Annotated in this window: 45 protein-coding genes, 2 tRNA genes and 2 pseudogenes (1 of these 49 cut by a window edge); 25 read left to right on the top strand and 24 right to left on the bottom strand. The window is 53.2% G+C overall.

Features of this window, described 5'->3' with window-relative positions; translation table 11 throughout:
* On the bottom strand, positions 1 to 847 hold an 847-nt coding region (locus VB712_RS16475), incomplete at its 3' end, for a transposase (protein WP_323256681.1).
* Between the two features lie 293 nt (positions 848 to 1140).
* Between VB712_RS16475 and rpsD the strand changes: the two genes are divergently transcribed.
* The gene (gene rpsD / locus VB712_RS16470) at positions 1141 to 1749 is read left to right on the top strand and encodes a 30S ribosomal protein S4 (RefSeq protein ID WP_323256679.1); all 609 of its coding nucleotides are present in this window, start codon (positions 1141 to 1143) and stop codon (positions 1747 to 1749) included.
* 686 nt (positions 1750 to 2435) lie between these two features.
* Here the strand turns inward: rpsD and VB712_RS20560 are convergent.
* Positions 2436 to 3295: pseudogene (locus VB712_RS20560) on the bottom strand (RNA-guided endonuclease InsQ/TnpB family protein).
* A 131-nt stretch (positions 3296 to 3426) separates the two neighbouring features.
* Here VB712_RS20560 and VB712_RS16450 point away from each other — a divergent pair.
* Positions 3427 to 3591, top strand: a pseudogene (locus VB712_RS16450) (ISKra4 family transposase); the annotation flags it as partial.
* Positions 3592 to 3763: 172 nt separating this feature from the next.
* On the opposite strand, the gene mnmG reads toward VB712_RS16450, so the two are convergent.
* Complete coding sequence (mnmG, locus tag VB712_RS16445) at positions 3764 to 5671, bottom strand: tRNA uridine-5-carboxymethylaminomethyl(34) synthesis enzyme MnmG (protein WP_323256675.1); 1908 nt, start codon at positions 5669 to 5671, stop codon at positions 3764 to 3766.
* 135 nt (positions 5672 to 5806) lie between these two features.
* Positions 5807 to 5887 (bottom strand) — tRNA-Leu (locus VB712_RS16440).
* A gap of 115 nt (positions 5888 to 6002) precedes the next feature.
* Between VB712_RS16440 and gltX the strand changes: the two genes are divergently transcribed.
* Both gltX and VB712_RS16430 read left to right on the top strand, forming a co-directional pair.
* The gene (gene gltX, locus VB712_RS16435; RefSeq protein WP_323256673.1) at positions 6003 to 7460 is read left to right on the top strand and encodes a glutamate--tRNA ligase; all 1458 of its coding nucleotides are present in this window, start codon (positions 6003 to 6005) and stop codon (positions 7458 to 7460) included.
* A gap of 157 nt (positions 7461 to 7617) precedes the next feature.
* A complete protein-coding gene (locus tag VB712_RS16430; protein WP_323256671.1) occupies positions 7618 to 8445 on the top strand; it encodes a Uma2 family endonuclease in 828 nt (275 codons plus the stop codon).
* Between the two features lie 168 nt (positions 8446 to 8613).
* Here the strand turns inward: VB712_RS16430 and VB712_RS16425 are convergent, their stop codons facing one another.
* Positions 8614 to 9069 (bottom strand): DUF2214 family protein, encoded by a 456-nt coding sequence (locus VB712_RS16425; protein WP_323256669.1) that lies wholly within the window; start codon positions 9067 to 9069, stop codon positions 8614 to 8616.
* Positions 9070 to 9136: 67 nt separating this feature from the next.
* On the opposite strand from VB712_RS16425, the gene VB712_RS16420 reads away from it, so the two are divergent.
* The 5 genes from VB712_RS16420 (at position 9137) to VB712_RS16400 (ending at position 14237) form a co-directional block, all read left to right on the top strand.
* A complete protein-coding gene (locus tag VB712_RS16420; protein WP_323256667.1) occupies positions 9137 to 10375 on the top strand; it encodes an LL-diaminopimelate aminotransferase in 1239 nt (412 codons plus the stop codon).
* A gap of 144 nt (positions 10376 to 10519) precedes the next feature.
* Entirely contained in the window at positions 10520 to 10972 is a 453-nt protein-coding gene (locus tag VB712_RS16415) for a tellurite resistance TerB family protein (protein WP_323256665.1), read from the top strand.
* Positions 10973 to 11725: 753 nt separating this feature from the next.
* A complete protein-coding gene (locus VB712_RS16410) occupies positions 11726 to 13660 on the top strand; it encodes a PatA/PatG family cyanobactin maturation protease (RefSeq protein WP_323256663.1) in 1935 nt (644 codons plus the stop codon).
* Positions 13661 to 13751: 91 nt separating this feature from the next.
* Complete coding sequence (locus tag VB712_RS16405) at positions 13752 to 13967, top strand: cyanobactin biosynthesis system PatB/AcyB/McaB family protein (RefSeq protein WP_006616603.1); 216 nt, start codon at positions 13752 to 13754, stop codon at positions 13965 to 13967.
* Between the two features lie 51 nt (positions 13968 to 14018).
* Positions 14019 to 14237 carry a cyanobactin biosynthesis PatC/TenC/TruC family protein gene (locus tag VB712_RS16400; RefSeq protein WP_323256659.1) on the top strand — a complete coding sequence of 73 codons (219 nt, stop codon included), beginning with the start codon at positions 14019 to 14021 and terminating at the stop codon, positions 14235 to 14237.
* Between the two features lie 129 nt (positions 14238 to 14366).
* Here the strand turns inward: VB712_RS16400 and VB712_RS16395 are convergent, their stop codons facing one another.
* Complete coding sequence (locus VB712_RS16395; protein WP_323256657.1) at positions 14367 to 14999, bottom strand: Uma2 family endonuclease; 633 nt, start codon at positions 14997 to 14999, stop codon at positions 14367 to 14369.
* A 61-nt stretch (positions 15000 to 15060) separates the two neighbouring features.
* Between VB712_RS16395 and VB712_RS16390 the strand changes: the two genes are divergently transcribed.
* The 7 genes from VB712_RS16390 to VB712_RS16370 all read left to right on the top strand — a co-directional run bounded on the left by VB712_RS16390 (position 15061) and on the right by VB712_RS16370 (position 24152).
* A complete protein-coding gene (locus VB712_RS16390; protein WP_323256655.1) occupies positions 15061 to 17355 on the top strand; it encodes a TOMM precursor leader peptide-binding protein in 2295 nt (764 codons plus the stop codon).
* Between the two features lie 548 nt (positions 17356 to 17903).
* Entirely contained in the window at positions 17904 to 18092 is a 189-nt protein-coding gene (locus VB712_RS16385) for a DUF5837 family cyanobactin class RiPP (RefSeq protein WP_323256653.1), read from the top strand.
* A 288-nt stretch (positions 18093 to 18380) separates the two neighbouring features.
* On the top strand, positions 18381 to 18566 hold the full coding sequence (locus tag VB712_RS20555; RefSeq protein ID WP_416236370.1) for a DUF5837 family cyanobactin class RiPP: 186 nt from the start codon (positions 18381 to 18383) through the stop codon (positions 18564 to 18566).
* 337 nt (positions 18567 to 18903) lie between these two features.
* On the top strand, positions 18904 to 19074 hold the full coding sequence (locus tag VB712_RS20550; protein WP_416236369.1) for a DUF5837 family cyanobactin class RiPP: 171 nt from the start codon (positions 18904 to 18906) through the stop codon (positions 19072 to 19074).
* A 296-nt stretch (positions 19075 to 19370) separates the two neighbouring features.
* Positions 19371 to 19559: a DUF5837 family cyanobactin class RiPP gene (locus VB712_RS16380; RefSeq protein ID WP_323256651.1), complete on the top strand. Its 189-nt coding sequence runs from the start codon at positions 19371 to 19373 to the stop codon at positions 19557 to 19559.
* Between the two features lie 338 nt (positions 19560 to 19897).
* Positions 19898 to 20107, top strand: a complete 210-nt coding sequence (locus VB712_RS16375) for a DUF5837 family cyanobactin class RiPP (RefSeq protein ID WP_323256649.1) — start codon at positions 19898 to 19900, stop codon at positions 20105 to 20107.
* 262 nt (positions 20108 to 20369) lie between these two features.
* On the top strand, positions 20370 to 24152 hold the full coding sequence (locus VB712_RS16370) for a PatA/PatG family cyanobactin maturation protease (RefSeq protein WP_323256647.1): 3783 nt from the start codon (positions 20370 to 20372) through the stop codon (positions 24150 to 24152).
* 44 nt (positions 24153 to 24196) lie between these two features.
* Here VB712_RS16370 and VB712_RS16365 read toward each other — a convergent pair whose 3' ends face one another.
* The 6 genes from VB712_RS16365 to rpsB all read right to left on the bottom strand — a co-directional run bounded on the left by VB712_RS16365 (position 24197) and on the right by rpsB (position 29411).
* A complete protein-coding gene (locus VB712_RS16365; RefSeq protein ID WP_323256645.1) occupies positions 24197 to 24745 on the bottom strand; it encodes an NUDIX hydrolase in 549 nt (182 codons plus the stop codon).
* A gap of 113 nt (positions 24746 to 24858) precedes the next feature.
* Positions 24859 to 26166, bottom strand: a complete 1308-nt coding sequence (locus VB712_RS16360; protein WP_416236376.1) for a DUF58 domain-containing protein — start codon at positions 26164 to 26166, stop codon at positions 24859 to 24861.
* 127 nt (positions 26167 to 26293) lie between these two features.
* Positions 26294 to 26375, bottom strand: a tRNA-Leu gene (locus tag VB712_RS16355).
* An 82-nt stretch (positions 26376 to 26457) separates the two neighbouring features.
* Positions 26458 to 27516 (bottom strand): hypothetical protein, encoded by a 1059-nt coding sequence (locus VB712_RS16350; protein ID WP_323256641.1) that lies wholly within the window; start codon positions 27514 to 27516, stop codon positions 26458 to 26460.
* Between the two features lie 179 nt (positions 27517 to 27695).
* A complete protein-coding gene (tsf, locus tag VB712_RS16345) occupies positions 27696 to 28523 on the bottom strand; it encodes a translation elongation factor Ts (protein ID WP_323256639.1) in 828 nt (275 codons plus the stop codon).
* A 99-nt stretch (positions 28524 to 28622) separates the two neighbouring features.
* Positions 28623 to 29411, bottom strand: coding sequence for a 30S ribosomal protein S2 (gene rpsB, locus VB712_RS16340; RefSeq protein ID WP_323256637.1), 789 nt, complete (start codon positions 29409 to 29411; stop codon positions 28623 to 28625).
* Between the two features lie 270 nt (positions 29412 to 29681).
* Here rpsB and VB712_RS16335 point away from each other — a divergent pair, with 270 nt between their 5' ends.
* On the top strand, positions 29682 to 30161 hold the full coding sequence (locus tag VB712_RS16335) for a hypothetical protein (RefSeq protein ID WP_323256635.1): 480 nt from the start codon (positions 29682 to 29684) through the stop codon (positions 30159 to 30161).
* Between the two features lie 13 nt (positions 30162 to 30174).
* Here VB712_RS16335 and VB712_RS16330 read toward each other — a convergent pair whose 3' ends face one another.
* The 3 genes from VB712_RS16330 to VB712_RS16320 form a co-directional block, all read right to left on the bottom strand.
* Complete coding sequence (locus VB712_RS16330) at positions 30175 to 31158, bottom strand: cysteine synthase A (protein WP_323256633.1); 984 nt, start codon at positions 31156 to 31158, stop codon at positions 30175 to 30177.
* A 221-nt stretch (positions 31159 to 31379) separates the two neighbouring features.
* The gene (htpG, locus tag VB712_RS16325) at positions 31380 to 33329 is read right to left on the bottom strand and encodes a molecular chaperone HtpG (protein WP_323256631.1); all 1950 of its coding nucleotides are present in this window, start codon (positions 33327 to 33329) and stop codon (positions 31380 to 31382) included.
* 105 nt (positions 33330 to 33434) lie between these two features.
* A complete protein-coding gene (locus VB712_RS16320) occupies positions 33435 to 34613 on the bottom strand; it encodes a BMP family ABC transporter substrate-binding protein (RefSeq protein ID WP_323256629.1) in 1179 nt (392 codons plus the stop codon).
* A 240-nt stretch (positions 34614 to 34853) separates the two neighbouring features.
* Here VB712_RS16320 and purE point away from each other — a divergent pair, with 240 nt between their 5' ends.
* Both purE and VB712_RS16310 read left to right on the top strand, forming a co-directional pair.
* Positions 34854 to 35381: a 5-(carboxyamino)imidazole ribonucleotide mutase gene (gene purE, locus VB712_RS16315; protein ID WP_323256627.1), complete on the top strand. Its 528-nt coding sequence runs from the start codon at positions 34854 to 34856 to the stop codon at positions 35379 to 35381.
* An 8-nt stretch (positions 35382 to 35389) separates the two neighbouring features.
* Positions 35390 to 37039, top strand: a complete 1650-nt coding sequence (locus VB712_RS16310) for an adenylate/guanylate cyclase domain-containing protein (RefSeq protein WP_323256625.1) — start codon at positions 35390 to 35392, stop codon at positions 37037 to 37039.
* A 98-nt stretch (positions 37040 to 37137) separates the two neighbouring features.
* On the opposite strand, the gene VB712_RS16305 is transcribed toward VB712_RS16310, so the two are convergent.
* From VB712_RS16305 to VB712_RS16285, 5 genes are all read right to left on the bottom strand, one after another.
* Positions 37138 to 37545, bottom strand: coding sequence for a type II toxin-antitoxin system VapC family toxin (locus VB712_RS16305; protein ID WP_323256623.1), 408 nt, complete (start codon positions 37543 to 37545; stop codon positions 37138 to 37140).
* Complete coding sequence (locus tag VB712_RS16300) at positions 37542 to 37796, bottom strand: hypothetical protein (protein WP_323256621.1); 255 nt, start codon at positions 37794 to 37796, stop codon at positions 37542 to 37544. Before VB712_RS16300 ends, VB712_RS16305 begins: the two co-directional genes overlap by 4 nt.
* Positions 37797 to 38002: 206 nt before the next feature.
* A complete protein-coding gene (locus tag VB712_RS16295) occupies positions 38003 to 39610 on the bottom strand; it encodes a Ppx/GppA phosphatase family protein (RefSeq protein ID WP_323256619.1) in 1608 nt (535 codons plus the stop codon).
* Between the two features lie 189 nt (positions 39611 to 39799).
* Positions 39800 to 41134 (bottom strand): hypothetical protein, encoded by a 1335-nt coding sequence (locus VB712_RS16290; protein ID WP_323256618.1) that lies wholly within the window; start codon positions 41132 to 41134, stop codon positions 39800 to 39802.
* 128 nt (positions 41135 to 41262) lie between these two features.
* Positions 41263 to 42228, bottom strand: coding sequence for a M48 family metallopeptidase (locus VB712_RS16285; RefSeq protein ID WP_323256616.1), 966 nt, complete (start codon positions 42226 to 42228; stop codon positions 41263 to 41265).
* 148 nt (positions 42229 to 42376) lie between these two features.
* Here VB712_RS16285 and VB712_RS16280 point away from each other — a divergent pair, with 148 nt between their 5' ends.
* On the top strand, positions 42377 to 43096 hold the full coding sequence (locus VB712_RS16280) for a Uma2 family endonuclease (RefSeq protein WP_323256614.1): 720 nt from the start codon (positions 42377 to 42379) through the stop codon (positions 43094 to 43096).
* 98 nt (positions 43097 to 43194) lie between these two features.
* Here VB712_RS16280 and VB712_RS16275 read toward each other — a convergent pair whose 3' ends face one another.
* From VB712_RS16275 to VB712_RS16265, 3 genes are all read right to left on the bottom strand, one after another.
* Positions 43195 to 45207, bottom strand: coding sequence for an amylo-alpha-1,6-glucosidase (locus VB712_RS16275; protein WP_323256612.1), 2013 nt, complete (start codon positions 45205 to 45207; stop codon positions 43195 to 43197).
* 62 nt (positions 45208 to 45269) lie between these two features.
* The gene (locus VB712_RS16270; protein WP_323256611.1) at positions 45270 to 45641 is read right to left on the bottom strand and encodes a nucleotidyltransferase domain-containing protein; all 372 of its coding nucleotides are present in this window, start codon (positions 45639 to 45641) and stop codon (positions 45270 to 45272) included.
* A gap of 5 nt (positions 45642 to 45646) precedes the next feature.
* Complete coding sequence (locus tag VB712_RS16265; protein ID WP_323256609.1) at positions 45647 to 46705, bottom strand: DUF1611 domain-containing protein; 1059 nt, start codon at positions 46703 to 46705, stop codon at positions 45647 to 45649.
* Positions 46706 to 47243: 538 nt separating this feature from the next.
* Here VB712_RS16265 and VB712_RS16260 point away from each other — a divergent pair.
* The 3 genes from VB712_RS16260 to cysK all read left to right on the top strand — a co-directional run bounded on the left by VB712_RS16260 (position 47244) and on the right by cysK (position 50623).
* Positions 47244 to 48926, top strand: a complete 1683-nt coding sequence (locus VB712_RS16260) for an iron uptake porin (RefSeq protein ID WP_323256607.1) — start codon at positions 47244 to 47246, stop codon at positions 48924 to 48926.
* A 265-nt stretch (positions 48927 to 49191) separates the two neighbouring features.
* Positions 49192 to 49644: an RrF2 family transcriptional regulator gene (locus tag VB712_RS16255; protein WP_416236375.1), complete on the top strand. Its 453-nt coding sequence runs from the start codon at positions 49192 to 49194 to the stop codon at positions 49642 to 49644.
* Between the two features lie 13 nt (positions 49645 to 49657).
* A complete protein-coding gene (gene cysK, locus VB712_RS16250; RefSeq protein WP_323256603.1) occupies positions 49658 to 50623 on the top strand; it encodes a cysteine synthase A in 966 nt (321 codons plus the stop codon).
* 85 nt (positions 50624 to 50708) lie between these two features.
* Here cysK and VB712_RS16245 read toward each other — a convergent pair whose 3' ends face one another.
* The gene (locus VB712_RS16245; RefSeq protein ID WP_323256601.1) at positions 50709 to 51209 is read right to left on the bottom strand and encodes a hypothetical protein; all 501 of its coding nucleotides are present in this window, start codon (positions 51207 to 51209) and stop codon (positions 50709 to 50711) included.
* A 117-nt stretch (positions 51210 to 51326) separates the two neighbouring features.
* Between VB712_RS16245 and VB712_RS16240 the strand changes: the two genes are divergently transcribed.
* Both VB712_RS16240 and VB712_RS16235 read left to right on the top strand, forming a co-directional pair.
* Positions 51327 to 53144, top strand: a complete 1818-nt coding sequence (locus VB712_RS16240; RefSeq protein ID WP_323256599.1) for a caspase family protein — start codon at positions 51327 to 51329, stop codon at positions 53142 to 53144.
* Positions 53145 to 53938: 794 nt separating this feature from the next.
* On the top strand, positions 53939 to 54287 hold the 5' end (the start) of the coding sequence (locus VB712_RS16235) for a CHAT domain-containing protein (protein WP_323256597.1). The gene runs 2207 nt beyond the window's last position; only the first 349 of its 2556 coding nucleotides appear in the window; the start codon lies at positions 53939 to 53941; its stop codon lies beyond the right edge, outside the window.

Raw genomic sequence — 54287 nt, 5'->3', positions numbered from 1 at the left:
GGCTGTGATTACGCACCATATTCCTGATTCTCAAATCTTCGTAAGCCACCAAGTCGTTAGACTGGATTACGCATCTTGCCAACTTCACGGCAAAATCTTGACGCTGCCTACTTATTTTGAGATGGCGTTTACCTAGAACCACCCTTGCCTTTGCTCGATTCTGACCCCCTTTCTTCCTCCTGGAAACATTGCGCTGCGACTGCTTGAGTCGTGACTCACTTTTCCTGAGATGTCGGGGGTTTCCCACTGTTTCACCGTTGCTATCGGTGTAGAACTCTTTAAGTCCAACGTCCAAGCCGATGGCTCGACCAGAGGGTTCAACGAATTCAGTCCGTTCTGCACGAATACAGAACTGGACATAGTAGCCATCGGCTCTTTTGACGAGGCGAATTCGCTTAATCTGCTCTATGGGATAGAAATGCAGATCACGAGTGCCTTTGAGCTTTAGTCTACCAATGCCCTTCTTGTCGGTGAAGGTGATGACCTTGCGATTCTCGTCTAACTTCCACCCAGAGGTTTTGTACTCTACTGAGCGGTTATTTTTCTTGAAGGAGGGGAATCCCTTTTTTCCGGGGATACCCTTCTTGCAGTTTTCGTAGAATCGCGAGATTGTACTCCAGGCTCGTTCTGCGGATGCCTGCCGAGCCATGCTGTTGAGTTCAGCGGCAAAAGGGAATTCCTGAGCCAGTTGAGCGCATAGCTTTTGCAGATCGTTCTGTCCAGTTCCCCGGTTGTCCATCCAATAACGGATGGCTTTGTTTCGGATGAACTGAACCGTTCTCACCGCCTCGTCTATGGCGCTGAATTGCTGGGGCTTTCCGTAGGCTTTAAACTCTAGTACAATCATGGCTATATCCTAGCACACAATATAAGCCGCCCTGCAAGGACGGCGACTAAAGTCGCCCTGTCGTCTTTCATCCCCGCGAAGACAGCGACGTTGCTCTAAGACTCCCGCACTATTTTCGTAATCTGCCCGGCTTTGCGCCATAGTCCCTAAATTGCCAGCGGTTATCTTGCCCGATAACCGCTGGCTTGTTTATAATGAAAAGTCTGTGGGTTAGGGTCAGCTTTGGATGATCAAGCCCCCTCACCCCGATAATGGGAACGCCATTGAATCACGTTAAGGAGAGTTAAAATTTCATGTCTCGATACAGAGGGCCTCGTTTGCGCGTTACGCGCCGCCTGGGTGAATTGCCCGGTTTAACCCGCAAGAGTTCGCGCCGGGATTATCCGCCGGGGCAGCACGGTCAAGCCCGCCGCAAGCGTTCTGAATATGCCATCCGGTTGGAAGAGAAGCAAAAGCTGCGCTTCAACTATGGTGTCACTGAGAAGCAAATGGTGAACTATATGAAGAAGGCTCGTCGTGCGACGGGTTCTACTGGGGAGCGGCTGCTGCAATTGTTGGAAATGCGGTTGGATAATACGGTGTTTCGGCTGGGTATGGCGGGGACGATTCCCGGTGCGCGGCAGTTGGTGAACCATGGCCATGTGATGGTGAATGGTCGTGTGGTGGATATTGCCAGTTATCAATGCCGGGCGGGGGATGTGATCAAGGTGCGCGATCGCGCTCAATCGAAAGCCCTCGTGCAGGCGAATATGGAATACCCCGGTTTGGCGAATGTGCCGAGCCATTTGGAGTTCAATAAGGAAACGATGGAAGGCAAGGTGACTGGCCTGATTGAGCGGGAATGGGTGGCCCTGCAAATCAATGAACTGCTGGTGGTTGAGTACTATTCTCGTAAGGTTTAGGGAATTTTCGATGGGAGGCGATCGCGGCTGACGTATCCCATATTTTAGTGATTGAATGGATCACGTTCCCATGGCATAAGTCAGGTTCAGAAAACCGCCGATCATCCTCACGGCGGTTTTCGTTTAGGGATTTTTGTAAGTTATGATTTTCGTAAAAATGGGGTTGATGGAGGAAAGCCTTTAAGGGGGATCTAGGGGTGGGTTGATTTTTTTCAGGTGTTGATGAGATTTTGCTGACCCAGTTCTAGGGAGATACCGCTGAGACGATGATCTCCTTAATCGGGGAGCATCCCACTGCAAAGAACAGAAGCCCGAAAGCTAGGACTCAAGCCCAAGAAACAACTGAGTTCAGTGATGGAGAAGTGCAGCTTGGCTGCTTGTGCGAAATCCTCCTACGAGGAAGCAGCAGAGGATATTAAGCTGATGACGGGAATGGCAGTGGGACACAGCAACTTGCACCGATTGGTGGAACGCAGCGAGATACCCTCACCTGAAAGCGAGCAGCAGGTAGATGAATTAAGTGTAGATGGGGGAAAAGTGAGGTTGAGAACCCCAGAGGAGCCTGTGAGTGGCGAGACTATAAGGCAGTAAGCCTCCATGACTCATTGTGCAATGCGTATTTCCAAGAAAATAAAGCCTTGTTGACGTACTCCCCGCGATAAATCGACGGGGATTCTCAAAAGATGTTACGAGGTAGACTGAAGCCGTACCTCTCCACCTTTCTTCCTGCTTCTTTGACCCTTAACTAGACGGTTTCCCGTCCCCGTCAGACCGTCTCCACAGGCATTTTCTTCTACGCTGCGTCCCAGCGCATTGATGCCGCGATTGCGGATCACTTGTGCGGCTGCAACATCTCGATGAGTCCTGTAGCCGCAGTTGTGACAAGCATGAAGCCTATCACTCAAATCTTTCTTTCCAGTATGCGTGTCGCATTGCGGACACACTTGCGACGTGTAATCTTTGTCTACTTTGGCAAGGTAAATACCCCGCTTCCAGCAAACCCATTGCAGGATTAAGACAAATTGCCCGAATCCAGCATCAAGCGTATGCTTTCCCAGCATTCCTTTTGCCCAAGTACGGAAGTCGATGTCTTCCACAAAAATCATGCCTCGTCACAAAGCTGGTGAGCCAGCTTGAAATGCCAATCCTTGCGAGTATCTGCAATGCGTTGATGCAATCGTGCAATTTTTCGATTTAACTTGTGTCGATTGTTGGATCCTTTTTGCTTATTTTTCAACCTGCGCTGTAGCAATTTCAGCTTACGGTGCAGTGTGTCTAAGAACCGAGGACGTTCAATCAACTCACCATCAGACGTTGCAGCGAATTTATCAAGCCCTAAATCAATCCCGCGTGGATGCCCACTCGCGACTGGAGCAGGCACGATGATTGAACAAGCGTTAACCTGGCACCTGCGAGAATTCAGCCAGTCTTTACGCTCACACAAGGCAAAATTCCACACTTTCCGACACACAGTTAAAGTGTGTTCGATTAGCTGAATCTGCTCATTAGTGGGCGCTGCTTTGTACTCGTAAGTTAGGGTTAACAATGGTTTCACCTCCTTCTACAACTTATATCTCAATTTTGTAGAACTAATCAAAAGAGGTGACGGGCAGCTTAAAAGCTGCGGCTGCGTTTCATCCCCGGCATAAATGACCGGGGTTCTCACGCGAGTCTCCCATAGAGTGGGTGCAACAGCAACCCCTAGCATCAGTGGTGACTTGTGTGGGAGATGGTCATGATGGGGTGTGGAACATCATGGCTCACCTTGCGCCGGAGTATCAGCGCAGGGAGGTACTCGACTGGTACCATCTGGTGGAAAATCTCTACAAGGTGGACGGGTCGTAATGCAGGGGATTACCCAAGGTTTATCTGATGAAATTCTGATCCAACTCACAGGGCTGGACTTGGCCGCAATTGCTGAGTTACGGAGGGGGAACGGGGGGTAGGGGCGCAATGCTTGCGCCCATCCCTTGCGCCCATCCCTTGCGCCCTTGGTTTTGGCAGATTTAAACCCTTAAACCGTTGGCGTGAGGCGCGATCGCACCTCCAAATGCACCAATAACGCATTAATATCCGCCGGATTCACCCCCCCCATCCGTGAAGCTTGGCCAATGGTCAACGGGCGCAACTTCGTTAACTTCTCCCGCGACTCCTTCGAGAGCGTTTCAATCGCCCCATAATCCAAATCCGGGGGGAGCTTACGGTTTGCACTGCGGGCTACTTGATCAATTTGCGTCTGTTGCCGCTGGATATAACCCGCGTATTTAATTTCAATTTCCGCCCCCTCTCGTTCCTCCCGATTTAAATCAGGATTTCCCAAACCATAACGGTCTAAATCGGCATAATGCAAACCCGGCCGCCGCAACAGATCCGCCAACGTAATCGAACCCTTAATTTTCTGCTGCGTTGCTGCGACAATTTGCACCCCGATGGGATCATGCTCCTTCACCCGTTGTGTCCCTAACCGCTCCTGTTCAGCGGCAATTTTCGCCTGCTTTGTTTGAAAAAGTTGCCAACGGCGATCGCCTATCAAACCAATTTCCCGCCCCAAGGGAGTCAACCGCTGATCCGCATTATCCGAACGCAACAACAGCCGATATTCAGACCGCGAAGTCAACATCCGATAGGGTTCCCGCAGATCCTTTGTACAGAGATCATCAATCAACGTGCCGATATAACTCTGCTCACGGGGAAACACAATCATTTCCTCACCCCGACTAAATCGCGCCGCATTCACCCCCGCCACAAACCCTTGAGCCGCCGCCTCTTCATAACCCGTCGTGCCGTTAATTTGGCCAGCGGTAAACAGCCCCTCAATTTTTTTCGTCATTAATGTTGGATAACATTGCGTGGCGGGTAAATAATCGTATTCCACCGCATAGGCTGGCCGCAGCATCGTGCATTCCTCCAACCCCGGCAACGTCCGTAACAGTTGCAATTGCAACGTTTCTGGTAGGCCGGTTGAAAAGCCTTGAATATACAATTCTGGAATATCCCGCCCCTCCGGTTCAATGAAAATCTGATGGGATTCTTTATCCGCAAACCGGACAATTTTATCCTCAATACTGGGGCAATAACGCGGCCCTTTTGCATCAATAAACCCCCCATAAACCGGCGTTAAATGGAGATTATCCCGGATCAATTGATGGGTTTTCGCCGTCGTGCGCGTTAAATGACAATCCATCTGCTCCCGCTCGATCCACACTTCAGGGTCAAAACTAAACCAACGGATTTCACGATCCGGCGGCTGGGGTTCCATTTTGGAAAAATCAACGCTACGGCGATCGACCCGGGCCGGTGTGCCGGTTTTGAGGCGATCGGTTTCAAAGCCCAATTGATTCAGCGTTTCCGTCAAGCCCACGGCGGCAAATTCCCCCGCCCGGCCTGCCGCCATCGATTGATTACCAATCCAAATCCGCCCCCCTAAAAATGTGCCGGTGGTGAGGATCACGGCTTTGGCGGCGAAACAAGTCCCGAAATAGGTTTTCACCCCTAAAACCTCACTGTTGGGGCCAAGAATGAGATCCGTGGCCATGCCTTCGCGGATCGCTAAATTGGGCTGATTTTCGACAATGCGCCGCATCACCTGGGCATATTCCCGCTTATCGGTTTGCGCCCGCAACGCCCACACCGCCGGGCCACGGGAGGCATTGAGGACACGCTTTTGGAGATAGGTGCGATCGCTCATTTTACCAATTTCCCCCCCCAAGGCATCAATCTCATGGGTGAGTTGGGATTTTGCGGGGCCACCGACAGCGGGGTTACAGGGTTGCCAGGCGATTTTATCCAGGTTGAGCGTCAGCATCAGCGTCGCACAACCGAGGCGAGCGGTGGCTAAGGCCGCCTCACAGCCTGCATGGCCCGCGCCAATGACAATCACTTCAAATTCGTCTTGAAATTCAATCCCAGCAGCAGCAATCATCGCCCTTCATCGGCACACAACAATTCATTTTGACACAATCCCCCTGTAGGGTGGGCATTCCCAACGTGGTGGGCGATGCCCACCCTACAAGCCCAAACAAAAACCCCAGGATTCTCAAGAATCTTGGGGTTTTGATGCGGATGGCGAGACTCGAACTCGCACGGGCAAGCCACACGCCCCTCAAGCGTGCGTGTCTACCAATTCCACCACATCCGCAGGGCGTTAACGCTGTGCGTCAACGAGAAACTAGGATAACACAACCAATTCAAGATTGCCAAGCCCTTTTTTGCTAGGGTTAACAAAGAAATCTGGATGGATGAGGAAAAAATCTGTGACTGTACGAGTACGCATTGCCCCCAGTCCGACGGGGAATCTCCACATTGGCACCGCCCGCACCGCTGTCTTTAACTGGCTCTATGCCCGCCGCCATGGGGGGACGTTTATCCTCCGCATTGAAGATACGGATCAGGAGCGATCGCGCCCCGAATATACGGAAAATATCCTCAGCGGCCTGCAATGGTTGGGCCTGCAATGGGATGAGGGGCCGATCCAACAGTCCGATCGCCTCGACCGCTACCGGGATGCGGTGCAAACCCTCTTAGACCGGGGGTTGGCCTATCGTTGCTATTGTACTGCTGACGAGTTGGAGGTGATGCGCACCGCCCAAAAGGCCAGCAACCAAGCCCCCCGCTACGATAACCGCCACCGCAACCTCACCCCGGAAGCTGAGGAAAAATTGATCGCCCAAGGCCGCAAGCCCGTGATCCGCTTCAAAATCGACGACGATCGCACGATTACCTGGAACGATCAGATCCGGGGGGCGATGACTTGGCAGGGCCGGGATTTGGGGGGGGATATGGTGATCGCCCGTACACCGGAGGGGGATGAAGCCTTTGGCCAACCCCTTTATAATCTCGCGGTGGTGGTGGATGATCTGGATATGGAAATTACCCATGTGATTCGGGGGGAGGATCACATTGCCAACACCGCCAAGCAAATCCTTTTGTATGAGGCCTTGGGGGGAACTGTGCCTCACTTTGCCCATACGCCCCTGATTCTCAACACCGAAGGGCGGAAACTCTCCAAGCGGGATGGCGTAACCTCCATTGATGATTTTCGCCAAATGGGGTTCACGGCGGAGGCGATCGCCAATTATATGTGCCTCCTCGGTTGGACTCCCCCCGATGCCACTCAGGAAATTTTTACCCTAGAGGAAGCGGCGGCGCAGTTTGAGTTAGAGCGGGTCAATAAGGCGGGGGCTAAGTTCGATTGGCATAAGTTGGATTGGCTCAATAGCCAATATCTCCATCAAATGCCCGTGGCAGCTTTAACGGATCTGCTCATTCCCCATTGGCAAAATGCGGGCTATGACTTTGATCCCGTGGGCGATCGCCCCTGGTTGGAAGAACTCACCACCCTCGTTGCCCCCAGTCTCACCCGTCTCCCCGATGGGGTGGGGGAAGCCCGCTTATTGTTCGGCTCTGCGCTCACCTTCGACGAAAAAGCGACGGCCCATCTGCAACAGGCAGAGGTGAAGGGGATTGTGGAAGGGGCGATCGCTGCCCTGAAGGAAAACGAAGTGGCGGATCTCGAAGGGGTGAAGGCGATCGTCGATCAAATCACCAAAACCGCCGCAGTCAAAAAAGGCCTAGTCATGAAAACGATGCGGGCCGCCCTGACGGGGGAACTCCAAGGCCCCGACCTAATGCAAGCCTGGCTCCTCCTCCATCGCAAAGGGCAAGCCGTAAACCGCTTGGAGCAAACCCTGGCGTTATTAGCGACGTTCTAGGCCTGTACTCGTGCCATGGCTCCGCCGTGGCACGGGCAACCGGCGGCTCTGCCGCCTTTGATAAGGGAGGCAGAGCCTCCGGGGGAGCGTTACTAGGCAGAGCCTAGTAACGAGATACTCATTTGAGTACAATGGAATTGTTGAGAGCGGTGTACCCATGCAAACCCCAATCCCGTACTCCCCCAAACTGATCACCGGCCGAGACAATGAGGAAACCGCCCACAGCCAAATCCCCACGGAATTAGATATCTCTCACCTTGTCACCGAGGACGAAACCCCTGTGGACAACCTGATCCAAGAGAAATTACAACGGCTACTGGTGCATTGCCTCTATCATGCCTTCCTCACCGAGCAGCCCTTCATTGCCATGGCCGATGTCGGATTATTCTCTGCCCTCCATGGCCCTCCCCTCGTCCCCGATGTGATGCTCAGTTTAGGCGTAGAAATCGCCGCCGATTGGAGCCAAAAACGCCATCGTTCCTACTTTATTTGGGAATTTGGCAAACCCCCCGATGTGGCGATCGAAATTGTTTCTAATCGTCAAGGGGGCGAATTAGGGGGCAAATTAACCCGCTATGCCCGCATTGGCATCCCCTATTATGTGGTGTTTGATCCCCTGGAATACCTATCAGAGCGGGTGTTGCACGTCTATGGACTGCGGGAAGGCAGCTATGATCTCCTGGAAGATCCTTGGCTCCCTGGGGTGGGTTTAGGCTTGACCCTCTGGTCTGGTGCCTTTGAGGGGAAACAATACGATCGCTGGCTACGGTGGTGCGATCGCCAGGGTCATGTCCTCCTCACCGGCAGTGAACAATCCGCCCAAGAAGCCCAACGAGCCGAACAGGAGGCCCAAAGGGCCAAACAAGAAGCCCAACGGGCAGAACAGGAAGCCCAACGGGCCAACTCCGCTGAAGCCAAACTCGCGGCCTTGATGGCCAAGCTCGCGGCTCAGGGCATTGATCCCGATGAGATGGATCGCAGTTGATCTCCCACACCGAGTACACCTCGTGCCATGGCTCCGCCGTGACACGGGCAATCGGCGGCTCTGCCGCCTTTAACAAGGGAGGCAGAGCCTCCGGGGGAGCGTGACTAGGCAGAGCCTAGTCACGAGGGAAGAGGGAAAAAGCGGGAAATTGCGGAGTTACGAGGGGATTTAAAGCCCTATGCCCCGCGCCATTAAACTGGCCAGCAAGGGAATCAAGGCAAAACCCGCCAATTCGGTGCGAATAATGATCTTGATCGCCTTTGCTTGGGTTTCGCCAATGGTGGGGGCGGTTTCTTCCCGTAACCCCTTAATCCAGCGCAGGAAGGAAATCGTCGGGTAAAGGGAAAGCGTCCCAATCACAACAAACACGGCGATTTTCGCCCAAAAGACGGGATTTTGACTGTAAAACTGCGGCCCCTGGCCGAAATACATCAGCCGCAATCCCCCCGTCACCAGCACCATAATTGCCGCGATCCCGTAGATCGTATCGCTGATCAGGATGCGCCAGGCCTCCTTGATCGTCAGTTCGGCTTTGAAGGTTTGGTGTTCTAGGGCTAGGGCGGCAAAGATCAGGCCAAAGCTGAGGTAATGGAGATAAGCAACGATCGCACTATTTAAGGGCATGGTTGGGATCAAAAAACGGGATAGAGTAGGTATCACTGGATTTTCGCACGCAACGCACCCACTACCGATGGTCAAAATTAACGAAAACTATCTCAAACTGAAAGCGGGCTATCTGTTCCCGGAAATTGCCCGGCGGGTCAATGCCTTTGCCACTGCCCACCCCGATGCGCCGATCATCAAGTTGGGGATTGGCGATGTTACTGAACCTCTCCCCGCTGCTTGTCGGGAGGCGATGACGGCGGCGGTGGCGGAAATGGGCGATCGCACCACGTTTAAAGGCTATGGCCCCGAACAGGGCTATCTATGGTTGCGGGAAAAAATCGCGGCCCAGGATTTCCAAGCCCGGGGCTGTGATGTTGATGCCTCGGAAATTTTTATCTCCGATGGTTCTAAATGTGACACGGGGAATATTCTCGATATTTTTGGCACGGGGAATGCGATCGCCGTTACCGATCCCGTTTATCCCGTCTATGTGGATACCAACGTCATGGCGGGCCACACCGGCCCCGCCAATGATCAGGGGGAATACGGTGGCTTGGTCTATCTGCCCATCAATGCCGAAAATGATTTCACTGCATCCATACCGACAACGAAAGTGGATCTGATCTATCTCTGCTTTCCCAACAATCCCACAGGGGCAACGGCCACAAAAGCCCATCTCAAGGCTTGGGTAGACTACGCCAACGCCCACGGCTCAATCATCTTCTTCGATGCGGCCTATGAAGCCTTCATCACCGACCCGGAGATCCCCCATTCTATTTATGAAATCGAGGGCGCTCGCACTTGTGCGATCGAGTTCCGTTCTTTTTCTAAAAATGCCGGTTTCACCGGAACCCGTTGCGCCCTTACCGTTGTACCCAAATCCCTCAAAGTACAAACGAGCGAAGGGGCAGAAGTAGCCCTCCATAGTCTGTGGAATCGTCGCCAATCCACCAAATTTAACGGCGTTTCTTACATTGTTCAACGGGGGGCAGAAGCGGTTTATTCTGAAGCGGGTCAAAGTCAGATTAAAACCTTGGTGAATTTCTATCTTGAAAATGCCCAAATCATCCGCAACCAATTAACCGCCGCTGGTTTTGCGGTTTATGGGGGCATAAATGCGCCCTATGTTTGGGTGAAAACTCCCGCCGGTTTATCCAGTTGGAACTTTTTCGATCAATTGTTAGAAAAGGTGAATGTTGTGGGTACACCGGGATCGGGTTTTGGGGCGGCCGGTGAGGGTTATTTCCGCATTTCGGCTTTCAATAGTCGTGCCAATGTGGAAGAAGCCATGGCCCGAATTACGGCCAAGTTTGCCACCGTTTAAGCTGCGTTCGGGCGAAAAATTTTTCGCCCCTACGTTGATCAACGCGACAACCGGATTGTTAGGGTTCACAGAATTTAATATTTTACCCATTCTGGATTGCTGTCGGCCATGATGGATGCAATTCATGCTTTGGAGAGCAAATCCATGGGCCTATTTGATGCGTTTCGCAAAAATGATCGTTTGCAAAAAAGTGAATTGAGTCTTGGCCCGGCGGAAGGATTCGCGGCCATCATGCTGTTGGTGGTTGCCGCTGATGGCTATTTGGCCGATGATGAGGTTCGACTGCTCAATATCACGCTGTTGCGGATGCGCTTGTTTCGGAGTTATTCCGAAGATGTGATGCACCGGATGTTTGATAATCTCGGTGGGATTTTGCGCCGGGAGGGGTCGGGGGCGTTGTTTGAGGCGGCGATCGCCACATTGCCCCATGATTTGTATGAAACGGCCTTTGCGATCGCTACGGATCTCGTGCTAGCAGATGGGGAGGTCAGTCAAGAGGAAGAAGATCTCCTCAGCAGTCTGGCCCGCTCCTTCGACCTAGAGCAAAGTCTGATCAACCAGATCATTCAGGTCATGCTGATTAAAAATCGCGGCTAACCCCGGCTGATCGATAATCCGGTTGAGTGGATAGGTACGCGATTCTCCTGCGGAGACGCTGCGCGAACGCGAATCAGCCCAGGGGCGAAAAATTTTTCGCCCCGACATCACCTCCAACCTTCCATGGTCTGACTCAGCAGATTTCATTTTGGGTTGCCTGCCTGCTGAAAGCCTTGAAAACTCGTGACATTAGCTTTTTTTATAACCCTAGCCTGTGAAGACCTGCAAAGGCTATATCTTGAATTTATATGAATTTATATGAATTTATATGATTGTTTTATGAATTTATATGATTGTTTTATGAATTTATATGATTGTTTTATGGATTTATATGATTGTTTTATGGATTTATATGATTGTTTTATGGATTCACGAAAAAAAACTTGACATTTTGAACTTAAAATATGTACAGTTCCCACCAACGTTTCCAGTGTTCGTATAGTTATCCATCAGTTTTTGTCGATCCGGTTTTGAGCTATCTAAATATAGCGTTTTCGTAAGATAGCGTTTTCGTGAATTACGGAAACTCTACCGCTCTTCTTTTCAGGGGGGCGGGGGAGATTCCTCTATTCCATAGCTCCAGAAATTGCTATGGCATTTTGCGCAATCATGATGTACAGTCCTCACGCCAAACTCCTCTCCCAAAGAGAGTGGGGCGTTTCAGAATGTGCTTCATCGAGTAAAAACTGCTATTTCAATCCTTTCTGATCAATGGATTCAAGATCAAGACTTAAAATATCGAAAATTTATAGAATGGAAATACTAGGACTCTCGGAATTACAAAACCGCACCAAAGGCTCCCCAGAAATCACCGTCGCCGTCCTGGATGGCCCCGTTGACCGCACCCACCCCTGTTTTCAAGGTGCTAACCTCACCACCCTGCCCACCCTCGTCCCTGACATCGCCCACAAGGACGGCAGTATGTCCGGCCATGGCACCCACGTCACCAGCATCATTTTTGGGCAACCGGGCAGCGACATTCCTGGCATTGCCCCCCAATGTCGTGGCTTGATTGTCCCGGTCTTTGCGGACGATCGCTGTAGTGCCACCCAGCTTGACCTCGCCAGAGGCATTGAGCAGGCGGCCAACGCCGGAGCGCAGATCATCAACCTCAGTGGCGGTCAGTTGAGCGACTTTGGGGAAGCCGAGGGCTGGCTGGAAAACGCCGTCCGCCTCTGCGAAGAGCGGAACATTCTGCTCATAGCAGCGGCGGGTAACGACGGGTGCGAGTGTCTGCACGTCCCCGCCGCCCTCCCCGCCGTCCTAGCTGTTGGTGCAATGGATGCTCGCGGGCAACCCTTGGACTTCAGTAATTGGGGGTCTCAGTACCAAACCCAGGGCATCCTCGCTCCGGGCGAGCAAATCTTGGGGGCCAAACCCGGCGGCGGCACCGAACGGCTCAACGGCACGAGCTTCGCGGCCCCCATCGTTGCCGGTGTCGCTGCCCTGTTGTTGAGTTTGCAACGATCGCAGGGCGAAACCCCCGACCCCGCACGGGTGCGCCAAATCCTGTTGCAGAGCGCCCTGCCCTGTGACGCGGCCCTGCCTGCCGATGCCCAGCGATGTCTGGCAGGCCGACTCAATATCGCTGGAGCTTTAACCTTACTCAATGGAGGAAATATGTCTGAAGCACAAGAAGCCGTCACCCCCGCAGGTGTAGAACCATCGGGCGGTTGCGGCTGCGGCGGGGGTTTGTCTGTCCCCGATGCGACCCCGGCTCAGGAGGAGCCACAAGCTGCGGCCACTCCCAGCAACACTGTCCAATCATTCACCCCTACTCAATCCACTCCTATGACCTCTAGCAACGCCGTCACTCCCAGCCAAGCCCCCAGCGAACTGGCATCCAGCCAACTGGTTTATGCCTTGGGGACATTGGGCTATGACTTCGGTTCCGAAGCCCGCCGCGACACGTTCAAACAACTGATGCCGCCCTTTGAACTCGGCGGGGGCGTGATGGTGCCGGCCAACCCCTACGATGCCCGTCAGATGGTGGATTACCTGGCTAGCGATATTTCTGAGGCTCGGTCTTTGATTTGGACGCTCAATATTGAGTTGACCCCGGTTTATGCGATCGAACCCAAAGGCCCCTTCGCCCGTGAAGCCTATCTGGCATTGCAAGAACTCCTCGCCGGCCAAATTCAGCCGGAAAACGATGACGACTACATTGAGCGGGTTAGTATTCCGGGTGTCTTGACCGGGCGCACGGTGAAGCTGTTCTCTGGGCAGGTGGTGCCGATCATCGAACCCCAAAGCACGCGGGGACTCTACGGCTGGAAAGTGAACAGCCTTGTCAATGCCGCCTTTGAGACGGTACAGGCGGCCGAAGGTGAAGCCGATCGCGATGCGATGAGCCGCACCCTGGGCAGTTTCCTGAACCGGGTTTACTACGATTTACGGAACCTGGGGACAACTTCCCAAGACCGCGCTCTCAACTTCTCTGTCACCAATGCGTTCCAAGCGGCCTCGACGTTTAGCCAAGCCGTCGCCCAAGGGATGGAACTGGACAGCATCACCGTGGAGAAAAGCCCCTTCTGTCGGATGGATAGCGATTGTTGGGATGTGAAGCTGAAGTTCTTCGACCCGGAAAACAGCCGTCGGGCCAAGAAAATCTTCCGCTTCACTATCGATGTCAGCGATTTGATTCCGGTGACGTTGGGCGAAGTGAAGAGTTGGTCTTCGCCGTATTAATCTTCAAGGTTTGAGGCGGAGGAAAAGTCAACTTTCTAGCCGCCTCTCCTCTTTTTTCCGTTCCCAGTTCTTATCTACCCATTACAAAACAATGACATTTCCTAAACAATCCGCCCCGGTTAAGCGACCTCATTTCACCCAACCCGCCTTAGCGGTGGATTTGGAGGATGGGGAGATCGAGGATTTGGTGCATATTCGGATGGATCTGCTTCACGGGGCGAACTATAACGACCCGGCGGTATTTGTCCCGCGCAGCTACAACCAAGTGATGCACTCTGGCTTTGCTTCAATGGGTCGTTTTTTCTAACCCCAGAACATTGCCAATTTTTACTGTTCTTATTGAAATACGGAGACGATGATGGCGAAAAAAAACACCCCAAAAAATCCAGATGCTCTACCGGAAACTGCTCCGGCAGCTAACCCGGCAATCCCACCCGCGCCAGCGCAAAAATCCTACATTCCTACAACGATGACGGGGCTTCAGGATTATTCCTACTGGTGGGCCTATGCCCGCGAACACGCCCAAACCGCCAAACCTAACAGTAAAACCTTTCGCCGAGGGCGGATTTGGGCCTGAGTCTTGGCTGCGGATTGATACCTTGGGGCTTGACCCGATCCGGCATTGTGAGGTGAGAGGGGGGAGCAGAGAGACTGACGCTTGGGGTTACTTTCACCCCATCGCCTCGTTACTCTCTGATCCGCTCCCCTACGCTCCGAGTTGCTGCTTGAGATCACGAATGGCTGCACTGGTATTTCGCTGATAGGCAATTTCTAAACATTGAGCAACGAGAGCGGCTGGGTTGACCGCCGGGAAATATTGGCTTTGGGATGTGATGCCATATTCATTGCCCTGAAGTTGGTAAATCATCAGTTGCTGGTTCCGAAATAGCCACACTTCTGGCACTTGATAGGGCAGATAATCCTGCACGTCTGAGTAACTGGTGATGTCAATTTCTAACACCAAATCTGGCGGGGGGTCATTGCACCAGTCAATTCGTTCTTTACCGGAAACCGCTTGCCAATGGTCAATGTAAAAACAATAATCTGGCTCAATCCCGCTTTCTTCTGGCAGTTGCATCGTCACGGGTGTAAAAGCATCGTATTCTCGCCCCAGTGAATCAAGGAGAACTTTGATGATGTCCGCAATCAAACTCACATCTCGACCATGTTTGGGTAAAGGCGACATCAACAATACTTCTCCAGAACGATATTTAAGCCGAGGAATGGAACCATCTCCCCGCTGTTCGCACAATGCTTGATATTCCTGCCAGGTGGCAGGCGATCGCATCACTGTTCCGGCGGAAAGGTAAAGTTTTTGGGGCGAAACGACGGTCAACATTTCTTCACCTCTGGATTTTTTCCTGATCAGCATTGTACTAACCCTTATCTTCCTCTGCCCTATGCCCTTCCAAATCAAACCCCACTACCACATCGAAATCATCCCCCCGAAACAGGTCTATCTCTTAGGGGAACAAGAAAACCACGCCCTCACCGGGGGACTCTACTGCCAAATTCTTCCCTTTCTGGATGGAAACCACTCTCGCGAACAAATTGCCGACAAGCTCAAGGGTGAAGTCCCCCTTGACCATATTGATTTCGTTCTCAATCGCCTGAGCGAAAAAGGCTACCTGATTGAGTCTGCACCAGAACTGGCTCCTGAAGTTGCTGCTTTTTGGAGTGAACTGGGTGTTGCTCCTGCTGTCGCTGCCCAAGCCCTCAAACAACCCGTCACCCTCCAAACTGTGGGCGATCGCATCCCTGAAAGTATGGTTGACATCCTGGGTACGGCTCTGCGCGATTTAGGTATTCCTCTCCAACCCGCAGAAGCCGAGGCCGCTCTGGCGATCGTTCTCACGGACGACTACCTTAACCCCGACTTGGCCACAATCAACCGTCATCAGGTCGAAACTGGCCAACCTTGGATTTTAGTCAAACCCCTAGGGAGTGTCCTCTGGCTCGGCCCAGTCTTCAAACCAGGAGAAACCGGCTGCTGGCACTGCCTCGCCCAGCGATTGGAGGGCAACCGGGAAGTAGAAGCCTCGGTGCAGCGCGAAAAATACGCCGCTGCCCAAACCAACGGCAACATCCCTCACTCCGTCAATAGTTACCTCCCCACAGCCCGCGCCGCCTTGCCTTCGACGTTGCAGACGGCCCTTCAGTTTGCGGCGACGGAAATCGCCAAATCCCTCGTTATCGCCCAGTCCCCCACGCCTTCCCCCACCCTAGAGGGCAAATTAATCACGTTCAACCAGCGCACCCTGGAGTTCAAAACCCACAGCCTCATCCGTCGCCCCCAATGCCCCACCTGTGGCGACCCGGAAATCCTCCAGCGTCGGGGGTTTGAGCCTGTGGTGCTGGAATCTCGCCAGAAACATTTCACCCGCGATGGCGGCCACCGCGCCCTCACTCCGGCCCAAACGGTACAGCAACATGAGCATTTAATCAGTCCGATTACGGGGGTGGTGACGGAATTGGTGCGCGTCACCGACCCGGCGAACCCTTTGGTGCATACCTATCGGGCGGGTCACGCCTTTGGGGGGGCGACTTCCCTGCGGGGACTCCGGAGCACACTGAAACATAAGAGTTCGGGCAAGGGCAAAACCGATAGTCAATCCCGCGCTAGTGGTTTCTGTGAGGCGGTGGAGCGTTATTCGGGGATTTACCAGGGCGATGAACCGCGCAAGCAGGCGACTTTCTCGGAGTTGGGGGAGGTTGCCATCAATCCGGAAGTGTGTCTTTGCATCAGCGACGCGCAATATGCCAACCGCGACGCGATTAACGAGAATCGCCAAGCGGCCCATGACTGGATTTCCCAACGCTTCGACCCTGACCAAAGCATCGACTGGACTCCGGTTTGGTCGCTAACGGAGCAATGTCACAAATATTTACCCACGGCTTTTTGTTACTACAACTATCCGATGCCGAAAGGTCAACGCTTTTGCAAGGCTGACTCCAATGGCAACGCGGCGGGGAACACCCTAGAGGAGGCGATTTTACAAGGGTTTTTGGAATTGGTGGAACGGGACAGTGTGGCGCTGTGGTGGTATAACCGCTTGCGTCGTCCGGCGGTGGATTTGAGCAGTTTTGATGAGCCTTACTTTTTGGAGTTGCAACAGTTTTATGGGGAGAATGACCGGGATTTGTGGGCGTTGGATTTGACGGCAGATTTGGGGATTCCTGCTTTTGCGGGGGTGTCGCGGCGCAAGGTGGGCAATTCGGAACGGTTGATTCTCGGTTTCGGGGCGCACCTCGACCCGACCATTGCCATTCTCCGCGCCCTGACAGAGGTGAATCAGTTGGGCTTGGAACTGGACAAAGTACCGGATGACCAACTGGAGGGCGATGCCAAACGTTGGCTTTTGGAAGCGACGTTAGAGAATCAGCCCTATTTGGCTCCTGATGCTGCTCAACCGCTGAAAACGATGCAGGACTATCCGAAACGCTGGGGGAATGATATCCGCGAGGATGTGATGACCTGTGTGGAGATTGTGCGGGCGGCGGGGTTAGAAACGTTGGTACTAGACCAAACTCGTCCGGATATTGGTTTGAATGTGGTCAAGGTGATTGTGCCGGGGCTGCGTCATTTTTGGTCACGGTTTGGGCCGGGGCGGCTTTATGATGTGCCGGTTCAGTTGGGTTGGCGGGAAACTCCGACTTTGGAAACTGAAATGAACCCGATGGCGATGCCATTTTAAGGGGTGATCACTGGATTAATTCTGATGGAGGTTCGGACGTGAATTATTTTTAATATTCTCGTTTTTAATGATGTTTCAGTCGGGGCTGAAAGCTGACTGCTGAGGGTTCTGTGGCGACTGGAAAAGTGATTTTGCGCCGGAAGATTGCGCCTATTTTTTGGTCGCCTAACTCAGTTGAAATATCGATTTCTAAAAGGTAAATAAATTGAAGAAAACTGTTGACAAAAACGAGGGATGTGTTTAATATTTTCAGCAAGGGCAATATCTCATCCCTTTAGTGGGTTTTATAGAGTTTTCTTGTTCCCTCAATTGCCGAATTTTGAGGACTGGAAAATCGTTGCAGTTTCTCGGAAATTGGGAGGCTTCGGGAAGTTAAAAGTCAAGACAGAAAGTTTTTTTTGGACTGAATGGGGTGCTACCCCAAACGAGAATTTTTGTGCCGCGCCCACCGCTACCGGGTAGCACGATCCATGCTTCTGATCACCTCAGAAGGGACTGACCGCCCCAAGCGGTCAATCTGTAAACCGAACTAAAGAGGTAACACTCCAATGAACAAGAAAAACATCTCTCCCAACCCCCAACAGCCCGTGGATCGCGTTCCCGCCGGTCAACTGCCCAGCGCCCTGGCTGAACTCACCGAAGCGTCCCTGAATGCTACCCATGCCATCCCGCACAAAAAAAGTTTTGAGGGAGGGGGAGGGGGAGGGTGTTCCTATGAAGGGGACGACGCGGAGTAGCCTCCCATTTTAGCCCATCTTTTCTTTGACCTCAAATCTCCCTTCCCGCCCCTCTCGGAGCCGGGTTTGCCCGGATGAATGGCTCGGCAACTGCCGATACCATCGGGCTTTCCGATACCTGGCACCCTGGGAGGGGGAGAATCTACTCCCCCTCCCAGACCCAAACCAAAATTTTTGTGCTATGCCCACCGCTACCGGGTAGCACTATCCAGGCTTCTGATCACCTCAGAAGGGACTGACCACCCCAAGCGGTCAAACGGTAAACCTAACAAAGAGTGAAAAACTCCAATGGATAAGAAAAACATCTCCCCCAACCCCCAGCAGCCCGTTGACCGCGTTCCTTCGGGTCAACTGCCCAGTGCTTTGGCTGAACTGAGTGAAGAGAGCCTCGGCTCCCAAGCCCTGGCCTGCGGGTCCGGGTGCTTTATGCCGGGTGCGTGCGACCGTTGTTCTTACGATGGGGACGACGAGTAGTCGCGGGGTAATTTTACCACAGACCAAATCGATCCTCAAACTTCTTGTGAGGACTGCCAGGGCGCTTGGTTTGCTTCGATGAATTGACGGGCAACTGCCGATACATCCGGGCTTTCCGATACCTGAGAGTGGTGGTGGCAGAGGGAGCATCACTCCCTCTGCCCATCTTCCCCCTACCCAGAGTTTTGTTGGACGGAATTGGGTGCTACCCCAAACGAGAATTTTCGTGCCGCGCCCACCGCTACGGGGCAGCACAAACAGGCTTCTTGACAACAAGAAGGGACTGACCACCCCAAGCGGTCAAACGGTAAACCTAACAAAAGAGTGGAAAACTCCAATGGACAAGAAAAACATCACCCCCAACCCCCAGCAGCCCGTTGACCGCGTTCCTACGGGCCAACTGCCGATAGAACGGTCTGAAGCTAACGGTATGTCTGCTATGCCATCCGATCTGGCGACAAGAACCTGTACCGAGTTTTTGTGTTCTTACGATGGGGACGACGAGTAATCGCGGTTGCTTCTACCACAACCCTTTTCAATCCTCAAACTTCTCGTAAGGACTGCCAAGGCGCTTGGTTCGCCTCGATGAATTGACGGGCAACTGCCGATACATCGGGGCTTTCCGATACCTGGCACCCTGGGAGGGGGGAAAATCTACCCCCTCCCAGACCCAAACCAAAATTAACCAAAATTTTCGTGCCGCGCCCACCGCTACGGGGCAGCACAAACCGGCTTCTTGACAACAAGAAGGGACTGACCACCCCAAGCGGTCAAACTGTAAACCTAACCAATGAGGAAACTCAAATGAACAAGAAAAACATCTCCCCCAACCCCCAGCAGCCCGTTGACCGCGTTCCGACCGGTCAACTGCCCACCGCCCTCGCGGAACTGAGCGAAGAAAGCCTCGGCTCCCAAGCCCAAGCCTCCTGGATTGATTATGATACGAAACAACAAATGTCCTTCACGTGTTCCTATGACGGGGAGGACGAGTAATCGGGGTTGATTCTACCACAGACCGTTTCGATCTTCAAATCGGCTCTGGGGTCAGCCAGGGCGCTTGGTTCGCCTCGATGAATTGACGGGCAACTGCCGATACCTCGGGCTTGACCATACCTGGCACGCGGTAGGGGTGGAGGGAGCATCACTCCCTCTGCCCCTCTTCCCTCGACCCAGAGTTTTGTTGGACTGAATGGGGTGCTACCCCAAACCAGAATTTTCGTGCCGCGCCCACCACTACACCGGCAGCACAAACAGGCTTCTTATCACCTAAGAAGGGACTGACCGCCCCAAGCGGTCAAACGGTAAACCTAACAAAAGAGTGGAAAACTCCAATGGACAAGAAAAACATCACCCCCAACCCCCAGCAGCCCGTTGACCGCGTTCCTACGGGTCAACTTCCCAGTGCTCTGGCTGAACTGAGTGAAGAGGCGATCGGCAAGCAAGCCCAGGCCCTCATGGACAGGGATACCTTGGGGACAGAGGTATGGGACACCGAGACCTTGTTGCTGTGGGGGTGTTCCTACGATGGGGACGACGAGTAGTCGCGGGGTAATTCTCGATCCTCAAACTTCTCGTGAGGACAGCCAGGGCGCTTGGTTCGCCGCGATGAATTGACGGGCAACCTTGGATACATCGGGGCTTGACCATACCCGGCACACGGCGCGGAGGAGGGGGCTTTCCCTCCCTGACCGCAATCCTCACCCTCGGTTTTCATCCCGGCAAATCACCGAGACCCCCATTAAAGTTCTCTGTCGTCTCTGCATCGTTATTGTTGATATCTTTGATTCTTTTTATTGAAAGACCATGCACCCTAATCCGTTTACCTTGTCTCTGAGTTCCGGTATTCAAGTTCATCCAGCCGCAAACGGCTATACCCTTGGCTTTGTTGCTGGCAATGATGCAGAGATAACCGCTTCTGGAGTCACTGTGCCAGCCGTCCCCGGATTGGAAAATGCGATCGCCCACTTACAGGAAGGAACCGCCACCCTCCAACAGTTGACCCAAACTCTGAGCGCACAGGAAGGGATGGAAGCCGGGGAACAGTTAGCCGCCACATTGCAACAGATAGGCGATCGCGGTTGGTTGGAGTATGGGGTGTTGCCGTTGGCGATCGCCGTGCCAATGGTCGAATCCGCCCAACTCAACCTCAACACGCCCCACTGGACGCAAGCCAATGTCAGCCTCTCCCGCTTTGCCTACCAACGCAGTCACGAAGGCGGCATGGTGTTGGAATCCCCCTTATCCAAATTTCGAGTCAAGCTGCTGGACTGGCGAGCCAGCGCCATCCTCGCCCAACTCGCCCAACCCCAATCCCTGCGACGGGTCACACCCCCGCCCCAAATTGGGGCAGAAACCGCCTATCAATTCCTAAATCTCCTCTGGGCAACGGGTTTCCTCTCCATCGAAACCGAAGCCCCCGATCTGAAACTGTGGGAATTCCATAACCTGCTATTCCACAGCCGTTGTCGCCAGGGTCGCCACGACTATCCCACAGCCGATATTGCCGCCGGTGTTGAGGTCTGGGACGAGTTTCCGGTGGTGAAACCCCCCATGAGCGGGCAAATTGTTCCCCTGCCCCAACAAAACATTGATGCCATCCGCCAACGAGATCAAACCCTAACAACAGCCATTGAAAAACGGGCATCGATTCGCGAATACGACGAGAATCAGCCCATCACCATCGAGCAACTGGGCGAACTCCTCTACCGCACCGCTCGCATCAAAGAAATTTATACCCACGATGCCGAGCAAACCGAACTGCTCAAAGCCCAATTCGGTGAAGATTTCGACTGGGGCGAAATCAGCCGCCGTCCCTATCCCTGTGGCGGCGCGATGTATGAACTAGAAATCTATTTAGCAGTGCGCCGTTGTGAAGGGGTGAAACCGGGACTTTATCACTATGATCCCCTCAATCACCAACTGGCTCAAATTGATGCCGCCGATGCCGATATTCAAGCCCTGCTTAAAGATGCTCACCAGTCCAGCGGCGAACAGGGAATGCCCCAAGTTTTGCTGATCATCACCGCTCGGTTTGGGCGACTGTTCCGCAAATATCGATCGCTCGCCTATGCCCTCGTTCTCAAGCACGTCGGCGTATTGTACCAAAACCTCTATTTAGTGGCGACAAATATGGGGCTGGCTCCTTGTTCCCTGGGGGCGGGAGATAGCGATCGCTTTGCCAAAGCGACGGGATTAGATTACGTTGTGGAATCCTCTGTGGGTGAATTTATGTTGGGGTCTTTGCCGAATGGGAATATTCAGGCAAGTGGGTCTGAAGGTGTGACAACAGATCAGCGTAGGGGCGAAAAATTTTTCGCCCCCACTTCTGAAGAATTCGCTGTTGAACCGAGCGAACTCGAAACCCAAGCAACCCTTCACCTCTCCGAATTAGATTCAGACATTGAAGCCATTGAAGCCGAATCCGCATCTGTTGAACCGAGCGAACTCGAAACAATTACCCCCTCCGAATTGGAGGATTCTGTCGGGTTGAGCGCAGTCGAAACCCAAGCTACAACGGCCCAACATCCCCACGACCTCGACGATCGCATCCCCGGCCTCGCCGAACTCCGCAATCAAACCCTCGGCGACCCCCGGATCACCATCGTCATCCTCGATGGCAACCCGGACCACACCCTCTCCTGTTTTGAAGGGGCGGAAGTCTCCAAAGTCTTCCCCTATTGGCACGAACCCGCCGAACCCGTTCCTACAGAGGCTTATCACCTATTTCAGGCGATCGAGAATAACGACGACCTCGACAAAGACCAAAAAGCGGAAGCCCAGAAAGCCGCCTTCCCTGAATCACTCCTCCAACGCATCCACGGCGACAACCACGCCTGCCACATCACCAGCACGATGGTCGGGCAAGAAAACACCCCCTCTCCCGGACTCGCGCCTCGCTGTCGCGTCATTAACGTCCCCCTCAATACCAGTGGCACTGATGAAGAATTTATCTCACCCCTCAATCTAGCTCGTGCCTTTGAACTGGGTCTGGAGTTAGGCGCAAATATCATCCACTGTGCCGCCTGCCGCCCCACCCAAACCGGGGAAGGGGAAGAAATCCTCCTGCAAGCTCTGAAAAAATGCCAGGACAACAACATTCTGATCGTCGCCCCCGCTGGGAATAACAAGGGAGAATGCTGGTGTATGCCCGCTTCCCTGCCGGGAGTGCTGTCTGTGGGAGCCTTAAAGCCTGACGGTACGCCTTACAAGTTCAGCAATTGGGGCGGTAACAATGCTCTAGAAGGCATCATGGCTCCGGGGGGTGAAATTCTGGGGGCGCAACCCGCTAATGAAGAACCTGTGCGCCTGAAGGGAACGAGTATGGCGGCTCCCGTGATGACCGGGTTGTGCGGTTTGCTGATGAGTCTGCAACTGCAACAGGGTAAACCCGTGGATGCGGAAGCGGTGCGGGCGGCACTGCTGAATACCGCCATTCCTTGCACCCCTGAAGACACCGACGAACCGGAACGCTGCCTGCGGGGTAAAGTGAACCTCCCTGGCGCGATGGGGCTGTTATTTGGGTCTGGGGTGACGATTTCCTTTGCGGGCGATCAAGTGAATCGCACCGAACACAGCGCCCTTGGGGTGAATGCCATCGGTTCCGCCGTGGGTATCGAACCATCTGCCGTTACGGTGAGCAACGTTGTAACCCAAACCACAACGCCAGCATCTTTAACCGCTTCCGCCTCCCTCACCCCTGCCGATGTCCAACCCAGCAAGGCTGGTTCAGGTCACGTTTTCGCCCTCGGTACGATTGGCTATGATTTCGGAGACGAGGCGCGGCGGGATACGTTCAAACAAACGATGGCCCCGGTTAATTTGCATGGGGCGATCGCACCGCCTGATCCCTACGATGCCCGCCAGATGGTGGAACATTTAGACAATCATCCCGACGCGGCTTACTCGCTGATTTGGACGTTGAATCTCGACCAAAATACCATCTATGCCCTCGACCCTAAAGGCCCCTTTGCTGATGATATTTATGAGATGTTTTTGTTGATGCTCAATGGACAACTTGAACCGGAAACGAGCGCCGAATTTATTGAGCGCGTCAGTATCCCCGGCCGACAAACGGAGCGGACGGTGGAACTGTTTTCGGGGGAAGTGGTTCCGGTGCTCAACGTTCGCAATCCTCGGGGGATGTATGGCTGGAATATTAACCGGCTGGTTGATGCGGCGTTGGGGACTTTAGATGATCTTGAGGAGGGGAGTGAAGGCCTGCTGCGGGAAGGGCTGACGGCGTTTTTGAATCGGGTGTATTATGAATTGCATAATGTGGGGAAAACCTCCCGCGATCGCGCCCTCAATTTTGCCGTCACGAATACCTTCCAAGCGGCTGCTACCTTTGCAGAGGCGATCGCCGCTGACCGACGCTTGGACACCATCGAAGTGGAAAAAAGCCCCTACTGCCGCCTGAATAGCGACTGCTGGGATGTGCTGCTCACATTCTTTGATCCGGAAGATGGGAAGCGATCGCGCCAAGTGTTCCGCTTTACCATTGATGTCGCTGACAATATGCCGGTAACGGTGGGTAGCATCAAACGCTGGGCTATTCCGGGGAAAAAACGAACCGAGGCAGCGAGTTGATCGGGAGTCCCATCTCAACTGATTGAGGAAAGTCTCCACGACTACTAAAGCCAGGGGCGGGCCAGAAAATAGCTCATCACTGATTTGGCATCAACGGTGGTGGGCTGTTCCCGCACTTGGGTTTCAAAGGCTTCTGGAGTCATCAACACCACCTCAATTTCCTCGTCCTCATCCTGGGCCGGCGGTTGGGGCAATGGCTCCAAACCTTGGGCGAGGAACGCATAGATATATTCATCGGAATAACCAGGGGCCAGGGGGAACTTGCCCAGATCCCGCCATTGGCTGGCACGATAGCCGGTTTCTTCTTGGATTTCGCGGGCGATCGTCACGGCGGGTTCTTCCCCCACTTCAACGGTTCCGGCAGGAAATTCCAACAACCGACCCGCCACGGCAAACCGATACTGATACACCAACACCAACTCCCCCGCTGGCGTGACCGGAACCGCCAACGCTCCCCCCGGATGGCGAATACATTCCCAATCCCCCTCGACCCCATTGGGCAACCGGAGGCGATTGACATCAAAGTTAAATTTGCGGCCGCGATAGAAAAAGCGTTGTTGGAGGAGTTCGGGGGGTTGGTGTTGGGGTTGCATGATGGTGGAGAGTAAATGTAGGGGCGAAAAATCTTTCGCCCTTGGCCGATCAATAAATCTTTCGCCTTTGGCCGATCAATAAATCTTTCGCCCTTCACGGATCCATTCTACGCTTAGAGGCGATTGCGGGCTTTGAGTTGGAGGTAGGCGGTGACGAGTTGGTCGCTGATTTGGTTGGCGGGGGCATCGAGGACTAAGACCCCTTGGCGTTTGAGCGTGGCGAAGGTGGCGGCCCGTTGTTGGAGGAGGTCGAGGGCGACGGCTTGGGTGTAAGCCTTGGCGGGATCAGCGGTGAGGGGTTGGTGGGCGCAGTGATCCACTTGGGGATCCCGGAGCGTGACGCAAAAAGGGAGATAGCGGGGGGCGAGGCGGGTGAGGGCGGTGAGCAGTTCGGCGGAGGCGATCGCATCAACAAGATCGGTGAGCAGGACGACGAGGGCGCGGCGGGTTTGTTGGCGGATGATTTGGTTAATGGTGCCAAAATAGTCCGGTTCGGTGAATGTGGGTTGGAGGGGGGTGAGGGCTTCGAGGATTTGGCCCAGCCGTTGGGGGCCGCGCTCTGGGGGTAGCCAGGTGTTGAGGTGGGTATCAAAGACCCCCACGCCGACGCGATCGCCTCGATTTAATCCCGCCATGGCTAGGGCTAAGGTCGCATTTAACCCCCAATCAAACCGCTGTAATCCCTGAACTTGGGCGGTCATTAACCGACCTTGATCCAACAAAATAATCAGGGTTTGTTCCCTTTCCGGTTCTAAAACACGGATCAGGGGGTGCGATCGCCTCGCCGTCGCCTTCCAATCAATCAGCCGCAAATCATCCCCACTGTTATATTCCCGCAGTTCCCGAAATTCTGTCCCCTGACCCAAGGCACGGGCCTGGCGAATTGTGCCGGTATTTTGCAAGGCAAGACGAATGGAGAGCGATCGCAACCCCACCAAATCCGGATAAACCGCCACCGTCTGCGCTGCCGGTTCTCGCCAATCCCACACCCCCAACCCCCAAGGCCCCCGCTGGCGAGCTTGGATCGGCCCCCAGGCAATCATCCCCCGTTGCTGGGGATGAATCGTATAAATTAAATCCTGCTGTTCTTGGGGAGCAAGGGTGAGGGTAAAGGTTTGGGTCGAAACGGGCAAAGGGGGGGCATGATCCCGCAATTGCACCGTTGCGGGATGCTTTCCCGCTGTCACCGTCAGCGTTATGGGATTATCTCTGCCAATGGAAAGTTTTTCTAAGGGCTGACGCTTGAGGCTCACCCGCCGCTGTCTTGCCTGGAGGCTATCGAGGATCATCACCATCAGCCACAATCCATCATAAACACCCAGGGCGATGAGGGTTTGCCCTTGGGGCCACCATTGGGCTAGAAGGCCCGCCCCGATGATACCGAGGGCGAAAACCCCATAAAACCGACCTGTTGGGATGATCATCGGACTTATCGCAGGAGAAACTGAAACGAGGGCAGTATCATTCGCCTTGGTGGACTCTGGATAAGAGAAACCCCTACCCTCAAGGAATCAATCATGTGAAAACCTTACAGGATAGGGGTTGAGATGGGCAAGGAGAGACTCGAACTCTCATGACCGGGGCCGCCACATTTTGAGTGTGGTGCGTCTACCAATTCCGCCACTTGCCCTTGTTTATCGCTTTGGTACTATAACACCGGATTTAAGCGGAAAGCAAGGGGAAAGGGAAATTTTGAGGGGCGATCGCAAGCATTACCCCTTGGGTTCGTACCAACTGGCTCGCCAAGCGGCTTCGGCTTCGGCGATCGCCTTTTCCCGTTGCAATACTTGGTATTGTTTCGCTAGCTTTTGCAGTTGGCCCCGCAATTCTCGCACTTTACTTTGATGGATCGCCACGGTGGGATCAGCAAATTCAATTTCCGCTAGGCGCAACCGCACCGCCGTCACCTGCATCACCCCTTCTGTTTCCCCCTGCTCCGATTCCGCTTCTACTAGCAAATTGATTAAGTTCGGAGCTTGGCCGACGCTGCCCTCTTCTGCCTGCATCGCAGCTTCAAGGATGGGGGGGGGCAGTTTGCGGTGGAGGATGCCCTGACGTTGGAGGAGTTGATTGGCTTGGCTTGAAAGGTGATGGAGAAGGGTGGCGATCGCCTCTTCCCGCTGTTGCCACCATTGCGCAAACTCTAAAGGGTTGGTGGGAAATTTGCCGGGGTCTTCCGGGGTGGGTAATTCTGGACTCTCTGCCGGTAGATCTAGCTCCAATGATGCATCATCATCTTGATCATCATTCTGATCATCATCTTGATCATCATCTTGATCATCATCTTGATCATCATCGTCAAAATTGAGATCAGCTAAATCAGTGGCGATCGCAATAAATTGAATCTCTGAATTGTTTTTTCGTGCCGTTTGCTCCGTTTCCCGTTGTTGAAGGAGTTTTTCCTTCAGCCGTTGGAGTTGTTCCGGCGTGATCGGTAGTTTATCCAACAGGCGAGAGGCTCTAGAGCGGCGAGGTGATGTGGTTTCAAGGGGTTGACTTAAAATATCCTGCAACTTTGCCGTTGTTTCCTGGCCCAATTGACGAATCCCCTGTTGTAGTTTTTCCCGCGCTCCGGGGGAAAGGGCTAAAAATTCTTGGGGATAACTGCGGGTACAAATTTGGTAGGTCACTAAGGTTAATTGATTTTGCGTCGCTTGGCCCAAAGTTTCTAAATATTGTCGGTATTGGGTTTGGAACTGACTTTCAAACGCCGCAAATTGGGTGGCGATCGCCCCTAATTCCTGCTCAACCTTTTGCAACGATTTACTCATAGTTAATCTCAAAAACTCAAATTCATATAAACCCTCATCCCCCCCGCCCCTTCTCCCACAAGGGGAGAAGGGGAGCCAGAATCAAAGTTCCTCCTCCCTTGGGAGATTTAGGGTGAGGGAGAATCAAAGTCCCTCTCCCCCCTTGGGAGAGGGATTTAGGGTGAGGGGCAAACCAGAATCTAAGCGAGACCGGCCTGGGCAGCCACTTCTGCCGCAAAATCCGCTTCCTTCTTCTCGATGCCTTCCCCTAAGACAAAACGGCTAAAGCGACGCACTTCGATTTTCTCACCAATTTGGCCACTGACCTGCTTCACCATCTCATCAACGGTAATGCTTTGATCTTTGACATAGGGTTGATCCAACAGGGCAATTTCTTTGAGGCGTTTTTCAATGCGACCCTCAATGATTTTTGCCTTGATGGCTTCGGGTTTATTGCCCAAATCATCGCGGCTCATTTCGATCGCCTTTTCACTGTCCACAAAGGCTTGGGGAATGTCCGAGACTCTGACATATTCCACATTGGGGCAAGCCGCAATCTGCATTGCCACGTTGCGCACCAATTCTTGGAACTCATCACGACGGGCTACAAAGTCCGTTTCACAGTTCACTTCCACCAATACGCCCACCCGGCCCCCGGTGTGGATGTAGCTGCCCACTAGGCCCTCAGCGGCCACACGGCCCGCTTTTTTCTCTGCCGAGGCAATGCCTTTTTGACGGAGCCAGGCGATCGCCTCTTCTAAATTACCATTGGTTTCATTGAGGGCTTTTTTACAATCCATCATGCCCGCCCCGGTTTGATCCCGGAGTTGCTTCACTTGGGCGGCGGAAACACCGCCAGATTTCGGTTCAGCCTTGGGAGCTTCTACCGGAGCAGCCGCTACAACTTCCGCCTTAGGAGCTTCTACCGGAGCCGCTGCAACTTCCGCCTTAGGAGCTTCTACCGGAGCAGGAGCCTGGGATTTAGCCTTCGGGGCCGATTTATCAGATTTTTTCGACTTCTTTGACATGACGTATCTCTAGGGTAAGGGTCTGGGGTTTCATCCCTCAATTATTCTAAAGGGAAGCGGTTCACCCCTTGGGGGGCGATCGCTTCCCTAGGGGTGTGGTTACTCTTCGCTATCGTCGGCGGCCTCTTCTTCGACCTCCTCCTCTTCAAAGTCCTCATCCATGAGGTCTTCATCAAACTCCTCATAATCATCATCGGTATCTAACTCACCGTGACGACCTTCATAGATCGCATCCGCAAGACGACCGACGATTAACTTAATGGAGCGAATCGCATCATCATTGGCCGGAACCGGAATATCCACCAAATCCGGATCGCAGTTGGTATCCAACATCGAGACGATGGGAATCCCCAATTTTTGACATTCGAGGATGGCGTTATATTCCCGCCGTTGATCGACGATCAGCACAATATCGGGGGGACGGCGCATATGCTTAATCCCACCCAGGTATTTTTGCAACTTCATCAACTCCCGACGCAGCACCGAGGCCTCTTTTTTGGGGCGGCGATCTAAATTACCGCTTTCTTCGAGATGCTCCAACTCTTTGAGGCGATCAATCCGGGTGCGGATCGTTTCCCAGTTGGTGAGCATCCCCCCTAGCCAGCGCTGGTTGATGTAGTAAGCCCCACAGCGGGAGGCTTCTTGGGCAATAATCCCAGCAGCTTGGCGTTTCGTGCCGACAAACAGGACTTTTTTGCCCTTTTCGGCGGCAGTGCGCATATATTCGTAGGCATCCCCCATCAATTGGGCGGTTTGCACGAGGTCGATAATGTGAACCCCATTCCGCGCCGTGTAGATGTAGGGATCCATTTTCGGATTCCAGCGGCGGGTTTGGTGGCCAAAGTGAACGCCAGACTCTAAGAGACTCGCGAGAGAAACAACTGCCATGGTAATGGGTACTCCTTTCGGGTTTATCCTCCATCTGAGCTTGCATTCTGCGGTAAACAGAACACCCGAAATCTCAGATGTGCGATTTTTGACAACTTTTCTAGCGTAACACAGGGACGGGAGGGAAAGCAGCTAGCTGTAGGGGCAAAAGATCTTTCGCCCCCAATTTTTGGCCCCTAGGATGGTTCGGTTAACTCTATCATTCGGTGGAAGCCACCCCTCGCCAAACTCGCTAGGATAGAAACTGTTCACCCCGGTTCAGGAGCCACCATGTCCGAAGCAGATTTTCACAACAACGCCCCCACCCCGGAAACCGCCACTGAGGTGAGTGCGGAAACCAAGGCTCTGGTGGAAGATAATATGCCCCAAGAGTCCGATGAAATTAAGCACCACGTTATGGCCTTGATTGAAGCCATTAAGAAGCAATCCCAATCCCAGATTGAAACCGCTGGGGATATGACGCGGGAAGTTTATGTCAATGCGATGCGTCAGGCTCAAGAAACCTTGAAAAATACTGGGCTGTTGCTCGATAACCAACGGGAAACCCTGGATAGCTCGATTTCGAGCTTGGAGGATACCGCAACCCAGAAATGGGAGGCGATTGTTTCTGATATGCAGAAGTTTGGCGATCGCCTTGACCGGGCCGTCAATACCGCTTGGCAGATCCTCACCGAACCCGAAACCAAACCCACCACCAGCGAACCCACCACCATCGATATCACCGAAGACAGCGACGACCCCACCCCTTAATCCCTTGGGGGGATCATCGCTCATCGCCAGGCCATAACCCTTGAGTGATCAACCATTCGCGGTTATACAACTTCGATTGATAGCGAGATCCCCCATCACAAAGAACGGTGGCGATCGTGTGACCCGGCCCCATTTGCTTCGCCAAAGCATAGGCCGCCCCCACATTAATCCCCACCGAACCCCCCATAAACAGCCCTTCTTTTTCCAAGAGTTGATACAGCACCCGTAGACATTCCCGGTCATCAATTTGGATCGCGTCGTCAATGGGCGCTCCCTCCATATTGCCGGTAATCCGGCTATTACCGATCCCTTCCGTGATGGAACTGCCTTCCGGCTGAATCTGCCCCGTTTTCACATAGCTATAGAGGCCGCTTCCCATCGGATCGGCCACCACACAGCGAATCGCCGGATTTTTTTCCTTCAAAAACAGCGCCACTCCGGCATAGGTTCCCCCCGTCCCCGTTGCCGCCACCCAACCATCAATGTTGCCCTCGGTTTGGGCCCACAGTTCCGGGCCGGTGGTTTCGTAATGGGCCTGACGGTTGGCGAGGTTTTCAAATTGATTCGCCCAAATGGCGTTTTCCAGTTCCGCCGCCAGCCGGCCGGAGAGCTTGACGTAATTATTGGGATCTCGATAGGGAACGGCGGGAACGGTACGCACCTCAGCGCCGAGGGTGCGTAACATTTCGATTTTTTCGGCGGATTGGGTTTCAGGGATGACGATTAAGCAGCGATACCCTTTAGCATTGCAGATATGGGCCAAACCAATGCCGGTGTTACCCGCTGTGCCTTCGACGACCGTACCGCCGGGTTTCAGTAAACCCCGTCGTTCCGCATCTTCAATAATGTAGAGGGCGGCGCGGTCTTTGACGGAGCCGCCGGGGTTTAAAAATTCTGCTTTGCCAAGAATCTCGCATCCCGTCGCCTCACTGAAGCTCTGGAGGCGAATCAGGGGCGTATTCCCGACGCTACCGACAAAACCTGCTTTGATATCCATACCTATGTTTCGATCACCTTTGCGTTGTGGTTATTGTACCGGGTTTTCGCAACGGGTTTGCCCTGAGCCGACATTCCGTAGGTTACTCAATCAATGGTGCGTCAGTCGTTAGGCTGCTCTTTGGCATCATGGATTTATCGTTCTGACGCACCCTACGATTGTCAGAATTGGCGTAGGGGCGAAAAATTTTTCGCCCCTAGATCTAGGGTTATTGAAGACCTCTAGAGTTTTTCTGTCACCTTGGTTAAGAGGGCGTTAGAACGCTCCACAAAGGCCTTCATGTTTTCGGCATCAAAGGGCTTTTGGGAAATCAACGCCAAATCATAAATATGCTGACAGAGTTGATTGACTAACACCGTCGTTGGCGATTCCCCAGATCCTTCAATGATGCCCCCTTGGGCAATATTCACCAGGTTTTGCACCATGGGGTGGGCGGTATTGACCACCAACGTATGCATATTGGGGAATTCTATCCCCTTCTGCTGCATTAATGCCGTCATTTCTTGAATGCGGCGCAATTCTTCCGGCAAAATCACCATGGCCGGCGGTGTGCCTTGGGGATTGTCGGATTTAATCGATTCCGCCCGGATCGTGATCTTGTCATCGTTCAGGGCATTTTTAAACAACTCCTGCACTAACTCGCTACGGGTTTTATTCGTTTTCGGATCAACAATTTCCGATTCTTCCTTGTTGAGCAGGGTTTGATCTAACTCTGAATCCACACGGGAAAACTTGACATCATTATATTCCCGCTCCAGGAAGGGAATAAAGTAGTTGGTGTCAATGAAGGAATCCATATAGAGGACTTCCATGCCTTGACTCTTGTAGAGTTCCACATAGGGCGCTTGGGAACCGGCATCGGTGCAATAAAAGATGCGGTTTTCGTGCTTTTCTTTGTTGCGATCTAAATAGTCCGCAAGGGTGGTGTAACCATCGTTGCTAGCCGCCGCATCTTGCCAAGCATCATCCCCTTCAGTTTGGACTTCTACCTTAGGCGTATCATCTTGATGGGTGGTTTTGTAGATGATCAGATCCTTCATTTGCTCTTTAAATTTGTCATCCTTGAGGGAGCCAAATTTAATGAACGTACCGACATCTTCCCAGCATTTGATGAACTTGGCCCGGTCTTCTTGGTAGATTTGCTTGAGGCGATCGCCTATTTTCTTAGAAATATAATCGGCAATGCGGCGCACGGTGCGATCGCTCGTCAAGGCACTACGGGAGACATTAAGGGGAATATCCGTGCTATCGAGGACACCGCGTAGGGGGCGCAAAAAGTCAGGAATAATTTCATCGCAACTATCGCTGACAAAAACCTGATTACAAAACAGCTTCATCTGGCCTTTGTTGATATCCATATCCGGCTTAATGGCCGGAAAATAAAGAATGCCATCCAGGACAAAGGGATAATCGGTTTTGAGATGCACCCACAGCAACGGCTCCTCTTGGAAGGGGTGGAGATAGCGGTAAAACTCTAAATAATCCTCATCCGTGAGGTTTTGGGGGGATTCTTTCCACAGCGCCCGCTCTTGGTTGAGGCGCTCTTCCCCCATCATGATCGGCACGGGCATAAAATCACAGTAGGTTTTCACCAACTGTTTAATCCGGGCCGCCTCCACATATTCCGCTTCCTCATCCATCAGCGTTAGGGTGACGGTGGTGCCGGGGGTGGTGCGACTGCCTTCGGTGAGTTCAAAGGCGGGGGAACCATCACAAGACCAATGGATCGGCGTAGAGCCAGCGCGATGGGAAAGGGTTTCAATCTCCACCTGTTTCGCCACCATAAAGCTGGAATAGAACCCTAAGCCAAAATGGCCGATGATTTGCTGTTCTGGGTCTTTTTGGTATTTTTGGACAAACTCTTCAGCGCTGGAAAAAGCCACCTGATTAATATATTTCTTGATCTCCTCGGTGGTCATGCCAATGCCGTTATCCGAGACAGAGAGCGTCTTTTTTTCCTGATCGAGCGTGATTTCGATGTGAGGCGCGGGGAGTTCGCCGTCAATTTCTCCGGCGTAGGACACCATTTTCAGCTTGGCGATCGCATCAACGCTATTAGAAATCAATTCCCGCAGAAAAATCTCATGATCCGTGTAGAGAGATTTTTTGATAATCGGGAAAATATTCTCGGTATGGATCGTAATGTTGCCTTGCTCAAGTACGGTTGCCATAGGGTCTGTATCTATCATGAACGGTGCTCGTTCTGTATTTTGGCTTGTTCCCGTCTCTGACTACGCAAGGATTCCCGCCCCCAAGGGGGGCGGATATCCCTACCCCTAGCCCTCTACCCGGCCATCAACCCCCTCCACAAGCCAATTCATCGTTTCCAATTCCACTGCCGTTTGCTCTACCTCATTCCCGGCGGGAACCTGGACTTTGCCCGTATTATCCTTAATTTCCCCCACATAGATCACCCGTGAGGCATCGGCAAACTCGGCTTTCACCGCTTCGGCCTGAGCCTTCGCCTCATCACTCACCGCCGGGCCAAAATCCGACAACTTCCAAAATCCCGATTCTAACCCCCCCCGAACAATGTGGGGAATACTGCCATCCATCAGGGTTTTACCCTCCAAAATCCAGTTGCTGTACTGGGTGTAAATCGAAGTCCAATCCCATTCTGCGCCGGTAAGATAGCCCTTGGGGGCCAGGGCCGATTGATCAGCGTGGTAGCCAGAGGTGAAGATCCCCCGCCGTTCAGCAGTTTCAATCACCACCTTGGGGCTATCCACATGGCAGGTAATCACATCCACCCCTTGATCCACCATACTATTCACCGCTTCGGCTTCCTTCACGGGTTCGGCCCAATCGCCGGTAAAGATCACCTGAGTGCGGATATCGGGGTTCACACTTTTTGCCCCGAGGGTAAAGCCATTAATATTGCGTAACACTTGGGGGATCGGTTTCGCCCCGACAAAACCAAGGCGTTTGGTTTTGGTGGTTAAACCGGCAACAATCCCCGCTACATATTGGGCTTCATCGATATAGCCGAAATAGCTGCCGATGTTATTGGGCATTCCTTCTGTATAGAGGCCGCCCGCGTGGAAAAACTGCACTTCTGGGAATTCTTCCGCCATTTTGAGAATGTGGGGATCAAAATAACCAAAGGAGGTGGGGAAGATCACCGTTGCCCCGTCTACTTCGATCATGCTGCGCATCGCTTCTTCTACTTCGGTGGTTTCGGGGACGTTTTCCTGCTCGACGATTTTCACACCGGGAATTTGGGCGATCGCCGCCGCCCCTTCGGCATGGGCCTGGTTGTAGCCAAAGTCATCCTTGGGGCCGACATAAATAAACCCCACCAGTAAATCCTTGGTCTCCTCCGTACCACTGTCACCGCCTCCACCCTCCTGCGTGCAACCCGTGCCAAATTTAGCCGTTAAACCAAAGGCAGTGGTTGCCAATAAACCGCGTAGGATTTGACGACGGGAAAGGTGAAATCGCTGGGGATGGGCCATGGGTTTATCCTTGTATAAATGAAAAATACACAACTCAGAAGCTGAATCGAGCCTATTATAGCTACCACAATTTGCAACCCAAAATTTGTAGCCAAAAGAGCGATCGCTCTATTTGGCCTGTGGTTCGGGTTGGAATCGTTAGGATGGCTGAAGTTTGACCGTCTCTGGGGCCATCGCCCCTTCCCTAAAGAGATGTAAGGTTTGCGAGATAATAAAGATCAATATTTTGGAGGAAAGCCGATGATCCAACCACCGCCAGCAGTAGGGATTATTATGGGGAGTGATTCTGATTTGCCAACGATGGCAGGGGCGATCGCCATTTGTCAGCAATTTGCCATTCCCCATGAGGTGGCGATCATTTCCGCCCATCGCACCCCAGCCCAAATGGTAGACTATGGCCAAACCGCCCACACCCGTGGCTTAAAAGTGATCATCGCTGGAGCCGGTGGCGCTGCTCATTTACCGGGGATGGTGGCGGCCCTAACTCCCTTGCCCGTGATCGGTGTGCCTGTGGCCACAAAACAGTTAGGGGGGTTGGATTCCCTCTATTCCATTGTTCAAATGCCCAAGGGGATCCCTGTGGCTACTGTCGCCATTGGTAATGCCCAAAATGCTGGGTTGTTAGCGGTGCAAATCCTGGCATCTCACGATCCCGATTTACTCGCTCAAGTTCAGGCCTATCGCCAATCTTTGCGGGATCAAGTCCTAACCAAACAAACACAGTTAAACAATCTGGGCCCCGATGCCTATTTGGAGCAAATGCCCTAATTCCAATCATGGCCTACGTGTTGGTGTGCAACCCCGATGGAGATAACGAACAAATCTATCCCCTTAATCCGGGACGGAATACCATCGGCCGTGCTCCTATGAACCAGATTGTGATTAAAGATAACAGCCTTTCCCGTCGCCATGCGGAAATCTATCTAGACCGCGATCGCTTTCTCTTACGAGATTTAAAAAGCTTAAATGGTACTTATGTGAATCAGGTGAAGATTAAGCAACGCCAAGTGGCGTTGGGGGATGCAATTACCTGTGGGATGGTACATTTTAAAATCCTTGATACCCAAGTGGATTTAGAAGCCGATGATGATCCTACCGGGGAACAACTGCCCATCGTCAGCCACTATTCCCCTAAACAAAGCCAAGTGTTGATTGAAGATTTCATTGATAAAAATCAAAAGACCGGCTCTGCTCTGCGCCTTAAGGAGCAAGACCAGCATCAGCGGGCGGTGAATAAGCTAAAAATTCTTTTAGAAGTGGGGAAGAAATTGGCTTCACCAGAAGATCCCGATCAATTGCTCGATAAAATTTTAGAACTGCTGTTAACGATTATGAATGTGGATCGAGCGGCGCTGTTGATGGTGGATGAACGGACGGGTAAGTTAGAGCAAAAGGCGGTGCGATCGCGCTCAGGCCTTTCGGTGAAATACCAATTTTACAGTACGAAAATTACGAACTATGTGTGCCGCCATGGGGATGCGGTGCTTACGGATGATGCGGCAATGGATCGGCGGTTTGAAGGTTCTCAATCGATTTTAGTGCAGGCAATTCGGGCTTCCATGTGTGCGCCCTTGCAACCCCGTGAGCAGGTGATTGGGGTGCTTTATGTGGATAATCTTTCCTGCTCTAATGCCTATTCTGAAGAGGATTTGGAGTTTTTAACGGCCTTGGCGAATCAGGCGGCGATCGCCATTGAAAGTAGTCGGCTGATGAATAAAATGCAGGAAGAAGCGGTATGGCGCGACAAGTTAGAGCGGTTTTTTCCTTCGACCATCAGCCGCAAGTTGCGGGAAGGGGGGGATTTAGGGATTATTGATACAGAAATTACTGCTTTATTTGCCGATATTACCGATTTTACCCGGATGTCTTCAACGATGGAGCCGAGGGCGGTGATTGAGATGTTGAATGATTATTTTAATGTGATGGTGGAGGATATTGTGTTTGCCTATGAGGGGACGTTGGAGAAATATATTGGTGATGCGTTGTTAGCAATTTGGGGCGCACCCTATTCCCGCCCCGATGATACCGATCGCGCTGTGCAGGTGGCGATTGAAATGCAGCACGCTGTTCTCCGTCTCAATCAGGATTGGCAAGACCAGGGCCGCCAACCCATTGCGATTCATATTGGCCTCAATAGTGGCCCTGTGGCGGCGGGAAATATTGGTTCTCGTCGTTTGATTCAATATGCGGCCATTGGTGATACAACCAATGTTACGAGTCGGATTTGTGATGCAGCGAAAGCGGGGGAAATTCTTCTGGCGGAAAGTACGGTGAAGCGGTTGAATTATTCGGATTATCCTCTGACGGCTCTGCCACCAACGAAAGTTAAAGGCAAAACTGAACCCCTCAACCTTTACCGTCTCGAATGGCAGGAACTCCCCTCCCTCCACGAAATCAAAGGCCACAGCGCCCGCCCCCAGGTGTGAAGATGTTGAGGGCGATCGCTTTTTCATGATTACGGGTGGGGATTTGGGTTGATCAAAGGGCGATCGCCAATGCCAACCCCGCCATTAGTCCAATTTGTTTAAGGAATAACATCAAAAGATTGATTTCCGGGAAGGCGATAAATATAAAAATCTCGGTCAAGAGTAAAAATCTGTTTCCGATTTAATGCTTCAGCAGCAGTAACTAATGATGCATCTGCTAAATCCATCGGAACATCTTGATATTGTTCCATGAGTGCTTGCATTTGTGTCTGTTCTGCATCATCAGGTAGATACAATACAAGGATTTTGTTGGCAACATAATTCCATAACTCCTGCTGTGCTGACCACCCACTGTACCGACCCAATAAGTGCATAGCTTCAGTAAAACATGACCAAGTTGTAATTAAAGGTGCTGGCAAAACTGATAGAGCATTGACACAGCGGTTATGGTTCTCATCATCCGCATTAATGAGCGCGATGAGAACAGAAGCATCGCAAAGGGTCACTGGCCTGATTTTGGTAGTTTGTACTTATCAGCCAACATATCGGCAAATGCTTCCTTTGTTCGAGCAGAAAGGTTGGAGGGTTGGAACCGAATTCGTCCTACCCTTCCTTTGAGGATTTGGTCTAACATCACAGGCTGTTGGGATTTTGTTTCCTCTGAGGCAACAATGGTCAACCGAACACGCTGCCCAGAAAAATTAGGCCCATATTGTAGGATTTCTTCCCAGGTTCCTTCAAACGTCTGTTGTTTCATCATCTTCCTTTTAAATTTTGGCTGTGACAACATTGCAAAAAAGCAATGTAAGTCCAGGTTAGCATCATAACACTGTTCACCCTGCCCGCAACTAGCCCCGCAATGGCGGGCTATGAACCCAACCCTATCGACTTTCTCGTTCTAAGGTGTGTATCGATTTTTATGGGTTGCGTCGGGGTAAAAAATTTTTCGCCCCGACATTCGCCCTAGCCCACCAAACCCTCAACTCGCAAATGAAACTCCTCCTCAAACACATCTTTTTTATAGTTCAAACTCCAACATTCTAACTCACAGGGATCCGTGGGATCCGTAGGGGTGAGGTGGAGTTGCAAAATTTGGTGGTGGGGATTGTAGGCGGCGTTGACTTGGGAAATTGCCCCGATTTGCCGCCGATCCAACGCCACCGCTAACCGTAAAATTGCACTCAACTGATCCACCCGTTGCCGATTGGGTTTCGTGAGGGGATGATAATTGGGGTGCTTCTTCTTGGGCTTACTTTTGCGATGATAACGGGCAATATTGGCGATCAATTCCACCTCTAATTCCGTATAACCTAAAAGCTCCGCATGGCGGATTAAATAATAGGAATGTTTGTGATGGGCAGCATGGGAAATATACAGGCCGCTGTTGTGGAGCATCCCCGCCGCCCAGAGTATATCCCGCTCCTGCTCATTCCAAAAATGGAGTTTACCTTGCAGTTGATCAAATAAATCCACCGCAAACTTAGCCACCCGTTCGCTATAGTCCATATTGACCTGATACTTTTGGGCAATGCTGTAGACACTGCGATCGCGCACCTCGCTTTGATAATGGAGCTTATCGGCAATGAGGCGATGGGTGAGCATCCAATCGACAATAATCCCCTCCCGCAACGCCCGCTCACAAATACTAATTTCCGCCATCCCCAACATTTCCATCGCTTCGAGCAAAATCACTGCCCCGGCGACGATGATTTCCGCCCGCCGCTCCGACATCCCCGGAAACAGGGCGCGATCGCCATAGGGCAATTGGGCCAACTGCTCCGTTAACTGGTTTAACTGCTCCCGGCTGATGGTGTAGCCGTTGAGAGGGCTAGGGGGTTCCTCGCTCACAGTGCGGGCTTGGAGGAGCGCCAGGGTTTCAATTGTTCCCGATGTGCCAATCAAACAGGGCGTTTCCCCCGGTTGGATTTGGCTGCGAATTTGTTCAATGGATCGCTCCAGCATCCCCCGCACATAGGCCCGCAAATAGGTCAATTCCGCCGGACTGACGGGATCACTGTGGATAAATTCCTGGGTGAGGCGCACCGCCCCCACCTTGGTACTGCTGAGATAGCGGGTATCGTGGCGATCGCACAAAATCAACTCCGTCGAGCCGCCGCCAATATCAATAATCACCTGGGGCTGCTCATTAAATTCCCACCCCGACAGCACCCCCAAATAAATGCGCCGCGCCTCCTCCGGGCCGGAAATCAGATCAATCTGTAGCCCCAGTTCCCGCTCCACCTGTTGGATAAATTCCTGGCCATTGGGGGCCTCACGGGTGGCACTGGTGGCCACGGCCAGTAAATGCTTCGCCCCAAAGCTCAAAGCCAGATCTTGACAGCGGCGCAGCGTCGCGAGGGCCCGGGCGATCGCCTCCGGGGTGAGGTTGCCCGTGTGGAGGTCGCGATCGCCCAACCGCACCGTATCCTTTTCCTTGGCAATAATCGAAAAGCTGGGAAATTGTGGCTCAATCTTAACCACTACCAAATGAATCGAGTTCGTGCCAATATCGATCGCCCCTAAAATAATCGGTTTTGTAGGGACAGACTGAGGGGGGAGCGATGCCGCCATAATCTTAGGTTCCGGTAGCTGGGTATGGAAATCTTCACTACCACCAGTGTACGATCCGACGGATTTCCCGAATATGAAGCTCTGTCACCTTGATCCGGCATCGGCGTAGGGGCGTTGGCGTAAGCCTGCCGGAGGCACAAAAATTTTTCGCCCCCACAGCAACCCATTGTTGATCAACCCGGCACAAGCTCAAGGGTTTTGCACCCAAGACTCCGAGGGTTCCGCCTGACGGTTCTCCATCACCGTGAACGTGGGCGGTAGTTCTACCTTCGCTTGGGCAAAAATGCGGTAATCATCCGGTTCCCCGAAAGAATGCTCTAGTTCCGCCTCCGCCGCTGCCGTTTCCCGTTTAACCCGGATTAAATCATACTGAACATTGCTATCTCCATGGATGGCAAAGGCAATATTAAACACCTCAAAGAAATGCACAACCCAATCACAATCGGCTTCAGGATAGGCAATATAGTGGCGGATCAACTTTGCCACCTGATGCTCTAAATGGGTACGAGAATTGGGACAAATTAAAATGAGCTTGAGGAGTAAAATTACCAATGTAATTGTATTGCCTTGAGAAACTAAAAAAATGAAAAAGTCCGAAGGCTCTTCTTCCCGTTCAATGGTGAGAAAACTGATCACCCGGTTACAGGTTCGCAACAGGAGTGAATCGCTTAAGGTATCCTGATCATATTTGGGGTAAAGGGACTTAATGCGGGTTAAAATGCGCTGATAAGTAGGATTTTTGGCATCTTTTCCTTCTGAGGAAAAGGCCAGATAATTACAGAGGGCATCTTTAAAGTCTGCATAGGTGAGACCTTGAACTTGCTTGGTAAAAATATTGGCAAAATAGGAATATTTATAATGCCCCTGACGCACCATGATCGTTTTAATCAGCCGTAACACCTCCTCCCCTAACCCCGTGGGGTTTTGGACAGGGCGAGCCGGATCATGAACAGCGGATTGCGATCGCGCCGTGTACATTGCCAATTCAAACTTAAAACGATCCTTCAATTCCTGCGATCGCTTTTTAGCCGCCTCCCGTTGCTCCGGGGAATTATCAGTATTCACATACTGCGGCACTAATAAATAAGAAGTATAACGCTCACTCCAATGTTTCGCAACCCCCGTTAAAAGCGGCGAATTTTTACGATGTTCAGCGGTAAACAGCTTCAAATCTGCGTAATCCTGACTTTCAACAAACCGCTTCAGCCACTCCTGAAGATGCTTGCGGGCGCGGGAAGCCACCCGGCGGTCAAAATCGTACTGGGCAAAACCCTCCACCAAAGGGGCAATACATTGGATTTGTCGCTTCGCTTCCCAGTTGTTAATTAAAATATAACAGCAGCGTTTGAGCGTATTTAAAAACTCATCGCAACGTTTAGCATTTAAAATTTTTTCCAGTTCTTTAAATGCCGCCTGATTGCCTGGATGGGATTGATAGACCAAAAACAAGCCGTTAAATTCATCAAGAGCAACTTCTGGGGGAAAATTACGGACGGTCTCCAGGAGAAATTGATAGATCAGCATGGCGGGGAGGGTAAGGACATGGCTTATCTAGCAGATTAAGCTGCTCAAAACCATCCAAGGTTAAGAATATTTTAACCATGATCCCGACAAATGGCCCTAGATTTTCTTTAACAGCCTCAGTTCAACCCTCACCGACCGGCTCGGCCCCGAATACGATCAATTTCCGCTTGCAGTTGCGAAATTTGTCGCTGGAGGGCATCCACTTCCCCCGCTGCACTGGCGGCGGTGTTGACGGCTCCTTCGGCGGGGTCGGGGGTGTAGTGGCCTTGGCGGAGGTTTTGGTACTGCTGGGATTGCGACCAATGTTGTAAATAATGTAACCGCTCCACCGGGAAGGGATGGGTGACTAAGGCTCCATTGCCGCCGTTATAGATCAGGAATTTATAAATCTGGTTGAGTTCATCACTATCGAGGGCTTGATAACGTTCGGCTTGGCGGGTAAATTCCGCCAAACTGCATTCATGGGCGTATTTTTGGCTCCCCCCCGCCACACGCATCATCGTTTGTGCTACTAAATTGAGATCATCCACGACCAATAAAGCGGCGCGATCGGCGGATAGCTCGGCTTTGCGTATCCATTCATAAAACCCATACACTAAGCCTTGATTGAGCATCCGCCCAATCCCTAGGGTCAATTCCCCAATGATTTCTGTTGCACTCATGGCCCAGATCGCCATTTGTTTGAGGACGGTATGGCCGCATTTAATATGGCCCAATTCGTGGGCGATGACGGTGCGCAATTCTGCCTCACTGAGGAGATCCATGGCTCCGCTATGAATCACCATGGAGGGATGCTCAGAACCGAGGGAGTAGCTATTCACCTGGGGATTTTGGCTGACAAACAGGCTCGGCTCCACATTGAGGCTGAGATCCCGGACACAATCGCGAAAAATACCGTAGATTGTGGCGTATTGACGGGGGCCAGCGGCAACACAGTTGCCCATCAGATAAACCTGTTGGGGCCGCTCGTAGAGGTATTCGACAAAGCTACGGGTAAATTGCTCAAAGCCGGGGATGGCCCGCAGGGCTTGTTCGGCTTGGGCATCGAGGGGATGGCGAAAGGCTTCGCTGGTGAGACCGGGATAGGTGGCCATGGTGCAATAGGGAGGGGCTTCCCTCCGATTGTAAACATTTCTTTGCGGTCTGTGCTGTCTCTGATTGCCGAAGGAGAGGGGCGATCGCCCCCGCTTCCCTCAAAACCCCTGTGCTACGCTGGAAACCAACGGACGCGCCCTTGGCCTTATGATCAGTTCTGCCCACCCTCAGGTTGAATACCCCGAAAGCGACGGTAAACCCTTGGCTGATAACACGCTGCAATTTCGCTACATCACCACAATCCAAGGCGGGTTAGATGCCATGTTTGCTGACAATCCTCAGGTGTTTGTGGCGGGGGATTTGCTCTGGTATCCCATCAAGGGGGACAATCGTACCCGCTGCGCTCCAGATGTGATGGTGATTCTTGGTCGTCCTAAGGAGAATCGCGGCTCCTATAAACAATGGGAAGAAGACGGCATTGCCCCTCAAGTCGTTTTTGAAATTGCCTCGCCAGGCAACACATTGAAAGAACTGCACGATACAAAACTAGAGTTTTACGAAACCTATGGCGTACAGGAATATTATCTATTCGACCCAGATCGCGCCTTCCTTAAGGGATGGCAACGGGATGAAGTGGGAGTGCTTTCCATCATTCCAGAAATGCAGGACTGGCGGAGTCCGTTGTTAGGGATGCGGTTTGAGTTGACCCTGGCTGGGGAGTTGCAGCTTTATACGCCAACGGGGGAACGGTTTGCGACCTATGTGGAGGCGATCGCCCAGGCTCAAGCGATGCAAGAGCGGGCCGAGCGGGCCGAAGCAGCCCAACTGAAGGCGATTCCGCCCTTAGTGGCCATGGGTTTGGATGCAGGGGCGATCGCGCAAATCCTCTCCTTGCCGCTGGACGTGGTGCAGGATTATTTGAATTAGGCAGAGATGCGATCGCACCCTTGACGGCAAAACTCCATCCCTATGAAAAATGCACTACCACTGCTTGATAGCGATTTCGATGAGTGTGGCTGACTGGTTTACTGGGATGGGGTGTTGAGGTGTCGCCAAATGCGGAGGACTTCGGCCACTGTCCAGGCTTGGGCGATCGCTCCACGGGGGGTGAAGGGGGCATCGCCATCGCTGATTTCCCCGAGGGTTCCGAGGCAGCCGCTACGGAGTTGATCGAGCATGGGGTCTAGGAGGGTTTTGGCTTGGGGGCGATCGCCATAGACCGCTAAATGAGCTTGAATGAAATGGCCCATTAACCAACCCCAGACTGTGCCTTGGTGATAGGCTCCATCCCGCTGATACCTGTCCCCCCCATAGACCCCTTGATATTGGGGATGATCGGGGGACAGGGAGCGTAACCCATGGGAGGTGAGGAGCGATCGCCCCACCGCATCGACAATGCCCCGCTGTTCCCGAGGCAAAAGCAAAGGTAATCCGCCCATTTCCATCAAGGCAGCGGGAAGGGAAACGGCGAAAATTTGATTCGGGCGCAGGGCAGGATCATGGCCCTGAGGGCCATCCAGCACATCAAAACAATAGCCCGTGTCATAGTTCCAAAACCGACTAAAGCCAATCACCACATTCTGGGCCAGGGTTTGGTATTCCTCCGACGGTTTCCCCAAAGCCTGGGCTAACACCTGCATCGTCATCAGGGCGTTATACCAGAGGGCATTAATCTCCACCGGCTTACCAATGCGGGGCGTAACCACCCAATCCTCCACCTTGGCATCCATCCAGGTGAGTTGCACCCCTGCCTCCCCTGCATAGAGCAAGCCATCTTTGCGATCGAGGTGGATGTTATAGCGCGTCCCCTGGATGTGCCAATCAATCACCGCTGCGAGGGCGGGGAACAGTTCGGCAATCAGGGTTTGATCCTGGGTTGCCACGAAATAGGCCCGCACCGCCTCGAAATACCACAGGATGGCATCAACTGTGTTGTATTCCGGTTGATTGCTGCCATCGGGGAAGAGATTAGGCAGCATCCCCTGATCGAGGTATTGGGCAAAGGTGCGCAGCAGGAGACGGGCGATCGCCGGCCGTTCTGTCGTCAACGTCAACCCCGGCAAGCTGATCATCGTATCCCGGCCCCAATCCCCAAACCAAGGATAACCGGCAATCACCGTTTTACCCTCCGGCTCATCGGGGAGAGGGCGAGCGACAATAAACTGATCGGCGGCTAACACCAACTGTTCAATATCGGGGTTGCGGGGTAAATGGAGCGCCCGCCAAGGGGCTAATACCCCATGATCATAGTTGTGGCGACGTTCCAGGGCTGCGGCTCCGTCAGGGTCGGGGGCTGCTTCGGTGCTGGCAATAATGGTGAGGGATTGACCGAGGCTGAGGCTGCCTTTAATCAACGCGGGGTTGAGGTGGTCTTCATGATCCGTTAAACCCCGATACCGTTCTAAGGCCAGGTCAAATTCCCGATGCCAATGGGGATGAATTGACCATTGGGGGGGAGTGGGGCCGTAGGCGAGGATTTTGTAGGGGACGGCTTGGGGAAAGGGGGTGATTTCAATGCCATAATCAATGGCGTTGATCCCCATCTGCCAATCTTCATGATGGGTGTCGCTGTGGAAATCGCGATAGTTGACGAAGGGTTTGAGGGTCAGTTCAACGGCTCCACTGCCCCGCTTGAGGGTGTAGCGGATATAGGTGGTGTTTTGCCCTGGCTCCATCCAGATCCGCTGCTCGAGGAGGAGGTCAGCAACGGCATAATCCCAGACGGGGGTTGTCCCTTCGAGGTAGAAGCCTTCGAGGTTGAGGTAGCCTTCCGGGTCGAGGGTTTGGTCAGACCAGCGATTGGTGTAGAGGGGAAAGCTTTGGCCGCGATAGTGGAGGTCGGTGTCGATTTTGCTCACCAGGAGGGTGCGGCCTAGGGGAGGGGTGAGGGCGGCAACGAGGAGGCCGTGGTAACGGCGGGTGAGTAACCCGGCAACAGTCCCCGCCCCATAGCTCCCGCTGCCGTTGGTGATCAGCCATTCATAGCTTTCGGCTCTCGCCAGGGTTCCACATTGATTGCGTCCAAGTCTAATGGCCATGATGATTAGGGGTTAGGGGGTTAAGGTTTGGCAAAAAGTGTTAATCTCTTGAGCGATTTTCTTCATAGTGCAATTCCTAAGGCGATCGCCCTTTGAATATGGGGTTTCGCCCACTCCGCTTCAATGAGATCGATCATAAAATCGTGACCCCGCTCAATCTTGGCTCCCGCTCGGTAGAGGGATGCCCTGGGTAAACCCGACACGGCTAAATCCAAATCAGAATACCAGTGCATTTGCTCCACATTAAGCCATGATCCAAACAAGACGACTCGGTGAGCACCAAATTCAGTTTTTAATTGTTGGGCTGCTTGTCGGGCGATCGCCCAGCCTTGGACTTGGCGCTCACCCATCGCCGCTAAAAATTTGGCTCGTTGGGAGCGTGCTTGTCGAACCCGTTGAATAATATCCTGTTGGGTGGCGAGGGGGAGGGCCATGGGGGTTAGGGAGTTTTAAGTAGGTGGTGGAGAAGTTCGATCGCCCCGAAGCGGACAACATCGGTGCAGAAGCGGCCGGTGGCTTGCTGGACTTGGGCGATCGCCCCCTTGGCGGCTTTGGGTTTAAGGTGGGCCGTGTTGAGGGCGATCGCCTCCACCCGTGCCGGCCCATAGGCCCCCGCCCCCCGTGCCACCGCTTCATACAACTCAATCACCGCCGGGAGCGGGGGGATTTCTACATCGGGGCAGTTATGGATGTGGGTTTGGCCGGCCCGATGGACAAGGATTAACCCCGTAGGTTGACTGCCTCGGATCAGGGGTAGCGTGGCCGTTGACCCGGGATGGAGTAAGGAACCTTGGCCCTCGATTAAGAGTAGATCGCAACGGGAACCGAGATCCAGCACCGCCTGCTCCACCGCTCCGGCAGCAAAATCCACCCGCACCGCATCGAGGGGAATCCCCTCCCCCACAATCATTAACCCCCCCTGACCCGTAGCGACAAATTTGGTATTAATGCCTTGGGCGATCGCCGCCTTGCGCAATTCTAGCCCCGTGGACATTTTCCCCACCGCCATATCCGTGCCGACGGTGAGGAGGCGCTGACAGGGGAGCCGCCTCGCCAACCCCTTGCCAATGCCCAAACCCGGCGGCTCCTGACGAATATCCCAAATCCATTGGCCCTTTTGGAGCCGTCCCCCCGGCAAATCTTCAATCATCGGGGTCATGGCACTATGGAGGCCATTCACCACCGACACCCCCGCCAGGATCCCCAGTTTCACCTCTTCCCACCAGCTATCGGGGAGTTGCCCCCCCGATGGTGCTACACCAATCAGCAATACATCGGGTTGATAGGCTAGGGCATCGGTGACGGAAGCGACAATCGGGATCTGCCGATCAATCCCCGTTAAATCCACTAAAGATTCCCCCGTACAATCCTCATCAATCAGGGCCACCACTTCCGCCTCCCCATAGCGCAAAAAGGCCAAGCCTGTTTTCCCACTGCGATCGCGAATGCCGCGATGGAGGAGAATCGCAACCCGATGATGACTGGTTAAATGCTGCATAACGCCAAAGCTGAAGGTGAGGGAAATGGGGAAGGGAGATCTCCAATTTAAACCTTAAACTCGCGGCTGTTGATTAATTTTTAATCGCTGGGGGCGATCGCCCCTACTCTCGTCTATCCAGAATTAACAGGCTCTTAGGCTGCTCTTAACATTGGGTTGTTAAGCTCTCAGCAGTCTAGGTTTAATGTTGTCCCTGGTTTGTCTATCCCCGGAAAGGCAGCAGGAACCTCAGTCCAATCCTGCCCATCTGCGAACTTCAGTCAGTTAATGTATCCCCGATAACATTGTCCATGTATCCCCGATAACATTGTTGACATCTTTTCTCAGTAGTGGCAGAATGGCTCGGGTAGTGTTATGGTTTATTCTTGATGTGGTTTTCGTGACACCATCACGATAGGGAAGTCTACGGGCAACCTGATTAGGGGCGATTTGACTACGCCTGTGGGAGCCACCCGGCTGATTCCCGAATCTCTGTCTTGATGAGAGCAGAGACGGTCAAAGGATTAAGACTTGTTTGAGGAGTGAATAATTTAGACGCATGGCAAAACTACACCGGTCTTCAGTTAAAGCATTACCGATCTTCATCGGTTCTGCCCTCTTAGCGGCCCAGCCCTTCGCGGCTCAAGCCCAAACCCCCAACCAAGACTTGTTTGACCAAATCGAAGCCTACAGCGCCGAAGGTCAAGTAATGATGAATCAAGCGGGCGGGGCATCCCAGTTTAGTGATGTTTCCCCCAGCGATTGGGCCTTCCAAGCCCTGGATGACTTAGTGCGTCGTTATGATTGCCTCAAGGGTTATCCCAACGGCACGTTCCGAGGCAACCGCGCCCTTTCTCGTTATGAATTTGCTGCTGGTTTAAACGCCTGTTTACAGCAAATCGAGCGGTTGATCGCTGAAACCACCGCTGATTTCGCCACCCGCGAAGACCTGGAAACGATGAATCGCCTCATGCAGGAATTCGAGGCGGAACTGGCAATGCTCGGAACCCGCGTTGATAACCTGGAATCCCGAGTTTCCTTCCTGGAAGATAACCAATTCTCCACCACCACGAAACTGGCTGGGGAAGCAATCTTTGCCCTCAACGCCATCAGCCCCCGCCGCAACCAACCCGACACCAACGCTAACCGCCTCCTGGAAGGGACGGATACCCGTTTCCGGGATGAAATTGTGTTCCAAGACCGGGTGCGGTTGAACTTTGATACCTCCTTCACGGGGCGCGATCGCCTGCGCACCCGTCTCCAAGCCCGCAACGTAGCCGACTGGGGAGTCCGTACCCTCACCAACGAACCCCGCTATGGTTTCGGTGGCGACAACGGCAACGACATCCAACTTGATGTCCTGGCTTATCGTTTCCCGATTGGGTCTAAAACCACGGCGCAAATTTTCGCCAATGCAGCAGGGATGGATGATTTCTTACCCACCCTCAACCCCTTCGATTCCAGCGGCAACGGCTCCATCTCCCGCTTTGGTCAACGCAACCCGATCCTACGGGCCGGTGGTCAAAACCAAGGGATTGGCTTCATGCATAAGCTCAATGACAACTTCAATGTGTCCCTTGGCTACACCGCTGGTCAAGGTGAGAACCCCACTTCTGGGATCTTTGGCGGCAGCTACGCCTTAGGCGGTCAAATCCAGTTTGAAAACGATAAGTTTGGCGTGGGTCTGCAATATATCAACGCCTACACCACCAATGGCGGTACCGGCGTTACCCGCAGTGGTTTGGGAACTGGAACTGGTAGCCTTGCTGGGGATCTTGCCCTGAATGGCAACGCGATCGGGGGCACGGATAACGTTGTTTCCAACAACTACGGTTTAGAAGTGCTGTATACGCCCAGCGATCGCCTCTTCGTCGGGGGTTGGATTGGCATGAGCAAAGGCATCGTGATCAATAGTGGTACTGCTGATGTGTGGAACTACGCCCTCACCGTTGGTTTACCTGACCTTGGCGGTGAAGGCAACCTCTTAGGCTTCGTCTTCGGGCAACAGCCCCGCTTGGCTGGTTCCTCCAGCAGCTTGGCCGGTGCGTTCCGTGGCACCAGCGCCGCCAACAACGACCGTGCTAACCGCGACATCGGGTATCACCTCGAAGCCTTCTACCGTCTCCGGGTGAACGAGAACATCCACATTACCCCTGGCTTGGTTTACTTCACCAACCCCGGCCACAGCAGCGTTAACGCTGATATGTTGATGGGAACGCTGCGCACCACATTCACTTTCTAGACAGACCTGCTAACCAGGAACACACAACACGATATCTCAGTGGCGAGGACAACCTCGCCACTTTTTTTTGTAGCCCATCGCAAATTAATGTAGGGGCGAAAAATTTTTCGCCCCTACGCCGTCTGTAACCCGATCTATAAACAAATTTCGCATTATTCCCCATCCCCCGTTCCCCATTCCCCCCAATTGTGAACTAAAATCAATCCTGCAAACCCCACTGGGGAATGGGAGTATACTAAACATCAGCCTCCATCCCTCAATGCCCGTGGAACTCTCCTGTCGTACTGAATATGCACTGTTGGCTCTTTTGGAGTTGGCGGGGCATTATCCCCAAGATGAACCGCTACAAATTAAACAAATTGCCGCCCAGCAACAGATTCCGGAGCGGTATTTGGAGCAATTGTTAGCGACGCTGCGGCGGGGGGGGTTTGTCCAGAGTCAGCGGGGGGCCAAGGGGGGCTATTTGCTGACCATGGAGCCTTGGAAGATCACGCTCTTGGATGTGGTCAACTGCCTCGAAGGGGCAGAGGCCCGGAATCGTAAGGAGGCGATCGGTACGCTAGCACGGATCGCCCCCACCCTTGAAAGTGTCGTGGTGGATGAGGTGTGGCAAGAGGTTTACGAAACAATGCGGGGGGTGCTTCAGGGTTATACCCTTCAGGATCTTTGCGACCAGCGGGATTCTCGCCGCCAGATAAATATTATGTACTACATTTAAGGAGTCAAAACTGATGCGAATTGCCAACAATATGACGGAGTTAGTGGGACGCACGCCCTTAGTGCGTCTCAATCGGATTCCCCAGGCGGAAGGTTGCAGCGCCGAAATCGTTGTCAAGTTGGAGGGGATGAATCCGGCGGCTTCGGTGAAGGATCGCATTGGCGTGAACATGATCAATACGGCTGAGGCGGCGGGGTTGATTGAGCCGGGGAAAACGATTTTAGTCGAACCGACATCGGGGAATACCGGCATTGCCCTGGCCATGGCGGCGGCGGCCAAGGGCTATCAACTGATCCTCACGATGCCAGAAACAATGAGCAGTGAGCGACGGGCGATGTTGCGGGCCTATGGGGCGCAGTTGGAGTTAACGCCGGGGGCGGGGGGGATGAGTGCCTGTATTCGCCGCGCCCAGCAAATCCTCGAAACCACGCCCAACGCCTATATGTTGCAACAGTTCCGCAATGATGCCAACCCGGAAATTCACCGCCGTACTACTGCTGAAGAGATTTGGCATGATACCGATGGGCAGATTGATTTTCTGGTGGCGGGGGTGGGAACCGGCGGCACGATTACCGGCGTGGCGGAGGTGATTAAGCAACGCAAGCCGGAATTTAAGGCGATCGCCGTCGAACCCATCGGTAGCCCCGTGCTTTCCGGGGGGGAACCCGGCCCCCATAAGATCCAAGGTATTGGGGCGGGGTTTGTGCCGGAGGTGTTGAAGGTGGAATTGATTGATGAGGTGATTACCGTCAGTGATGATCAGGCGATCGCCTATGGCCGGCGGTTAGCCAAGGAAGAGGGAATTTTATCGGGGATTTCCTCTGGGGCGGCCCTTTGTGCGGCCATTACCCTTGGCCAACGGCCAGAAAATGCTGGCAAGTTGATCGTGATGATCCAACCCAGCTTTGGGGAACGCTACCTCAGCACCCCCTTGTTCCAAGATCTAGAATCCCCCGATCTCATTGGGGCAGTTAGTTAAGCCGCCTTCCACCCAACCTAGGGGCGAAAAGTGAACAGTGAAACTGTTTCGCCCCTACCCCCTCAATTAGCAGAGTTGAGATCGCTTACCCGGCGGAAGGGGCTGGAGGGGGTTCTGCTGGGGCTGGAGGGGGAGCAGGAGCGGGAGATTCCGGAGTGCCTGAGCCTTCTGGTTCAAAGCCGAGGAATTGCCGGGCCATGGGGAAATAGGTGGCCCATTGTTGGGGGTCGGGAAGATTGATCCAGTTGCGGCGTGTGACCCGGAGGCGCAGGAGGGGGACAATCACGCCGCTGTTTTTGCCATAAACCATGATATCGGCCGTGGTGACGAGGGGATTGCTGTCAAATTGTCGCTGTACCCCCGCTCGTGCCGCAGCCTCTGCCCGCCGGAGAAATGTGTCGTAGGTGTCATCGGGGCGGCGTTGCAGTTGGATATCCGGCTGCATGGTTTGTGCCGCTAGGGGTAACGGCGTGATCCCCCCCGTCAAACCGCCACCGAGGATTGCTAAACCGATGACAATCCCCCACCCGTGCAGATGGGGCGATCGCCCCCCCCTTATCCGTTTTCCCTTGAAAATTTTGCCCATCGCTGCCCAGCCAAGCCCGTCTATTCATCCCCCAAGTATAACAATCGGTTTTGAAATGTTAGAGCGGCCAAGGAATTCCGCTAGAATTGCCTTGCAACCCGTTCACCGCTTGGGGATATGTCAGACTACACCGCGTTGGCCATCGGCATCAATCGCTATCAATACATTCAACCCCTCAACTACGCCCAGGATGATGCCCAAGCCCTGCATCAACTCTTGGTGGAAGAAACCGAATTGCCCCCCCATCAAGCCCTCCTGTTAACGGAGGCTTCTCCTTGGGTGGGGAACCATAGCACTGAGCCAACCCGCGATCAGATTTGGCATTGGGTCGATACCTGGCTGGCGGCCCAAACTGGCTCCCTGTTGTGGTTTTTCTTCAGTGGTTATGGGGTGAGTTGGCAGGGGGTGGATTATTTAATGCCCATGGATGGCAACCCGGCGGATATTCCCGGCACGGGGATTGTAGCTAAGGATCTCCTCGCAAGGTTGCAGGGCAATGGTCAGCGGCGGGTGTTGGCGTTGTTGGATATTAACCGCTCGCCGGGGGTGATTGCCGGGGAAACGGTGGGGGGACAGTTGGCGCAAATTGCCCCGGAAATGGGGATTTCGTTGATCCTCTCCAGTCAACTGGAGGAGGCTTCCCATGAGGCGGTGGCTTTGGGTCATGGGATGTTTACCGCTGCGTTGTTGGAGGCCTTGCGCTACTACGGCCCCCAAACGACTTTAGACGGGATTAGTAGCTATCTCTATGAACGGTTGCCGGAATTGAGTGAGCACCATTGGCGGCCGGTGCAACATCCGTTAATTATTATCCCTTCCATTGAGTTTGCCCAAGCGCCGCTGTTTCCCCAAGGGGTCGGGGCGGAACCGGCTCCGGTGGAACTGCCGCCGGCTGTGGTGATGCCCTTGGAGCCGGAGAGTGAGGAATTGCCGCCGGAGTTGGCGGCGGATCCCATTGGGCCGTTACCGGCGGAACTGGCTGCTGAAGTGGAGGTGGAACCGGAACGAGAACCGGAACCGGTGCGATCGCTGGATCTGCCCCCCTTCTCACCACCGCCGCCGGAAATGCCGCCGATTCCCACCATTCCCACGACGGCCCCCACAGTCCCGGCGGCTAACAGTCAACCCCGGCCCACACCGAAAAAAGCTCAATACAATTGGCTGCTGTGGGGTGGGGGGTTGTTGCTGATTTTGGCGGTTTGGGGATTGTTTAATCTGCTGTTTGGCGATCGCCCTTCTCAACCGGAAACTGTCGGTGAACCGGGGCAAGAGATACCCACAACGATTCCCCCTACGCCTGGGGTGGAAACGGCTCCTGCGGCTCCGCCCACGTTGGCGGAAAGTCAAGCGATTCTGGCCCGTGCTCGCACCTATATCCAGGATAATCAAGCTTCTGGGTTTAGCCGTGCCATTGCGGAAGCGGGGCGGATTCCCCCCGGTGCGCCGCTTTATGAAGAAGCCCAGGGGGATATTGCCCGGTGGAGTGCGGTGATTTTGGATCTGGCGAAGGGGCGGGCGAATCAGGGGCAGTTTGATGGGGCGATCGCCGCTGCCCAACTGATTCCTGCCAACCAAACCGCCGCCTACGCAGCCGCCCAGCAAAGTATCGGCCAATGGACGCAAAATGCGGTGATCCAAAAGGAAAATGCGGAAAAAATCCGTGAAGCGCGGCGTTTGATTCGTTATACTCAAGCCTCTTCCTTCCTCCAAGGGATTAATTTGCTCAAAACGATTCCCCAAGGGCAACCGGGTTATCAACAGGCTCAGGAGTTAATTCGTTTGTGGCAGGAGCAAATTTATTTGATTGCGAATTCTCGTGCGGCGAGGGGGGATTTTGAGCAGGCGATCGCTACTGCCCGTCTTGTGCCGACGGATGCGCCGAGTCATGCCGCCGCCCAGACGGCTATTTCCCGTTGGGAGCGGGGTCAGCGATAGATGTTTTGGCGTTTAGAAACCGGGTTTTGGGGGAAAATGAGGGGATATGTGCAACCCGGTTTCTTCGCTTGGGGGGGAAAGAAACCGGGTTTCAGGGGGGTGATGGTGGGTAAGGGGTTGGTGCAAGAAACCCGGTTTCGGGCTTGAGGTCAGAAACCGGGTTTTTGGGAGGGGTTGGGGGGCAAACGAGGGGATGGACGCAACCCGGTTTCTTGGCTAGCGGGGGGAAAGAAACCGGGTTTCAGGGGGGTGATGGGGGGCAAGGGGTTGGTGCAAGAAACCCGGTTTCAGGCTTAAGCTCAGAAACCGGGTTTTTGGGAGGGGTTGGGGGGCAAACGAGGGGATGGACGCAACCCGGTTTCTTGGTTAGTGGTGGGAAAGAAACCGGGTTTCAGGGGGGTGATGGGGGGCAAGGGGTTGGTGCAAGAAACCCGGTTTCAGGCTTGAGGTCAGAAACCGGGTTTTTGGTAGGGATTTGGGGGGCAAACGAGAAGATGAACGCAACCCGGTTTCTTGGTTAGTGGTGGGAAAGAAACCGGGTTTCAGGGGGGTGATGGGGGGCAAGGGGTTGGTGCAAGAAACCCGGTTTCAGGCTTAAGGTCAGAAACCGGGTTTTTGGTAGGGATTTGGGGGGCAAACGAGGGGATGGACGCAACCCGGTTTCTTGGCTAGTGGGTGGAAAGAAACCGGGTTTCAGGGGGGTGATGGTGGGTAAGGGGTTGGTGCAAGAAACCCGGTTTCGGGGTTGGGGGGTAAAATGGGGGGGATGTGCGAGCAGGGGGAGGGTTAAGGTGATGAAGTTTTTCGGCAAGGTGGCAAGACGGTTAGGGGCGTTTTTAGGTCAGGGGACAGCACAAAACACTATACCCGCAGAATACAAAGCGTTTTTGCGCGAAGCCCTGCGCTTAACCGATGAGAGCGGTGGCAATCCTTCCGTTGTTTATCCCTTCCTTGAACGCCAGCAAGACAAGCTGAATGAGGATCTGATTGCCCTGATTCCCGCCTTTGCCACTGGCGACAACATCATTGATTTGTTCAATTTTGCCAATTTGGTGCAGCAATTTCCCCAAGGTCAACGGGCGATTAATTTAGAAATTGCCATTGCGATCTGCATCAAAGCCCTAGATTTTTTTGACCGTCAAG

Origin of the sequence: Spirulina sp. CCNP1310, assembly GCF_034932185.1 — a bacterium.
GTDB lineage: Bacteria > Cyanobacteriota > Cyanobacteriia > Cyanobacteriales > Spirulinaceae > Spirulina.
The sequence above is the reverse complement of the archived record's forward strand: the minus strand, read 5'-3'. Positions and strand labels throughout refer to the sequence as shown.

Excerpts from the sequence above, each read along its gene's own strand:
- rpsD (WP_323256679.1), top strand. The coding sequence starts at position 1,141 with ATGTCTCGATACAGAGGGCCTCGTTTGCGCGTTACGCGCCGCCTGGGT.
- mnmG (WP_323256675.1), bottom strand. The coding sequence starts at position 5,671 with ATGATTGCTGCTGCTGGGATTGAATTTCAAGACGAATTTGAAGTGATT.
- VB712_RS16430 (WP_323256671.1), top strand. The coding sequence starts at position 7,618 with ATGCAAACCCCAATCCCGTACTCCCCCAAACTGATCACCGGCCGAGAC.
- VB712_RS16425 (WP_323256669.1), bottom strand. The coding sequence starts at position 9,069 with ATGCCCTTAAATAGTGCGATCGTTGCTTATCTCCATTACCTCAGCTTT.
- VB712_RS16420 (WP_323256667.1), top strand. The coding sequence starts at position 9,137 with ATGGTCAAAATTAACGAAAACTATCTCAAACTGAAAGCGGGCTATCTG.
- VB712_RS16415 (WP_323256665.1), top strand. The coding sequence starts at position 10,520 with ATGGGCCTATTTGATGCGTTTCGCAAAAATGATCGTTTGCAAAAAAGT.
- VB712_RS16410 (WP_323256663.1), top strand. The coding sequence starts at position 11,726 with ATGGAAATACTAGGACTCTCGGAATTACAAAACCGCACCAAAGGCTCC.
- VB712_RS16405 (WP_006616603.1), top strand. The coding sequence starts at position 13,752 with ATGACATTTCCTAAACAATCCGCCCCGGTTAAGCGACCTCATTTCACC.
- VB712_RS16400 (WP_323256659.1), top strand. The coding sequence starts at position 14,019 with ATGGCGAAAAAAAACACCCCAAAAAATCCAGATGCTCTACCGGAAACT.
- VB712_RS16395 (WP_323256657.1), bottom strand. The coding sequence starts at position 14,999 with ATGTTGACCGTCGTTTCGCCCCAAAAACTTTACCTTTCCGCCGGAACA.
- VB712_RS16390 (WP_323256655.1), top strand. The coding sequence starts at position 15,061 with ATGCCCTTCCAAATCAAACCCCACTACCACATCGAAATCATCCCCCCG.
- VB712_RS16385 (WP_323256653.1), top strand. The coding sequence starts at position 17,904 with ATGAACAAGAAAAACATCTCTCCCAACCCCCAACAGCCCGTGGATCGC.
- VB712_RS20555 (WP_416236370.1), top strand. The coding sequence starts at position 18,381 with ATGGATAAGAAAAACATCTCCCCCAACCCCCAGCAGCCCGTTGACCGC.
- VB712_RS20550 (WP_416236369.1), top strand. The coding sequence starts at position 18,904 with ATGGACAAGAAAAACATCACCCCCAACCCCCAGCAGCCCGTTGACCGC.
- VB712_RS16380 (WP_323256651.1), top strand. The coding sequence starts at position 19,371 with ATGAACAAGAAAAACATCTCCCCCAACCCCCAGCAGCCCGTTGACCGC.
- VB712_RS16375 (WP_323256649.1), top strand. The coding sequence starts at position 19,898 with ATGGACAAGAAAAACATCACCCCCAACCCCCAGCAGCCCGTTGACCGC.
- VB712_RS16370 (WP_323256647.1), top strand. The coding sequence starts at position 20,370 with ATGCACCCTAATCCGTTTACCTTGTCTCTGAGTTCCGGTATTCAAGTT.
- VB712_RS16365 (WP_323256645.1), bottom strand. The coding sequence starts at position 24,745 with ATGCAACCCCAACACCAACCCCCCGAACTCCTCCAACAACGCTTTTTC.
- VB712_RS16350 (WP_323256641.1), bottom strand. The coding sequence starts at position 27,516 with ATGAGTAAATCGTTGCAAAAGGTTGAGCAGGAATTAGGGGCGATCGCC.
- tsf (WP_323256639.1), bottom strand. The coding sequence starts at position 28,523 with ATGTCAAAGAAGTCGAAAAAATCTGATAAATCGGCCCCGAAGGCTAAA.
- rpsB (WP_323256637.1), bottom strand. The coding sequence starts at position 29,411 with ATGGCAGTTGTTTCTCTCGCGAGTCTCTTAGAGTCTGGCGTTCACTTT.
- VB712_RS16335 (WP_323256635.1), top strand. The coding sequence starts at position 29,682 with ATGTCCGAAGCAGATTTTCACAACAACGCCCCCACCCCGGAAACCGCC.
- VB712_RS16330 (WP_323256633.1), bottom strand. The coding sequence starts at position 31,158 with ATGGATATCAAAGCAGGTTTTGTCGGTAGCGTCGGGAATACGCCCCTG.
- htpG (WP_323256631.1), bottom strand. The coding sequence starts at position 33,329 with ATGGCAACCGTACTTGAGCAAGGCAACATTACGATCCATACCGAGAAT.
- VB712_RS16320 (WP_323256629.1), bottom strand. The coding sequence starts at position 34,613 with ATGGCCCATCCCCAGCGATTTCACCTTTCCCGTCGTCAAATCCTACGC.
- purE (WP_323256627.1), top strand. The coding sequence starts at position 34,854 with ATGATCCAACCACCGCCAGCAGTAGGGATTATTATGGGGAGTGATTCT.
- VB712_RS16310 (WP_323256625.1), top strand. The coding sequence starts at position 35,390 with ATGGCCTACGTGTTGGTGTGCAACCCCGATGGAGATAACGAACAAATC.
- VB712_RS16300 (WP_323256621.1), bottom strand. The coding sequence starts at position 37,796 with ATGAAACAACAGACGTTTGAAGGAACCTGGGAAGAAATCCTACAATAT.
- VB712_RS16295 (WP_323256619.1), bottom strand. The coding sequence starts at position 39,610 with ATGGCGGCATCGCTCCCCCCTCAGTCTGTCCCTACAAAACCGATTATT.
- VB712_RS16290 (WP_323256618.1), bottom strand. The coding sequence starts at position 41,134 with ATGCTGATCTATCAATTTCTCCTGGAGACCGTCCGTAATTTTCCCCCA.
- VB712_RS16285 (WP_323256616.1), bottom strand. The coding sequence starts at position 42,228 with ATGGCCACCTATCCCGGTCTCACCAGCGAAGCCTTTCGCCATCCCCTC.
- VB712_RS16280 (WP_323256614.1), top strand. The coding sequence starts at position 42,377 with ATGATCAGTTCTGCCCACCCTCAGGTTGAATACCCCGAAAGCGACGGT.
- VB712_RS16275 (WP_323256612.1), bottom strand. The coding sequence starts at position 45,207 with ATGGCCATTAGACTTGGACGCAATCAATGTGGAACCCTGGCGAGAGCC.
- VB712_RS16270 (WP_323256611.1), bottom strand. The coding sequence starts at position 45,641 with ATGGCCCTCCCCCTCGCCACCCAACAGGATATTATTCAACGGGTTCGA.
- VB712_RS16265 (WP_323256609.1), bottom strand. The coding sequence starts at position 46,705 with ATGCAGCATTTAACCAGTCATCATCGGGTTGCGATTCTCCTCCATCGC.
- VB712_RS16260 (WP_323256607.1), top strand. The coding sequence starts at position 47,244 with ATGGCAAAACTACACCGGTCTTCAGTTAAAGCATTACCGATCTTCATC.
- cysK (WP_323256603.1), top strand. The coding sequence starts at position 49,658 with ATGCGAATTGCCAACAATATGACGGAGTTAGTGGGACGCACGCCCTTA.
- VB712_RS16245 (WP_323256601.1), bottom strand. The coding sequence starts at position 51,209 with ATGGGCAAAATTTTCAAGGGAAAACGGATAAGGGGGGGGCGATCGCCC.
- VB712_RS16240 (WP_323256599.1), top strand. The coding sequence starts at position 51,327 with ATGTCAGACTACACCGCGTTGGCCATCGGCATCAATCGCTATCAATAC.